This is a genomic window from Promicromonospora soli (genome assembly GCF_014653785.1).
GTDB lineage: Bacteria > Actinomycetota > Actinomycetes > Actinomycetales > Cellulomonadaceae > Promicromonospora > Promicromonospora soli.
This window is the reverse complement of sequence record NZ_BNAS01000004.1, coordinates 1-57671: the sequence shown is the minus strand read 5'-3', so window position 1 is coordinate 57671 and position 57671 is coordinate 1. Positions and strand designations below refer to the sequence as shown.

At 71.5% G+C, this 57671-nt stretch carries 51 protein-coding genes (1 of these 51 running past the window's edge); 38 read left to right on the top strand and 13 right to left on the bottom strand.

Annotated features, from left to right (window positions below; all coding sequences use genetic code 11):
* The 7 genes from IE250_RS13375 to IE250_RS13345 form a co-directional block, all read left to right on the top strand.
* A protein-coding gene (locus IE250_RS13375; RefSeq protein ID WP_229872435.1) for a RecQ family ATP-dependent DNA helicase crosses the window boundary here: on the top strand, window positions 1–1443 show its 3' portion. 1098 nt of this gene lie to the left of the window's left edge; only the last 1443 of its 2541 coding nucleotides appear in the window; the start codon falls outside the window, past its left edge; its stop codon occupies window positions 1441–1443.
* A gap of 70 nt (window positions 1444–1513) precedes the next feature.
* Window positions 1514–2686: a histidinol-phosphate transaminase gene (locus tag IE250_RS13370; RefSeq protein WP_189670274.1), complete on the top strand. Its 1173-nt coding sequence runs from the start codon at window positions 1514–1516 to the stop codon at window positions 2684–2686.
* Complete coding sequence (gene hisB, locus IE250_RS13365) at window positions 2683–3282, top strand: imidazoleglycerol-phosphate dehydratase HisB (RefSeq protein WP_189669801.1); 600 nt, start codon at window positions 2683–2685, stop codon at window positions 3280–3282. Before IE250_RS13370 ends, hisB begins: the two co-directional genes overlap by 4 nt.
* Window positions 3283–3287: 5 nt before the next feature.
* A complete protein-coding gene (locus IE250_RS13360; RefSeq protein WP_189669800.1) occupies window positions 3288–3884 on the top strand; it encodes a hypothetical protein in 597 nt (198 codons plus the stop codon).
* A 2-nt stretch (window positions 3885–3886) separates the two neighbouring features.
* Window positions 3887–4531: an imidazole glycerol phosphate synthase subunit HisH gene (gene hisH, locus IE250_RS13355; protein ID WP_189669799.1), complete on the top strand. Its 645-nt coding sequence runs from the start codon at window positions 3887–3889 to the stop codon at window positions 4529–4531.
* 132 nt (window positions 4532–4663) lie between these two features.
* Entirely contained in the window at window positions 4664–5455 is a 792-nt protein-coding gene (priA, locus tag IE250_RS13350; protein ID WP_229872434.1) for a bifunctional 1-(5-phosphoribosyl)-5-((5-phosphoribosylamino)methylideneamino)imidazole-4-carboxamide isomerase/phosphoribosylanthranilate isomerase PriA, read from the top strand.
* Entirely contained in the window at window positions 5452–6180 is a 729-nt protein-coding gene (locus IE250_RS13345; RefSeq protein WP_189669798.1) for an SseB family protein, read from the top strand. Before priA ends, IE250_RS13345 begins: the two co-directional genes overlap by 4 nt.
* Before the next feature lie 10 nt (window positions 6181–6190).
* On the opposite strand, the gene IE250_RS13340 is transcribed toward IE250_RS13345, so the two are convergent.
* The 3 genes from IE250_RS13340 to IE250_RS13330 are packed head-to-tail and all read right to left on the bottom strand — an operon-like array spanning window position 6191 to window position 7859.
* Entirely contained in the window at window positions 6191–6940 is a 750-nt protein-coding gene (locus tag IE250_RS13340) for a S1C family serine protease (protein WP_373301682.1), read from the bottom strand.
* Complete coding sequence (locus tag IE250_RS13335) at window positions 6937–7482, bottom strand: hypothetical protein (RefSeq protein ID WP_189669797.1); 546 nt, start codon at window positions 7480–7482, stop codon at window positions 6937–6939. The genes IE250_RS13340 and IE250_RS13335 overlap by 4 nt, the downstream gene beginning before the upstream one ends.
* Window positions 7482–7859, bottom strand: a complete 378-nt coding sequence (locus tag IE250_RS13330; RefSeq protein ID WP_189669796.1) for a DUF1844 domain-containing protein — start codon at window positions 7857–7859, stop codon at window positions 7482–7484. The genes IE250_RS13335 and IE250_RS13330 overlap by 1 nt, the downstream gene beginning before the upstream one ends.
* Window positions 7860–7957: 98 nt before the next feature.
* Here IE250_RS13330 and IE250_RS13325 point away from each other — a divergent pair, with 98 nt between their 5' ends.
* The gene (locus tag IE250_RS13325; protein WP_189669795.1) at window positions 7958–11047 is read left to right on the top strand and encodes an alpha-mannosidase; all 3090 of its coding nucleotides are present in this window, start codon (window positions 7958–7960) and stop codon (window positions 11045–11047) included.
* On the top strand, window positions 11044–14277 hold the full coding sequence (locus IE250_RS13320) for a GH92 family glycosyl hydrolase (RefSeq protein WP_189669794.1): 3234 nt from the start codon (window positions 11044–11046) through the stop codon (window positions 14275–14277). The genes IE250_RS13325 and IE250_RS13320 overlap by 4 nt, the downstream gene beginning before the upstream one ends.
* Before the next feature lie 58 nt (window positions 14278–14335).
* Here IE250_RS13320 and IE250_RS13315 read toward each other — a convergent pair whose 3' ends face one another.
* Both IE250_RS13315 and IE250_RS13310 read right to left on the bottom strand, forming a co-directional pair.
* The gene (locus IE250_RS13315) at window positions 14336–15784 is read right to left on the bottom strand and encodes a catalase (RefSeq protein ID WP_189669793.1); all 1449 of its coding nucleotides are present in this window, start codon (window positions 15782–15784) and stop codon (window positions 14336–14338) included.
* Between the two features lie 112 nt (window positions 15785–15896).
* Window positions 15897–16328, bottom strand: coding sequence for a Fur family transcriptional regulator (locus tag IE250_RS13310; protein ID WP_189669792.1), 432 nt, complete (start codon window positions 16326–16328; stop codon window positions 15897–15899).
* A 253-nt stretch (window positions 16329–16581) separates the two neighbouring features.
* Between IE250_RS13310 and infC the strand changes: the two genes are divergently transcribed.
* The 4 genes from infC to IE250_RS13290 all read left to right on the top strand — a co-directional run bounded on the left by infC (window position 16582) and on the right by IE250_RS13290 (window position 19292).
* Window positions 16582–17649, top strand: coding sequence for a translation initiation factor IF-3 (gene infC / locus IE250_RS13305; protein ID WP_189669791.1), 1068 nt, complete (start codon window positions 16582–16584; stop codon window positions 17647–17649).
* Between the two features lie 103 nt (window positions 17650–17752).
* A complete protein-coding gene (rpmI, locus tag IE250_RS13300) occupies window positions 17753–17947 on the top strand; it encodes a 50S ribosomal protein L35 (protein ID WP_129783196.1) in 195 nt (64 codons plus the stop codon).
* Window positions 17948–18015: 68 nt separating this feature from the next.
* Complete coding sequence (gene rplT / locus IE250_RS13295; RefSeq protein WP_108490904.1) at window positions 18016–18399, top strand: 50S ribosomal protein L20; 384 nt, start codon at window positions 18016–18018, stop codon at window positions 18397–18399.
* Window positions 18400–18455: 56 nt separating this feature from the next.
* Entirely contained in the window at window positions 18456–19292 is an 837-nt protein-coding gene (locus IE250_RS13290; RefSeq protein WP_229872433.1) for a TrmH family RNA methyltransferase, read from the top strand.
* Between the two features lie 37 nt (window positions 19293–19329).
* Here IE250_RS13290 and IE250_RS24560 read toward each other — a convergent pair whose 3' ends face one another.
* Window positions 19330–20127: a MarR family winged helix-turn-helix transcriptional regulator gene (locus tag IE250_RS24560; RefSeq protein WP_229872432.1), complete on the bottom strand. Its 798-nt coding sequence runs from the start codon at window positions 20125–20127 to the stop codon at window positions 19330–19332.
* Between the two features lie 208 nt (window positions 20128–20335).
* Here IE250_RS24560 and IE250_RS13280 point away from each other — a divergent pair, with 208 nt between their 5' ends.
* From IE250_RS13280 to IE250_RS13245, 8 genes are all read left to right on the top strand, one after another.
* Window positions 20336–20764, top strand: a complete 429-nt coding sequence (locus IE250_RS13280; protein ID WP_229872431.1) for a hypothetical protein — start codon at window positions 20336–20338, stop codon at window positions 20762–20764.
* Window positions 20765–20918: 154 nt separating this feature from the next.
* Window positions 20919–21515: an RNA 2',3'-cyclic phosphodiesterase gene (gene thpR / locus IE250_RS13275; protein WP_189669789.1), complete on the top strand. Its 597-nt coding sequence runs from the start codon at window positions 20919–20921 to the stop codon at window positions 21513–21515.
* 377 nt (window positions 21516–21892) lie between these two features.
* Window positions 21893–22960, top strand: coding sequence for a phenylalanine--tRNA ligase subunit alpha (gene pheS, locus IE250_RS13270; RefSeq protein WP_189669788.1), 1068 nt, complete (start codon window positions 21893–21895; stop codon window positions 22958–22960).
* 1 nt (window position 22961) lies between these two features.
* Window positions 22962–25541 carry a phenylalanine--tRNA ligase subunit beta gene (pheT, locus tag IE250_RS13265; RefSeq protein ID WP_189669787.1) on the top strand — a complete coding sequence of 860 codons (2580 nt, stop codon included), beginning with the start codon at window positions 22962–22964 and terminating at the stop codon, window positions 25539–25541.
* Window positions 25534–26445, top strand: coding sequence for an SDR family NAD(P)-dependent oxidoreductase (locus tag IE250_RS13260; protein WP_229872430.1), 912 nt, complete (start codon window positions 25534–25536; stop codon window positions 26443–26445). The genes pheT and IE250_RS13260 overlap by 8 nt, the downstream gene beginning before the upstream one ends.
* Window positions 26446–26670: 225 nt before the next feature.
* Window positions 26671–27915: a hypothetical protein gene (locus IE250_RS13255; RefSeq protein WP_229872429.1), complete on the top strand. Its 1245-nt coding sequence runs from the start codon at window positions 26671–26673 to the stop codon at window positions 27913–27915.
* 139 nt (window positions 27916–28054) lie between these two features.
* Window positions 28055–29260 carry a hypothetical protein gene (locus IE250_RS13250; RefSeq protein ID WP_229872428.1) on the top strand — a complete coding sequence of 402 codons (1206 nt, stop codon included), beginning with the start codon at window positions 28055–28057 and terminating at the stop codon, window positions 29258–29260.
* 101 nt (window positions 29261–29361) lie between these two features.
* Complete coding sequence (locus IE250_RS13245; RefSeq protein WP_189669786.1) at window positions 29362–31236, top strand: glycoside hydrolase family 15 protein; 1875 nt, start codon at window positions 29362–29364, stop codon at window positions 31234–31236.
* A gap of 39 nt (window positions 31237–31275) precedes the next feature.
* On the opposite strand, the gene IE250_RS13240 is transcribed toward IE250_RS13245, so the two are convergent.
* From IE250_RS13240 to IE250_RS13230, 3 genes are all read right to left on the bottom strand, one after another.
* Window positions 31276–32052 (bottom strand): LLM class F420-dependent oxidoreductase, encoded by a 777-nt coding sequence (locus IE250_RS13240; protein WP_189669785.1) that lies wholly within the window; start codon window positions 32050–32052, stop codon window positions 31276–31278.
* Between the two features lie 78 nt (window positions 32053–32130).
* Window positions 32131–32889 carry a methyltransferase domain-containing protein gene (locus IE250_RS13235; protein WP_189669784.1) on the bottom strand — a complete coding sequence of 253 codons (759 nt, stop codon included), beginning with the start codon at window positions 32887–32889 and terminating at the stop codon, window positions 32131–32133.
* Window positions 32890–32971: 82 nt separating this feature from the next.
* Window positions 32972–33955, bottom strand: a complete 984-nt coding sequence (locus IE250_RS13230; RefSeq protein ID WP_189669783.1) for a quinone oxidoreductase family protein — start codon at window positions 33953–33955, stop codon at window positions 32972–32974.
* Between the two features lie 88 nt (window positions 33956–34043).
* Here IE250_RS13230 and argC point away from each other — a divergent pair, with 88 nt between their 5' ends.
* The 9 genes from argC (at window position 34044) to IE250_RS13185 (ending at window position 43368) form a co-directional block, all read left to right on the top strand.
* Window positions 34044–35126 carry an N-acetyl-gamma-glutamyl-phosphate reductase gene (gene argC / locus IE250_RS13225; protein ID WP_189669782.1) on the top strand — a complete coding sequence of 361 codons (1083 nt, stop codon included), beginning with the start codon at window positions 34044–34046 and terminating at the stop codon, window positions 35124–35126.
* Window positions 35123–36307 carry a bifunctional glutamate N-acetyltransferase/amino-acid acetyltransferase ArgJ gene (gene argJ / locus IE250_RS13220; protein WP_189669781.1) on the top strand — a complete coding sequence of 395 codons (1185 nt, stop codon included), beginning with the start codon at window positions 35123–35125 and terminating at the stop codon, window positions 36305–36307. The genes argC and argJ overlap by 4 nt, the downstream gene beginning before the upstream one ends.
* Entirely contained in the window at window positions 36304–37239 is a 936-nt protein-coding gene (gene argB, locus IE250_RS13215) for an acetylglutamate kinase (RefSeq protein WP_189669780.1), read from the top strand. The genes argJ and argB overlap by 4 nt, the downstream gene beginning before the upstream one ends.
* Window positions 37236–38507 carry an acetylornithine transaminase gene (locus IE250_RS13210; RefSeq protein ID WP_189669779.1) on the top strand — a complete coding sequence of 424 codons (1272 nt, stop codon included), beginning with the start codon at window positions 37236–37238 and terminating at the stop codon, window positions 38505–38507. The genes argB and IE250_RS13210 overlap by 4 nt, the downstream gene beginning before the upstream one ends.
* A complete protein-coding gene (gene argF, locus IE250_RS13205; protein ID WP_189669778.1) occupies window positions 38504–39433 on the top strand; it encodes an ornithine carbamoyltransferase in 930 nt (309 codons plus the stop codon). The genes IE250_RS13210 and argF overlap by 4 nt, the downstream gene beginning before the upstream one ends.
* On the top strand, window positions 39433–39942 hold the full coding sequence (locus IE250_RS13200; RefSeq protein WP_189669777.1) for an arginine repressor: 510 nt from the start codon (window positions 39433–39435) through the stop codon (window positions 39940–39942). Before argF ends, IE250_RS13200 begins: the two co-directional genes overlap by 1 nt.
* Before the next feature lie 51 nt (window positions 39943–39993).
* Window positions 39994–41223 carry an argininosuccinate synthase gene (locus tag IE250_RS13195; protein ID WP_189669776.1) on the top strand — a complete coding sequence of 410 codons (1230 nt, stop codon included), beginning with the start codon at window positions 39994–39996 and terminating at the stop codon, window positions 41221–41223.
* Window positions 41220–42722 carry an argininosuccinate lyase gene (gene argH, locus IE250_RS13190; protein ID WP_189669775.1) on the top strand — a complete coding sequence of 501 codons (1503 nt, stop codon included), beginning with the start codon at window positions 41220–41222 and terminating at the stop codon, window positions 42720–42722. Before IE250_RS13195 ends, argH begins: the two co-directional genes overlap by 4 nt.
* Before the next feature lie 91 nt (window positions 42723–42813).
* The gene (locus IE250_RS13185) at window positions 42814–43368 is read left to right on the top strand and encodes an AAA family ATPase (RefSeq protein ID WP_189669774.1); all 555 of its coding nucleotides are present in this window, start codon (window positions 42814–42816) and stop codon (window positions 43366–43368) included.
* A 31-nt stretch (window positions 43369–43399) separates the two neighbouring features.
* On the opposite strand, the gene IE250_RS13180 is transcribed toward IE250_RS13185, so the two are convergent.
* Entirely contained in the window at window positions 43400–44464 is a 1065-nt protein-coding gene (locus IE250_RS13180; protein ID WP_189669773.1) for a TolB-like translocation protein, read from the bottom strand.
* Between the two features lie 148 nt (window positions 44465–44612).
* On the opposite strand from IE250_RS13180, the gene IE250_RS13175 reads away from it, so the two are divergent.
* The 4 genes from IE250_RS13175 to IE250_RS13160 all read left to right on the top strand — a co-directional run bounded on the left by IE250_RS13175 (window position 44613) and on the right by IE250_RS13160 (window position 49139).
* Entirely contained in the window at window positions 44613–46526 is a 1914-nt protein-coding gene (locus tag IE250_RS13175) for a protein kinase domain-containing protein (RefSeq protein ID WP_189669772.1), read from the top strand.
* Between the two features lie 103 nt (window positions 46527–46629).
* Window positions 46630–46992: a PadR family transcriptional regulator gene (locus IE250_RS13170; RefSeq protein ID WP_189669771.1), complete on the top strand. Its 363-nt coding sequence runs from the start codon at window positions 46630–46632 to the stop codon at window positions 46990–46992.
* Window positions 46992–48338, top strand: coding sequence for a permease prefix domain 1-containing protein (locus IE250_RS13165; RefSeq protein ID WP_189669770.1), 1347 nt, complete (start codon window positions 46992–46994; stop codon window positions 48336–48338). The genes IE250_RS13170 and IE250_RS13165 overlap by 1 nt, the downstream gene beginning before the upstream one ends.
* Before the next feature lie 102 nt (window positions 48339–48440).
* Window positions 48441–49139 carry a DNA-3-methyladenine glycosylase gene (locus IE250_RS13160; RefSeq protein ID WP_229872427.1) on the top strand — a complete coding sequence of 233 codons (699 nt, stop codon included), beginning with the start codon at window positions 48441–48443 and terminating at the stop codon, window positions 49137–49139.
* Window positions 49140–49151: 12 nt separating this feature from the next.
* On the opposite strand, the gene IE250_RS13155 is transcribed toward IE250_RS13160, so the two are convergent.
* Both IE250_RS13155 and IE250_RS13150 read right to left on the bottom strand, forming a co-directional pair.
* Window positions 49152–50129, bottom strand: a complete 978-nt coding sequence (locus tag IE250_RS13155; protein ID WP_189669768.1) for an ATP-grasp domain-containing protein — start codon at window positions 50127–50129, stop codon at window positions 49152–49154.
* A 122-nt stretch (window positions 50130–50251) separates the two neighbouring features.
* Window positions 50252–51547, bottom strand: a complete 1296-nt coding sequence (locus tag IE250_RS13150) for an MFS transporter (RefSeq protein ID WP_189669767.1) — start codon at window positions 51545–51547, stop codon at window positions 50252–50254.
* 187 nt (window positions 51548–51734) lie between these two features.
* Between IE250_RS13150 and IE250_RS13145 the strand changes: the two genes are divergently transcribed.
* From IE250_RS13145 to glmS, 4 genes are all read left to right on the top strand, one after another.
* The gene (locus tag IE250_RS13145; protein ID WP_189669766.1) at window positions 51735–53555 is read left to right on the top strand and encodes a PP2C family protein-serine/threonine phosphatase; all 1821 of its coding nucleotides are present in this window, start codon (window positions 51735–51737) and stop codon (window positions 53553–53555) included.
* Window positions 53552–54811: a tyrosine--tRNA ligase gene (gene tyrS / locus IE250_RS13140; RefSeq protein ID WP_189669765.1), complete on the top strand. Its 1260-nt coding sequence runs from the start codon at window positions 53552–53554 to the stop codon at window positions 54809–54811. Before IE250_RS13145 ends, tyrS begins: the two co-directional genes overlap by 4 nt.
* 150 nt (window positions 54812–54961) lie before the next feature.
* The gene (locus tag IE250_RS13135; protein WP_189669764.1) at window positions 54962–55225 is read left to right on the top strand and encodes a hypothetical protein; all 264 of its coding nucleotides are present in this window, start codon (window positions 54962–54964) and stop codon (window positions 55223–55225) included.
* Window positions 55226–55288: 63 nt separating this feature from the next.
* Complete coding sequence (gene glmS, locus IE250_RS13130; RefSeq protein ID WP_189669763.1) at window positions 55289–57112, top strand: glutamine--fructose-6-phosphate transaminase (isomerizing); 1824 nt, start codon at window positions 55289–55291, stop codon at window positions 57110–57112.
* Window positions 57113–57446: 334 nt separating this feature from the next.
* Here the strand turns inward: glmS and IE250_RS24555 are convergent.
* A partial coding sequence (locus IE250_RS24555) for a hypothetical protein (protein WP_229872426.1) occupies window positions 57447–57671 on the bottom strand: 225 nt, incomplete at its 5' end.

The following is a 57671-nucleotide window of genomic DNA, read 5'->3' as shown; positions in this document are numbered from 1 at the left end:
TCGGCAGCGGAGCAGGTCGCCGAGCAGCTCCGCGGCTACGGGCTCGCGGTCGCCGCGTACACCGGCCGGACCGAGCCGGCGCAGCGCGAGCAGCTCGAGGCCGACCTCAAGAACAACGACGTCAAGGCGCTGGTCGCGACGTCCGCGCTGGGGATGGGCTTCGACAAGCCCGACCTGGCGTTCGTGGTGCACCTGGGCGCGCCGTCCTCACCCATCGCGTACTACCAGCAGGTGGGTCGTGCGGGTCGTGGTGTCGACCAGGCGCTGGTGGTGCTGCTCCCCGGCGCGGAGGACAAGGCGATCTGGGACTGGTTCGGCGAGCAGGCGTTCCCGGCCGAGGGGCAGGTGCGGGCCACGCTCGAAGCGCTGGGCAGCGGCGGCACCATGTCGACGGCGGTGCTGGAGACGCAGGTGGACCTGCGCCGCTCCCGCCTGGAGACCATGCTCAAGGTGCTCGACGTCGACGGCGCGGTGCGGCGGGTGCGCGGCGGCTGGGAGGCCACCGGGCAGGAGTGGTCGTACGACGCCGAGCGGTACGCGCGGGTCGCCGCGACCCGGGCCGCCGAGCAGCAGGCGATGGTCGACTACGTGGGCACCCAGGGCTGCCGCATGGCGTACCTGCGGGCGCAGCTCGACGACCCGGACCTCGATCCGGGTTGGGAGTGTGGCCGCTGCGACCGATGCGGTGCCATGGACCTGCCCGAGCCGCCGGACGCCGAGGCCGTCGCCGCCGCCCGCGCCGAGATGGACCGGCCGGGTGTCGAGGTCGAGTCGCGCAAGATGTGGCCCACCGGCCTGGCATCCATCGGCCTGGACCTCAAGGGCAAGATCCCGCCCGCCGAGCTGGCCGAGCCGGGGCGGGCCGTCGCCCGCCTCGACGGCCTCGGCTGGTCCGGTCCGCTGCGCGACCTGCTCGCCCCTGGCGCGCCCGACGGCGAGCTGCCCGTGCCGCTGCGCCGGGCCGCCGCGCGCGTGCTGGACGAGTGGTCCGCGCTGCGCCCGGCCGCCGGCTCCGGCGAGGCGATCGACGGCGAGACCGTCGACGGCGAGACCGGTGACGGTGCTGCAGGCGAAGCCGAGCCCGGCCCGCTGGTCGTCGAGGCGGTCGTGGCGGTCCGCTCGATCACCCGGCCCAAGCTGTCGTTCCACCTGGCCACCGGGCTGGCGAAGTACCTGGGCGTCCCGATGATCGGGGCGATCGGCCCGGTCGCCGGGCAGGAGGAGCCCGGCCGGCACGACCTCAACTCGGCCATGCGGCTCGCGGGAGTTGCCCGCCGCCTGCAGCTGCAGCTCGGCGACGGCGCGCTCCGCGGGCTCCCGGGCCGGTCCGTCCTGCTGGTGGACGACTACACCGACTCCGGCTGGACCCTCACGGTCGCCGCCCGGCTGCTCCGCCAGGCCGGTGCGGCCGCGGTGTACCCGTTCGTGCTGGGCGTACGGTGACCGGGCCCACTCGCCCGGTGGGCGGACGCGCACCAGGTCGGTGTCGCACGGTTCGTAGACTGGCCTCGTGATGACCCACGCCGTCGACCAGCAGAGCGCGAAGGACAGCGCCTCGGCGCGCCTGCCGCTGCGGCCCGAGCTGGCCGGCGAGAAGCCGTACGGCGCGCCGCAGCTCGACGTCCCGGTGCTGCTGAACGTCAACGAGAACCCGTACCCGCCCAGCGAGGACGTCGTAGCGACCATCGCAGAGGAGGTGGCGCGCGCCGCCCGCGGGATGAACCGGTACCCGGACCGCGAAGCCACGGCCCTGCGCCAGGACCTGGCGGACTATCTCGAGATGGAGACCGGCGTCCACCTGGAGCACCTGGACGTCTGGGCGGCGAACGGGTCGAACGAGGTCATGCTGCACGTGCTGCAGGCTTTCGGCGGCCCCGGGCGGGCGGCCCTGTCGTTCGCACCGACCTATTCGATGTACCCGGAGTACGCGCGCGACACGCACACGAGCTGGGTCGTCGGCCGCCGGGAGGACGACTTCACGCTGGACCCGGCCTACGCCGCCGAGACGATCCGCAGGGTCGGCCCGTCGGTGATCCTGCTGGCCAGCCCCAACAACCCGACCGGTACCGCGCTGCCGACGGCCACGATCGAGGCGGTCTGCGAGGCCGCGCTCGCCGTAGACATCGACGGCGCGCACCCCGTCGTCGTGGTCGACGAGGCGTACGCGGAGTTCCGGCGCCCCGGTACGCCGTCGGCGGTGGCGCTGCTGGCCCAGTACCCGAACCTGGCCGTCACACGCACCATGTCCAAGGCGTTCGCCGCGGCCGGCGCCCGGCTGGGCTACCTGGTGGCGTCGAGCGCCTTCGTGGACGCGCTGCGGATCGTGCGCCTGCCGTACCATCTGAGCGCCATCACGCAGGCCGCGGCCGGCGCCGCGCTGCGCCACCGCGAGTCGCTGATGGCCAAGGTGGCCACGCTGCGCGCCGAGCGCGACTCGACGGTCGCCTGGCTGCGCGAGCAGCGGCTCCCGGACGGCCTCCCGTTCGACGTCGCGGAGACCGACGCCAACTTCGTGCTGTTCGGTACCTTCGGCGATCGGCACGCCGTATGGCAGGGTCTCCTGGACCGTGGGGTCCTGATCCGCGAGACCGGCCCCGACGGCTGGCTGCGCGTGTCGATCGGCACGTCCGCCGAGATGGCCGCGTTCCGCGCGGCGCTCACCGAGGTCCTGGAGGAACAGGCATGAGCAGGACAGCACGCGTGGAGCGCGCCACGTCCGAGTCGAAGGTGCTGGTCGAGCTCGACCTCGACGGCACCGGCCGCACCGAGATCAGCACGAGCGTGCCGTTCTACGACCACATGCTCACGGCGCTCGGCAAGCACTCGCTGATCGACCTCACCGTGCAGGCGACCGGCGACACCCACATCGACGTGCACCACACGGTGGAGGACGTCGCCATCAGCATCGGTGAGGCGCTGCGCCAGGCGCTCGGCGACAAGTCCGGCATCTCGCGGTTCGGCGATGCGCTCGTGCCGCTCGACGAGGCGCTCGCCCAGGCGGTCGTGGACGTGTCGGGCCGGCCGTACCTGGTGCACGAGGGCGAGCCCGCGGGGCAGGAGTACCACCTCATCGGCGGTCACTTCACGGGGTCGCTGACGCGGCACGTCCTGGAGTCGATAGCGCACCACGCGGGCATCTGCCTCCACGTGCGGGTGCTCGCGGGCCGCGACCCGCACCACATCGTCGAAGCTCAGTTCAAGGCGCTGGCGCGTGCCTTGCGCGCCGCCGTCGCCGTGGACCCCCGGGTCAACGGCATCCCGTCCACGAAGGGTGCGCTCTAGCAGCCATGTCCGACAGCCCCAGGCCCGAGAACGACGGGTTCAACAGCAACACGCCGGCCGGCGACGACCTGCCCGACTTCGACCTCGAGAACCTCGAGATCCCGGACGACCTGTCGTCCCTGACCGGCAGCGGCGAGCCCGAGTTCGCCGCGCTCATCACACAGATCGCCGGCGCGGTGCCGCTCGCGGCGGCCAGCTCCCTGGCGCAGCTCGACCTGGACGCGGTGCCCACCCCGATCGGCGCGGTCGCCGTCCTGCGGGACCTCTCGGGCGCCGCGCCCGAGGAGGCCGCCGCAGCGATCTCGCAGCTCGTGCGGGGCGTCCCGCTCGTCCTGGTGACCCGCACGGGCGAGCAGATGACGGCAGTCCGGTTCGCGGACGGCGTCCGCGGCGACGAGCTCGCCCCGGGCCTCGTCCTGGGCGGCGCCCCCGAGGCCGTGGTCGACCTGCTGACCGGCGCCGCGACGGTCGCAGACTTCAAGGGCGTGGTCCGCTCGACCTCGATCAGCAAGTTCAAGGCGGTGCGGATGCTGACCTCCGCCGCGCGCAAGGCCCGGAAGAGCCTGGGCAAGGGTGAGCCGGACAGCAAGGACGGGGTCTGAGCGTGGGCGCACGCGTCGTCGTCCTCGACTACGGCTTCGGTAACGTCCGTTCCGCCGTCCGGTCCCTCGAGCGGGTGGGCGCGGACGTGACGCTGACCGCCGACCGGGCAACCGCGCAGGATGCCGACGGCCTCGTGGTCCCCGGCGTCGGCGCGTTCGCCGCGTGCATGGCGGGGCTGACGGCAGTACGCGGGCACGAGGTGGTGGGCCGGCGGCTCGCCGGCAACCGTCCGGTCCTCGGCATCTGTGTGGGCATGCAGGTCATGTTCGAGGCGGGGGTCGAGCACGGCGAGCGCACCGACGGCATCGGCGAGTGGCCCGGCGTCGTCGAGCGGCTGGAGGCGGACGTCGTGCCGCACATGGGCTGGTCGCCCGTCGAGGTGCCCGAGGGCTCGGTCCTCTTCGACGGGATCGCCGACGAGCGCTTCTACTTCGTGCACTCGTACGCCGCCAAGACGTTCACCAAGGGCCACGACGAGAACGCGGTCGGGGTCTTCACGCCCCCGAAGGTGACCTGGGCCGACCACGGCGGCCGCTTTGTCGCGGCGGTGGAGGACGGTCCGCTCGCGGCCACGCAGTTCCACCCCGAGAAGTCGGGTGACGCCGGTGCGCAGCTCCTGGACAACTGGGTGCGTTCGCTCGGCTAGCCGCTCGCTCGGCCGGCCCGTCGCTCGCTCGGCAGGCCACCCGCTGGATGCCGGGATCTCGCCAGGTCGGTGGGACTTGACCGGGCGAGAACCCGGCACCCGGCTTGTATACACAGACAGACTTGGAGAGACATGAACGACCGACTCGTGCTCCTGCCCGCCGTCGACGTCGCCGATGGCCAGGCCGTCCGCCTCGTCCAGGGCGAGGCCGGCTCGGAGACCTCGTACGGCGACCCGCTCACGGCGGCACTGGACTGGCAGTCCGGCGGCGCGGAGTGGGTCCACCTCGTGGACCTGGACGCCGCCTTCGGGCGAGGCTCGAACGCGGAGCTGCTCGCGCGTGTGGTGGGTGAGCTGGACGTGCAGGTCGAGCTGTCCGGCGGCATCCGTGATGACGAGTCGCTTGAGCGCGCGCTCGCCACCGGTGCCCGGCGGGTCAACCTGGGCACCGCCGCGCTCGAGGACCCGGCCTGGACGGCCAAGGTCATCGGCGAGCACGGCGACCGCGTGGCCGTCGGGCTCGACGTGCGCGGCACCACGCTCGCCGCTCGCGGCTGGACCAAGGAGGGCGGGGACCTCTGGGAGGTGCTCGGGCGCCTCGACGAGGCGGGCTGCGTCCGCTACGTGGTCACGGACGTCACCAAGGACGGCACGCTGCGCGGCCCCAACCTGGACCTGCTGTCCGACGTCGCCGCGCGCACCACCGCGCACGTCGTCGCCTCGGGCGGCATCTCCTCGCTCGACGACCTGCGTGCCCTGCGCGCACTCGGCACCATCGAGGGCGCCGTGGTCGGCAAGGCGCTGTACGCGGGCGCGTTCACGCTCCCGGAGGCGCTCGACGTCTCCGGACGGCCGGGCGACGAGGTCGCTGGGCTTGTCGGCGACGAGGTCGCTGGGCCGGTCGGCGACGAGGTCGCAGAGTGAAGTCGATCCAGCCGTCCAGCCAGTTCGCGGGCGACGACGGTTCGGCTGACCCCGAGCTGACGCGCCTGCTGACCGGCTACACCACTGGCACCACCCAGCTGCGCGACGTCGTCGCACGGCTGGCCGAGACCCGAGTGCTCGTGCCGGTCCTGGCCGAGGCCGGCGTCGTCGAGCAGAACCCGGACGGGCTGGCCGTCGACAAGGAGGCGTCCTCCGGGGTCGTGGCGCTGGAGGCGCCGGACGGCCGCCGCGCGCTGCCGGTCTTCACGTCCGTGGCGGCCATGCAGGCCTGGCGGGCCGACGCGCGGCCAGTGCCGGTCGAGGCGACGCGCGCGGCCCTGTCGGCGGTGAACGAGAACTGGGCGCTGATCGTCGTGGACCCCGCCGGGCCCTCGACGGCACTCGTCCCGCGGCCCGCCGTCTGGGCCCTGGCGCAGGGACAGCCCTGGCGGCCGGCCCTCGTGCCGCACGAGGACGGCCTGGCCGTCGACCCGGAGGTCGCATCCGAGGTGACGGTTGCCGCCGCGCCGGTGCAGCACGTCGTGCGGGCGCACGCCGAGCCGGGCCGCAAGGCGGAGGTCGCGGTGGTGCTCGCTCTGGACCCGGGCCTGGACCGGGCCGGGCTGGATGCGGTCCTGGCCCAGGTCAACGCTCGCCTGGCGGCGTCCGAGGTGATCTCGGCGCGGGTCGACTCGCTGGAGCTACGGATCGGCGCAGCGCGCTGACCCGCAGCGCTCAGCAGCCCTTTGCCGGCGTGAACGCCGTGTTGTCGGCCAGCATGTCCTGGAGCGTCGACAGCGGCACGAGCAGGCTGTCGTCGTCGGCCGTCTTGGCGTAGACGACGCCGATCACGCGGCCCTTGGCGTCCAGCGCCGCCGACCCCGAGGAGCCGGGCTCGACGGGAGCGTCGGTGAGCAGCACCTCGCCGAGGTTCGCGTTCAGGGGGTCGCGCGTCGTGCTCATCACCTCGCCCTGCGTCACGGTGAGCTCGCCGCCCGCGGGGTAGCCGACCACGGTGACGGGGTCGCCGGGCTTCGGGTCGGCCTTCGCCAGCTCGGGGAACGACGGCAGGGGATCGGTGGTCCGGACCACCGCGAGGTCCGCGAGATCCGCGGTCGACGTGGTGCCGACCGTGATGTCGTGCCCGTCGTAGGTGCTGACCTCGAGCTCCTCCGACTCCGCGACGACGTGCTTGTTCGTGATCAGGGTGTGCTCGTCGACGGCGAAGCCGGACCCCGTCGACAGCTCCTCGCAGCCCACGTTGCGGATCCGGACCGCCATGCGCTCCACGGCGTCGAACCCGTCGGGGCTCAGGGCGCCGCCTCCGGCCCCGGGGGACAGGCCCGCCGGCGCGGAAGGCACGATGTCGCTGGGCACCGGCTCCGGGAGGGGCGGCAGCACACCGCAGCCGCCGAGCGACCCGGTCAGGACGAGTGCCCCGGCAACGAGGGAGCGGCCCGCGAACGAACGTGCAGTCAGCCTCACGGGCGCAGCTCCCGCTGCAGCGCGTCGTTGGCCTGCTCGGCGTCGGCACACAGCGAGCCGACCTGCTGCTCGTACCGGCGCAGGTCAGCAGCCTCGTACTGGTCGGCCTCCTTGAGGTAGCCGACGAGCTGCTCCTGGCCCGACACGCACTGCCCGAGCGCTGAGGCCACGGTGGCCGCGGCCGCGCTGACCTGCGTCTGGTAGTCGAGGTACTGCTGGGAGGCGACGTTCTCGTCACCCAGCTGGGCCTTCTCGTTCGCCAGGTCCCTGATTCGCGCCGTCGCCGTGGACAGCTGGTCCCGGGCGGCCTCCAGCTCCGAGCTGGCGCCGTCGAGCTGCATGCGCAGCGAGGCCACCTCCTCGGCGTAACCGTGCGCCTTCTCCTCCCACTCGGCGGAGCTGCGCTGCCAGCGCACGGTGGTGAGCCAGAGGTACGCGCCGACGGCGATCGTCGCGACCAGCACGACGGCGAGCACGCGTGAACCACGACGCACCGGTGCCCGCACGGGCCCTGGCGCCGCCACGACGGGAGCCTCGGTCATCAGACGACGGACCCCGTGTACTTCTCGCCCGGCCCCTCGCCCGGCTCGTCGGGGATCACCGACGCCTCCCGGAACGCGAGCTGGAGGCTGCGCAGGCCGTCCCGCAGCGAGCGGGCGTGCTGGTTGCCGATGTCGGGAGCGCTCGCGACGACCAGCGCCGCCAGCGCCGTGATCAGCTTGCGGGCCTCGTCGAGGTCCTTGTGCTCCTCGGCGTCGGGACCCTCGGCCAGGCCGCACTTCACGGCGGCCGCGCTCATGAGGTGCACGGCGGCGGTCGTGATGACCTCGACGGCCGCTACCTCGGCGATGTCGCGCGTGGCCTGATCGGCGCCTACCGGAGCATCGATGCCGGTGGGAGTCTCATCGGTGGTGCTCATGGGCACCATCCTTCCATCCCGGCAGGGGTGCGGGTGAACATCTGGCCCGGGCAGGTAGCCTGCCTTGCGTTCAACGGTGAAACAGGGGAGGCCATTCGATGCATGACGACATCACACTGACCACCGGGCGCGCGAAGCGGGTGCTGACCGAGCGGATCTGGCCCGCGGTGCACGGGACGTCCGTACCGTTCGACGTCGAGTGGCACGTCCTGCCGGGGGAGCCGGTTCCCCCGCAGGAGGGCCTGACCCTCCCGATGGAACCCTACGAGGTCGGCACGCCGTGGGGCCGCGCGTGGGGCACCACCTGGTTCCGGCTGGCGGGCACTGTCCCCGCCGATTGGGCGGGCCGGACCGTCGAGGCCGTCGTGGACCTGGGCTTCGACGTGAACATGCCTGGCTTCCAGTGCGAGGCGCTGGTGTACCGGCCGGACGGCAGCCCGGTGAAGTCGATCAACCCCCGCAACCAGCACGTCCCGTTGTCCGACGCCGCGACCGGCGGCGAGCAGGTCGAGCTGCTCCTGGAAGCGGCGTCGAACCCCGTTCTTCTCGACTACCACCCCTTCCTGCCGACCCAGGAGGGTGACACCGCCACCTCGTCCCAGCGCCCCCTGTACACGACCCGGCGCATGGACCTCGCGATCTTCGAGGCCGAGGTGCACGACCTCGCTCTCGACATCGAGGTGCTGCTCGAGCTGCAGGCCGAGCTGCCCACCGGCCCCCGCCGGATGCGCATCCTGCAAGCCCTCGACGACGCCCTCGACGTGCTCGACCTGCAGCGCATCCCCGAGACCGCCCCCGCAGCCCGGGCCGCGCTCGCGGACGTGCTCGCCAGCCCGGCGGAGCCGAGCGCCCACGAGATCTCCGCCGTCGGGCACGCGCACATCGACTCCGCCTGGCTGTGGCCGGTGCGCGAGACGATCCGCAAGGTCGCCCGCACCACATCGTCGATGGCGGACCTCATCGACCGCACCGACGACTTCGTGTACGGGATGTCGTCCGCGCAGCAGTACGCGTGGGTCAAGGAGCACCGGCCCGAGGTGTGGGCCCGGATCAAGGACGCCGTCGCGGCCGGCCGGTTCCTGCCGCTGGGCGGGATGTGGGTCGAGTCCGACACCGTGATGCCCTCGGGCGAGGCGCTCACGCGCCAGCTCTCGCAGGGGCAGCGGTTCTTCGAGAGGGAGTTCGGCCTGCGCTCGCACGGCGTGTGGCTGCCGGACTCGTTCGGCTACTCGCCGGCCTTGCCGCAGCTGGTGCGCCGCGCCGGGTTCGACTGGTTCTTCACGCAGAAGATCTCCTGGAACCAGGTCAACAAGTTCCCGCACCACACGTTCTGGTGGGAGGGCATCGACGGCTCGCGCGTCCTGACCCACTTCCCGCCCATGGACACCTACAACTCGCAGCTCTCGGGCGAGGAGGTCGCCAGGGCGACGCGCCAGTTCCGCGAGGCGCGCCGCGCCACGGGCTCGATTGCGCCCGTCGGGTGGGGCGACGGCGGCGGCGGCACCACCCGGGAGATGACCGGCAAGGCCCGCCGGATGGCCGACCTCGAGGGCAGCGCGAAGGTCCGCTGGGAGCATCCGGACGCCTTTTTCGAGCGCGCTCGCGGGGAGCTGACCGCTTCCGGCTCGGCTGACAGCGCTGTCTGGGTGGGCGAGCTCTACCTGGAGCTGCACCGGGCCACCCTGACCTCGCAGCACAGGACGAAGCAGGGCAACCGCCGCAACGAGCAGCTCCTGGTCGAGGCGGAGGCGTGGGCCGCCACGGCGTCTGCCCGTACCGGGGCGGCCTACCCGTACGACGAGCTCGACGCCCTGTGGCAGCAGGTCCTGCTGCTTCAGTTCCACGACATCCTGCCCGGCACGTCCATCGCCTGGGTGCATCGCGAGGCCGTCGCGCAGCACGCGGCGATCACCGCGGGCGCGCAGGAGATCATCGAGCGCTCCCTGCGGACGCTGGTGGGGGAGGGCGACACGGCCCTGCGGGCCAACCCGGCCGTGTTCGCCCAGGCGGGGGTCCCCGCACTCGGCGTGGGGCCGGCCTCGCCCCCGGCCGCGGCCCCGAGCACCCTGACGGAGCTGCCCGACGGCGGATTCGTCCTGGCGAACGACCTCGTCCGGGTCACGCTGGACGCCGCGGGCCACGTGACGTCTGCTATCGACCTGGCCACCGGCCGCGACGCGGTGGCGCCCGGTCGTGAGGCCAACGTGCTGCAGCTGCATCAGGACTTCCCCAACCAGTGGGACGCCTGGGACGTGGACCGGTTCTACCGGAACTCGGTGACCGACCTGCGCGACGCCGAGAAGGTCACCGGAGGTGTGGACGACGGCGTGGCCGTGGTGACGGTGCACCGGCAGTTCTCGGCCTCCGGCGTCGACCAGGCGATCACGCTCGCGCCGGGCAGCCGGACCCTCGAGGTCACCCTGGAGACCGACTGGCACGAGGCCGAGAAGTTTCTCAAGGTCGCCTTCCCGCTCGACGTGCGCGCCGAGCACATCGCCGCCGAGACGCAGTTCGGCTTCCACAAGCGGGTCACGCACACCAACACCAGCTGGGAGGCCGCCAAGTTCGAGGCGTCCATGCACAGGTGGCTGCTCGCCGAGGAGCCGGGCTTCGGCGTCGCCCTGGTCAACGACTCGTCCTACGGGTACGACGTGACCCGCGAGGTGTCCGACGGCGGCGTGGCGCCGTCGGAGGGAGCGCCCGAGGTGACCACCACGGTGCGGCTGTCGCTGCTGCGGGCCCCGCGGTTCCCCGACCCGGAGACCGACCAGGGCATCCAGACTCACCGGTACGGCCTGGTGGTCGGCGCCGACGCCGCGGTGGCGACCGAGGCTGGCGCGACGTTCGGCGCGCGCCCGCGCGAGCTGCGCGGCCGTGCCGGCGTCGAGCCCCTGGTCAGTGTGGCGGGAGGCGTGACGCTGTCCGCGGTCAAGCTCGCCGACGACCGCTCCGGCGACCTCGTGGTGCGGGTCTACGAGGCGCTGGGACGCCGCGCGTCGGGCACCGTCACCGTGGCGGCGCCGGTGGCCGGCGTTCGCACCGTGAGCCTGATCGAGGACGACGTCAAGGCCGGTGCGGTGGACGAGACGGCGGACGGCGGCGTCGCGGTGGAGCTGAGCCCGTTCGAGGTCCGCACCCTGCGCTTCGTGCTGGGCAGCACTGGCCGGGTCCCGGGAGGCGCCACGTGAGGGGGCCCGCGCACGTTCCGGCGGGCCGGCCCGGCGTCGGGCTGACGCGCGAGCGCGCGCGGCGGGTGCGACACCGTGGCTCGCGCCGCACGGTGGTCCTCGACGGGCTGGACGTGCCGGTCAGGGCGGGCACGGAGCTGCGCTACATCCTCCTGCCGGTGCTCGACCGCGAGCTCACCTACCGCTCGACCTACGTGGCGATCGACCTGCTGCTCGACGACGGGACGTGGCTCTCGCACACCACGTCCGGGCGGGCGCTGAGGGACCAGCACGGGATGCCCGCGACCGCCGACGGGCAGGGGGACGCGCGGATCCTGGTGCCCGACCACTGGAACCTGGTCCGGGTGGATCTTGGCCCGCTGGCCGAGGAGGCCCCGGGCCGCCGCGTACGTGCGGCCGCCGTCGTGACCGCCCCGCCGGACGGCGGACGCAGCGAGGTGTGGCTCGATTCCGTGTCAGTCGGGCCGCGGCGCGAGCGCACGATCACGGGCCGCACGGACCTCGTCGACACCCGGCGGGGTACCCACTCGTCGGGGGCGTACTCCCGCGGGAACACGGTCCCCTCGGCGGCGGTGCCGAACGGCTTCACGATGTGGGTTCCGCTGACCGACGCGTCGTCGGAGCGCTGGCTGTACTCGTGGGCAGCGCACAACGGTCCGGACAACCGGCCGCGCCTGCAGGGCGTCGGCATCTCGCACGAGCCGAGCCCATGGATGGGAGACCGCGACCAGCTCGCGTTCCACCTGGTCCCCGCGCGGCCGGGCGGCTCCGGCGAGGACGAGGTCCCCTCCGCTGCCCTGGCGTCCCGCGCCATCGGGTTCTCGCACGACGCCGAGACGGCCCGCCCGCACCTCTACGCCGTCGACCTGGACGGCGGCGCCCGTGTGGCGGTCGCGGCGTCCGACCACGGCGGCGTGCTGCGGTTCACCTTCCCGCCCGGGTCCACGACGGGCCACCTGCTGTTCGACGCCGTGAGCGACGCCGGCGCGGAGGGCCCGCCCGTGGCGGTCACGGTGCACGCGGACGGCACGCTCACCGGCTGGAGCGACCACGGCAGCCCGCTGTCGGTGGGCCGCAGCCGCATGTACGTGGTGGGCCGGATCTCGCGGCCCGTCCTGCGCACGGGCCGGGCCCGCGGCCGGGACCACGCCACCTACGCGACCGTTGCGCTGGACCCCGGGCCCGCGGACGGTTCCGAGGCCGGGTCCGGCGCCGAGGCAGGCCGTACGGCCGAGGTGCGCGTGGCGACGTCGTACATCAGCGAGGACCTCGCCTGGTGCGCCCTGGAGCGGGAGGTGGCCGGCTCCTTCGACGAGGTCGCCGACCGCGCCCGCGCGCAGTGGGAGGAGCGCCTCGGCGTGCTCGACGTCCAGGGTGCGACTGAGGAGCAGGAGGTCACGCTGTACTCCAACCTCTACCGCCTGAACCTGTACCCGTCCTCCTACACGGAGCTCGGGGCCGACGGCGAGCCCGTCCACGCGTCGCCGGTGCTCGACGGAGCGCCCGCCGTACCCGGCGAGATGTTCGTGAACCACGGGTTCTGGGACACCTACCGCACCTGCTGGCCGGCCTACGCGCTGCTGTACCCGCAGGTCGCGGCACGGCTGGCGGACGGGTTCGTGCAGCAGTACCGCGAGGGCGGCTGGGTGGCCCGGTGGTCGTCGCCGGGCTACGCCGACCTGATGACGGGCACGTCGTCCGACGTCGCCTTCGCCGACCTGTACCTGCGCGGTGTCGCCCTGCCCGACCCGCTCGCCACCTACGACGCGGGGCTGCGCAACGCGACGGCCCTGCCTACCCGGTCCGGCGTGGGCCGCAAGGGCCAGGACTTCGCGCTCATCCACGGCTGGGTGCCGCGCTCCGTCGACGAGTCTGTGTCCTGGAGCCTCGAGGGCTACATCAACGACGCGGGGCTGGCGCGCATGGCGGAGGCGCTCGCCGACGCGCCCGGCACTCCCGAGCACCGTCGGCGCGCGCTGCGCGACGATGCCGCCTACCTGCGGCAGAGCGCGCTCGGGTACGTGCACCTCTTCGACGCTGGGACGGGCTTCTTCCGGGGGCGCGGCCGGGACGGGTCGTTCGGCTCCGGCCGGTTCGATCCGGGGGAGTGGGGCGGCGACTACACCGAGTCCGACGCCTGGAACTTCCTCTTCCACCCGGTGCACGACGGCGCGGGCCTTGCCGCGCTGCACGGCGGTCCCGCCGGGCTCGCGCGGCTGCTGGACCGGTTCTTCGCCACCCCGGAGCGAGCGGACCGGCCCGGGTCCTACGGGTCCGTGATCCACGAGATGGTCGAGGCCCGCGACGTGCGCCTGGGCCAGCTCGGGCAGTCGAACCAGGTGTCGCACCACATCCCGTACGCGTGGCTGTTCGCCGGGCGGCCGGACCGCACGCAGGAGACGGTGCGCGAGATCCTGGCGCGGCTGTGGACGGGCAGCGAGATCGGGCAGGGCTACCACGGCGACGAGGACAACGGGGAGATGTCGGCCTGGTACGTCCTCTCGGCCCTCGGCCTGTACCCGCTGGAGATCGGGTCACCGCGCTGGGCGGTGACCACGCCGCTCTTCGAGCGCGCGGTGGTGCACCGCCCCGACGGCGACCTCGTGGTCGACGCACCGGGCGCGGCGGACCACTGGTACGTGGCGGGCCTCGACGTGTCCGACGCGGTCGGCGTCACCCGGGAGGTCACCGCACCGTCGGTGGACCACGGCGACCTCGTCGGTGGAGCGACGCTGCGGTTCGCCCTGTCGGGGACGCCGACGAGCTGGGGCGTGCCGACGTCGGGCGACGGGCCTGGGATGGAGTCCGGGCATGGTTCGGGTTCTGGTTCTCGTTCCGGGGCGGCGCCCGCCCGGCCGTGGCAGCGGGCCGACGGCGGCTGGCGCGACGCCGAAGGGCCCCTGCCGCGGCTGACGGACGGCGACCTGACGACGCCGGCCGAGGTGGCCGGGACACTCGAGTGGCGTCCCGCCGGCGAGACTCCGCGGGGTGCCGTGCTGCGCGCGTACACGCTGACGTCGGCGGTGGCCGGCGTCGCGCCGCCGTCGGCGTGGCGCCTGGTCACCGACGACGGACATGTGCTGGACGAGCGCTCCGGCGAGAAGTGGCCCTGGCCGGGCCAGCTCCGGCCGTTCGTGCTGGACGAGCCCGCGCCGCTGACCGGGCTCCGGCTGGAGCTCGGCGAGCCGGGCGGGCTCGCCCAGGTGGAGCTGCTGGTGGGTCCCGCGTGAGAACGGTGGAGGCCGGGCTCCCAGGGTGGGAGCCCGGCCTCGGCCGTTGCGGAGTGGATCAGGCCGCGACCGCGGCGCGGAGCTTGGCGCCCAGCTCCTCGTCGACGTTCGTCCAGTACTGGAAGAAGCGCTCACGGATCTCGTCGACCGTGATGGCCTGGCCCTGGCCGGTCAGGGTCTCCAGCAGACGGGCCTTGGCGCCGTCGTCGTAGACCTCGCGGTAGAGGGTGCCGGGCTGGCCGAAGTCGCTGTCCTCGCTGTGCAGCGTGGCGGCGGAGCGGACCAGCGTGCCGTCCGACTCCCAGGAGCCGTCGGCCCCACGGGCCGGGTCGGCGACGGGGCCGCCGAACGAGTTCGGCGCGTAGTTCGGGGTGCCGACCTCGTTGAAGGTGTGCCGCTGCGAGCCGTCTTGCGAGTAGTTGTGCACCTCGGCGGCGTGCGGCTGGTTCACCGGGACCGACTGGTAGTTGGTGCCCACGCGGTAGCGCTGGGCGTCCGGGTAGGAGAACACGCGGGCCATCAGCATCTTGTCGGGCGAGATGTCGGTGCCCGGGACCTGGTTGGCCGGGGACAGCGCGATCTGCTCGATCTCCGCGAAGTGGTTCTTCGGGTTGCGGTTCAGCGTGAAGTGGCCGAAGTGGATCAGCGGGTAGTCCGCGTGCGGCCAGACCTTGGTCAGGTCGAACGGGTTGAAGCGGTAGGTCTTCGCGTCGTCGTACGGCATGACCTGAACCTTGATGTCCCACGTCGGGCTGTCGCCGCGCTCGATCGCCTCGTACAGGTCGCGGCGGTAGTAGTCCGCGTCCTGCCCGGCGATCTTCGCGGCCTCGTCGTTGTCGAGGAACTTGACACCCTGGCGGGAGATGAAGTGGTACTTCACCCAGAACTTCTCGCCGGCGGCGTTGGTCCACATGTAGGTGTGCGAGCCGTAACCGTTCAGCTCACGCCACGAGGCCGGGAGGCCGCGGTCGCCCATGAGGTAGGTGACCTGGTGGGCCGACTCCGGCGAAAGGGTCCAGAAGTCCCACTGCATGTCGGCGTCGCGCAGACCCGACCACGGCAGGCGCTTCTGCGAGTGGATGAAGTCCGGGAACTTGATCGCGTCGCGGATGAAGAACACCGGGGTGTTGTTGCCGACGATGTCGAGGTTGCCCTCGCTCGTGTAGAAGCGCAGGGCGAAACCGCGCACGTCACGCCAGGTGTCGGGCGAGCCCATCTCGCCGGCGACCGACGAGAAGCGCAGCGCCACCTCGCCCTTGGCGCCGGGCTGGAACGCCGCGGCACGCGTGTACTGCGACACGTCACCGGTGATCTCCCACTCGCCGAAGGCGCCGCCGCCCTTGGCATGCACGATCCGCTCCGGGATGCGCTCGCGGTTGAACTGCGCAAGCTTCTCGACCAGGTAGCGGTCGTGGAGCACCGTGGCGCCGTCGGCGCCGACGGTCAGTGAGTGCGCATCGCTGACGACCGGCGTTCCGGTCTGCGTGGTGGTGTAGGGAGTAGTCATCTCAGACGTGCCTTCCTTTTCGGCTGCTTGCGGGGGTTCTTGCGGGGTTCAGCTGGTCAGAAAGTCTGCGCGGCGGCGCCTGCGGGCGAGGCCTCGGCGGGGCTGCGGGGCCTCAGGTGCGGCAGTCGAGACACAGGCCCCAGTAGGTGACCTCGGCGGTCTCGACCACGAACCCGTGGTCGTCGCTCGGGGTGAGGCAGGGCGCGTGGCCGACCGTGCAGTCCACGTCGCCGATGGTGCCGCAGGCGCGGCAGACGACGTGGTGGTGGTTGTCGCCGGTGCGGCGCTCGTAGCGCGCGGGGTGGCCGGCGGGCTCGATGCGGCGCAGGAGGCCGGCGTCGGTCAGCGCGTGCAGGACGTCGTACACCGCCTGCACGGACACGGTGCCGAGCTCCGCGCGGACCGAGCTCAGTACGTCGTCGGCCGTGGCGTGCTGGCTCTCGCCCACCGCGTGCAGGGCTGCCACACGGGGGGCGGTCACGCGCAGGCCGGCGCCACGGAGGATGTCCTCGGGGGTCGCGGTGGCGGGTGCGGTCGACGTCATGACCAGGAGCGTAGCCGCTAAACTGGAATCATTCCAGTTGTCGGGCGACATCACATTCCCTGGACTGGGGCTGCGGACCGCGCCGTGCTAATCTGTTCTGCGACCAACCCGGCACCGTAGTAGACGCTACGAAGCCGGGTGCACCAAGTGGATCCCATCCCACCCGAGTCACGACAGAGCGCCCGACAAGGCGCCGACAGTGTCCGGGTCCCGGTCGGACGGCACGGTTGTTCCGTGTTGTCCTTTCCGTGCGATGGCCTCCACCTGTGTTCAGGGCGGGGGCCATTTCCCGTTCCTGGTGGTCCACCAACGACTTCTTAGGAGCATCACCATCACCGAGCCTCGCATCAACGACCGGATCCGTGTCCCCGAGGTCCGACTCATCGGTCCTGGCGGGGAGCAGGTCGGCGTGGTTGCCACGGCGGTCGCCCTGAAGCTCGCCCAGGACGCAGACCTCGACCTCGTCGAGGTCGCACCGGACGCCCGCCCGCCCGTCGCCAAGCTCATGGACTTCGGCAAGTTCAAGTACGAGTCCGACATGAAGGCGCGAGAGGCCCGGCGCAACCAGGCGAACACGGTCCTCAAGGAGATCCGTTTCCGGCTCAAGATCGATCCGCACGACTACGGCACCAAGAAGGGCCACGTCGTTCGCTTCCTCTCGGCCGGTGACAAGGTCAAGGTCATGATCATGTTCCGTGGCCGCGAGCAGTCGCGCCCGGAGATGGGCCGTCGCCTGCTGGAGCGCCTCGCGGAGGACGTCTCGGACCTCGGCTTCGTCGAGTCGATGCCGAAGCAGGACGGCCGCAACATGACGATGGTCCTCGGGCCGGTCAAGAAGAAGGCGGACGCCAAGGTCGAGCAGCGCAAGCGCGCGGCCGAGGTGAACGCAGGCCGGATGACCAAGTCGGAGGCCAAGGCCCAGGCCCGCGCCGCCGACGAGCCCGAGGGCTCGGAGCTGGTCGAGGACCAGGTCGACGAGACGATCGAGACCTCGGTCGAGGAGCCCGTCGCGGCGCCCGCTGCCGAGCCGGTCGAGGAGCCTGTTGCGGAGACCGAGCCCGAGCCGGTCGTCGAGCCCGAGCCCGCCGCGGAGCCTGAGCCCGTCGTCGAGCCCGAGTCCGTCGTCGAGCCTGAGCCCGAGCCCGCCGTCGAGACGCCTGCCCCGGCAGCGCCGAAGCCGGCCACCAAGCCCGCGGCCAAGACTGTCTCCAAGCCGGCAGCGAAGCCCGCCGCCAAGGCGGCTCCGAAGCCCGTACCGGCCCCCAAGCCGGCGCCGAAGCCCGTGGCCCCCAAGCCGCGTGCACCGCGCAAGGCCGGCTGAGGCCACGGTCCCCAAGACCACTAGGACACCGGGCCGGCCCACCGGCCCAGGTAAACGTCGCCGTTCCAGCAACGGTCGACCGACATGAGGAGAGACGGCAGTCATGCCGAAGAACAAGACGCACTCCGGCTCGAAGAAGCGGTTCAAGGTCACCGGTAGCGGCAAGGTCATGCGCGAGCAGACCAACGCCCGCCACTACCTCGAGCACAAGTCCAGCCGTCGCACGCGTCGTCTGGCCATGGACCAGGTCGTCGCACCGGCCGACGTCAAGAAGGTCAAGAAGCTGCTCGGTAAGTGACCTTTGTGGTGACGCCCGACGGGCGTCGCCAGGAACCCTTTTAAGCCCCGAAGTACAAGGAGTCTCACGTGGCACGCGTGAAGCGGGCAGTAAATGCCCAGAAGAAGCGCCGTACAACCCTCGAGCGCGCCGCCGGTTACCGCGGCCAGCGCTCGCGCCTCTACCGGAAGGCGAAGGAGCAGGTCACCCACTCGCTCGTCTACGCCTACCGTGACCGGAAGGCGCGCAAGGGCGACTTCCGCAAGCTGTGGATCCAGCGCATCAACGCTGCGTCCCGCGCGCAGGGTCTGACCTACAACCGCCTCATCCAGGGCCTCAAGGCCGCTGGTGTCGAGGTCGACCGCCGCATGCTCGCCGAGCTCGCGGTCAACGACGTGGCGGCGTTCAACGCCCTCGTCCAGGTCGCCAAGGACGCGCTGCCGGCGGATGTCAACGCCCCGGCCGCTGCCTGAGGTTGAGCAGTTCACCGGACGCCCGGACAGTGCACTCCTCGGAGGCACCACTTGATGTGACGCTCGCGAATCCGCGAGCCGACCGCGTCAAGCAGGTGCGGGCACTGGCCGGGCGTTCGGCGCGCTCCCGGCACGGGCTGTATCTGGTGGAAGGACCCCAGGGCGTCCGGGAGGCCGTGCGGCACGCGGCATCGTCGGTCCGTGACGTGTACCTGACACCGACGGCCGCGTCGCGGTATTCCGAGATAGCCGACGCCGCGCGGGCGGCCGGGCTGTTCCTGCACATCGGTGCCCCCGAGGTGCTCGACGCGATGAGCCCCGACGCGCAGGGCGTGCTCGCCGTCGTGCGGTCCGGCGCGCCGTCGCTGCGCGAGGCGCTGGACGCGCGGGACCCGGAGCGCGCCGGACGGCCGCTGCTCGTCGCCGTGCTCGCAACGGTTCGCGACCCCGGGAACGCCGGCACGGTGATTCGCGCCGCCGACGCCGCGGGTGCCGACCTGGTGGTCCTCGCCGGGGAGAGTGTCGACGTGCACAACCCGAAGGTCGTGCGCTCGACCGCCGGATCGCTGTTCCACCTGCCGGTCGTCGCGGGCCTCTCGCTCGAGGCCGCGCTGGCGGAGCTCCGCGCTGCGGGTTGCCACGTCCTGGCCGCGGACGGCGCGGGACCGCTCGACCTGGACGACCTCCTGGACGACGCGGGGACCGGTAGCTCCCCGGACCTCGCCGGGCCGACCGCCTGGGTGTTCGGCAACGAGGCCTGGGGTCTGCCCGAGGAGGACCGCGCTCTGGCCGACGCCGTCGTGCGGGTGCCGATCCGCGGCAGGGCGGAGTCGCTCAACCTGGCGACGGCGGCGACGGTCTGCCTGTACGCGAGCAGCCGCGCCCAGCGCTGAACGCGCTGGCCGCGGCTGAGTGCCGGCGCACTCGCCGTCACTCCTCGCCCTGGTCGTCTCGCCGGCCGCGGCGGCCGCGCCGGCCGTGCGGACCGGGGTGTCCGCCGGGGCCGCCGAACCAAGGGCCGCCGCCGAAACCGCCAGGTCCGCCGAAACCGCCAGGTCCGCCGAAACCGCCAGGTCCGCCGAACTCGCCGGGGAACCCGCCACGGCCGAACCCGGGGCGCACACGCGGGTCGAACCCGCCGCGGGACCGCCAGAACTCCTCGAACGCCTCGCGACGCTCACCGAACTCGTCGGCCCACTCCTGCTCGGCGCGTTCGAGGACCCTGCCCAGGTACCCGGACAGCTGCGCCACCTCTTCGTCGTCGAGGACGTCCAGCAGCTCCGGCGTCCCGTGGGGTGGGCGCTCGGTGGCCTGCTCAGCTGCCTTGCCCGCTTCGGTGAGACGGACGACGACCACACGCTTGTCGCCGGCCGACGGCTCGCGCTCGATCAGCCCTTGCTTCTCCAGCTTGGACAGCAGCTCGGCTGTCGCCTGGCGGGACATGCCCAGCAGGAACGTGAGGTCCTTCTGGGTGGTCTCGGGCTTCAGCTGCAGCAGGGCCAGCACCCGGCCCTGTCCCTGGCTCGGGTCCAGCCATGGGGCTCCGCGTCCCGTCCGCTTCGCGCGCCTGAGCTGGTGCAGCTGCAGCATGCCGACGGTGGACAGCCGGTGCATCGCCTCCTGGCGTGGGTCGTCGGCCTCGGTCTCGTTCTTGTCGGTCTCGTTCATGTGGGGCTCGCTCTCGTTCGGTCCGTTCTGGTCTGTGTCGTTCTGGTCGGTGTAGCTCACGGTTCTCCTTGATTGTCAGGCACCTGTCTGTCAGGTGCTTGACAACAACGATGCGCGCTCAGGAGGACGTCTGTCAAGTGCCTGACTGTCATGCGCCTGACATTTGATCCCCGCGCGAGGGCGGCTCCCATCTCGCCTGCCGGCGCTCCGCGGCTGTCCTCGCCCGCGTCGCCGTGATCGCGGAGCATTCGTCACCTACGGTGGACGGATGAGGCACATACCAGACCTGGGCCGTATCAGTGAGGCTGTCGCCGAGTCGTTCGGCGTGCGGCACGTGTACGGCGAAACGATCGAACGCGACGGCGTGCTCGTTGTCCCGGCTGCGCGGGTGTGGTCCAGCGGGGGTGCGGGAGCGGGTGGCCCGGAGCTCGGCGCCGGCCCGGCCGCACCAGAGGGCCCCGCTGACCGGGCCGAGCTAGGCGCCGGAGCCGAGCCGGACGTACCGGCCGACGGCGGCGGTGGCGGCGTCGGTTTCGGACGCATGGCTGAGCCGGCCGGAGCGTTCGTCGTGGATGAGCGGGGCGTGCGCTGGGTTCCGGCCGTCAACGTGAACCGAATAGTGCTCGGTGGCCAGGTGGCGTTCGTGCTCGCGGCGGCGGTGGTCGGCTGGGCTGTGGCGCACCGGCGCCGCGGATGACGTTCGGGGTCGTGTGGCTTCCGTCGACGACGCGCTGGTCAACACCGTTGGTGCGGTACTCGCGGCGCTGTGGTCGCGCAGGTGGTGGACCTAGCGGTTTGCCCGCCGGGAAATGCTGTGTTCGAGCGGGCTCGTGCACGCATAGGATCGAACGGTGCGGTTGTTCACAGCGGTCATCCCGCCCAAGAATGTCCTGAACCATCTCGGGCTCGCGATCGACGGCGTACCGGCCTCTCCACGGTGGGTCCCCAGGGAGAGTCTGCACATCACGCTCGCGTTCTACGCGGACCTCCCCGAGGGCACGATCCCCGAGCTGCGGGACGAGCTGTCCGATGTCGCGCGCAAGCACGGGCCCATCGACATGCGGCTGCGCGGCGCCGGGTCGTTCGGTGCTCGTGTGCTGTGGATCGGCGTCGACGGCGGGACGGACGCGCTGAAGGGTCTGGCGACCGACTGCCTGGCGGCCTCGCCTCGCGAGGTGCCCGAGGACGTCAAGCCGCACCGCGCCCACCTGACCGTCGCCTACGCGCGCGCGGGTCAGGTGAGGCCGCCGCGCGGACGGGACCGGTGGGGCAAGCGCGCCGGTGGCGAGCCACGGTCGGCGCTGGAGCCTGCCGCTCGGGCGCTGTCCGTGTATGCCGGACCTGACTGGACCGCGGACTCGTTCGCGCTGGTCGAGTCATACCCGGGGGAGGGCCCCCAGGGCGGTTCGCGGTACGAGATCGTGCAGACCTGGGACCTCGAGGGCTGAACGGCGAGAGCCGTCTCCACGGCCGGGACCAGGGCTGCCCCAGCCGTGGAGACATGGCTGTCCGAACTTCTTCGAACATGTGTAGCACCCTACGCCGAACCACTGACATGCCGAAAAAGTGTGCCAAGCGCGGCCGCGTTTGGCGACGGAATCGACGTTGTCGCCCTCGCCCCGACATGGAATGATGGCGTCATGCAGCCATTGACCCGCCGATTTATGCGGCCCGCTACGGGCCGTGCGGCGAGCGCTGCGCGCGGGCACTGAGCTGCCCTGTGGACAACGCGTCCTGAGCCCTGGCGGGCACCTAGACTTCAGATGCCGGAACGGGTCCCTCGGTGGGGACCGGCCCGGCTCCCGAATCCGCCAGGAAGGCAAGCATGTCCACGCCCGATGAGAAGGCACCCATCGATCCGCTCGACGAGGCGGCACTCGACGCCGCGGTCAAGGCCGCCCTCGACGACATCGCGAAGGCCGGCGACCTCGACGCGCTGAAGGCTGTCCGCACCCAGCACACGGGGGACCGCAGCTCCCTGGCCCTCGCCAACCGGGGGATCGGTGCGCTGCCCGGCCCCGACAAGGCGAAGGCCGGCAAGCTCGTGGGCCCGCGGCGCGGTCGGATCAACCAGGCGATCGCCGCCCGCCAGACGGAGCTCGAGGCCGAGCGTGACGCGCACGTGCTGCTGGAGGAGACGGTCGACGTCACCCTCCCTGTCCAGCGCACGACGACGGGCGCCCGCCACCCGATCGAGCTGGTCCAGGAGCGCATCGCCGACTTCTTCGTAGGCCTCGGCTGGGAGATCGCCGATGGCCCGGAGGTCGAGGCCGAGTGGTTCAACTTCGACGCGCTGAACTTCGGCCCGGACCACCCCGCGCGCCAGATGCAGGACACGTTCTACGTCGCCGGGAACGGCGACCGCGACTCGAACCTCGTGCTGCGTACGCACACCTCGCCGGTCCAGGCACGCTCCCTGCTGGAGCGCGGCGTGCCCCTGTACATCGCGTGCCCCGGCCGGACTTTCCGCACGGACGCACTGGACCAGACGCACACGCCGGTGTTCCACCAGGTCGAGGGTCTCGCTGTCGACAAGGGCCTGACCATGGCGAACCTCGTGGGCACGCTGGACGCGTTCGCGAGGGCGATGTTCGGGCCTGAGGCGAAGACCCGCCTGCGCCCGGCGTTCTTCCCGTTCACGGAGCCGTCCGCCGAGATGGACCTGTGGTTCCCGCAGAAGAAGGGTGGCGCGGGCTGGATCGAATGGGGTGGCTGCGGCATGGTCAACCCGAACGTGCTGCGTGCCGCGGGAGTGGACCCGGACGAGTACACGGGCTTCGCGTTCGGCATGGGCATCGAGCGCACGCTCATGCTGCGCCACTCGATCGCGGACATGCACGACATCGTGGAGGGCGACGTCCGCTTCTCCACCCAGTTCGGGACGGAGATCTGAAGTGCCCCTCATCGTGAAGGACTGGCTCGCGGACCACGTCGAGCTGCCCGCGGACCTCACCGCTGAGCGGCTCGCGGCCGACCTCGTGAAGGTCGGCCTGGAAGAAGAGGCCATCCACGGCGCGGCCGTGACCGGCCCCCTCGTGGTGGGCCGAGTGCTCGAGATGAGCCCCGAGCCGCAGAAGAACGGCAAGACGATCAACTGGTGCCGGGTCGACGTCGGCCCGGAGCACAACATCGAGGGATCCCGCGGAATCGTCTGCGGCGCGCACAACTTCGCGCCCGGCGACTTCGTGGTCGTGTCCCTGCCCGGCACAGTGCTGCCGGGGCCGTTCGCCATCGCGGCCCGCAAGACCTACGGGCACGTGTCCGACGGCATGATCTGCTCCACCGCCGAGCTCGGCCTGGGTGACGACGGCGCGCACGGCATCATCGTGCTGCCCCGGGACATGGGCTTCGCGGCAGAGGACCTCACGCCCGGCCAGGACGCGATAGCGCTCCTGGGCCTCGGCGACGAGGTCCTGGAGATCAACGTGACCCCGGACCGCGGGTACGCGTTCAGCTACCGCGGCGTGGCGCGCGAGTACGCCCACTCCACGGGTGCCAAGTTCACCGACCGCGGCCTGGCCACGGGCGCCGAGCCGTCCGCGACCCCCGACGGGTTCGAGGTACGGGTCCAGGACGGGGCGCCGATCAACGGCGTCGTGGGCTGCGACCGGTTCGTGACGCGCATCGTGCGCGGCATCGACCCCTCCGCGCCCACCCCCGCATGGATGAAGCACCGCCTCGAGGGATCCGGCATGCGGTCCATCTCCCTGGCCGTGGACATCACGAACTACGTGATGCTCGACCTCGGGCAGCCGCTGCACGCCTACGACCTCGCGCAGGTCTCCGCGCCGATCGTGGTGCGCCGGGCTGCCTCTGGCGAGCGCCTCACCACGCTGGACGACGCCGACCGCGCCCTGGACACCGAGGACCTCCTGATCACCGACTCGCCCGAAGGCGCGGGCAGCCGCGTTCTCGGCCTCGCCGGTGTGATGGGTGGAGCGTCGTCGGAGGTCGGCGACACCACGACGGACGTGCTCGTCGAGGCGGCGCACTTCGACCAGATCACGGTCGCCCGCACGGCGCGCCGGCACAAGCTCTCGAGCGAGGCCGCGAAGCGGTTCGAGCGCGGTGTCGACCCGCTCCTGCCGGCGGTCGCGGCGCAGCGCGTCGTCGACCTGCTGGTCGAGCTGGGCGGCGGCACCGCCGACCCGGCCGTGAGCGACCTCGACAACACTGCCGAGACGACTCCGCAGAAGCCGATCGCGCTCAAGGTCACCGAGCCCACCCGGCTCGTGGGTGTCGAGTACACCCCGGAGCAGGTGCGCAGCACGCTCGAGGAGATCGGCTGCACGGTGACCGACGGCTCCTCGGTGGTCGAGCCGGTCGAGACCCTCACGGTCACCCCGCCGTCCTGGCGGCCCGACCTCACCGAGCCTGCCGACCTGGTCGAGGAGGTCGTGCGCATCCAGGGCTACGACCAGGTGCCGTCGGTGCTCCCTGCTGCCTCGGGCGGCCGGGGGCTCACGGCAGAGCAGCGCACGCGCCGCTCCGTCGCGCGCGCGCTGGCCGAGGCCGGCTTCGTCGAGACGCTCAGCTACCCGTTCGTCGGCACCCCGGAGTACGACGCGCTCGGGCTGCCCGCGGACGACCCGCGCCGCGTCTCCCTCCGTCTCGTCAACCCGATGGCCGACGACAAGCCGCTGATGCGGTCGAACCTGCTGGTCACGCTGCTCGACACCGTGCGGCGCAACGTGTCCCGCGGGCTGACCGACCTCGCGGTGTACGAGGTCGGCCTGGTCACCCTCCCGTGGGCGGACGCCCCCGCGGCGCCCGCCCTGCCCGGCGGGGTGCGCCCCACGGACGAGCAGCTCGCGGCGCTCGCGGCCGCGGTTCCGGACCAGCCGCGCCGGGTCGCCGGTGTGCTGACCGGCAAGCGCGAGCTTTCCGGCTGGTGGGGTGCGGGTCGTGCCGCCGGCTGGGCGGACGCCTTGGCGGCGGCCCGCCTGGTGGCCCAGCGTGCGGGAGCCGACATCATCGTCTCCGCGGACCCCGACCGGATGCCGTGGCACCCGGGCCGCTGCGCGCGCCTGGAGCTGACGGACGGAACGGTCGTCGGCCATGCCGGCGAGCTGCACCCCAAGGTCGTCGAAGCGCTGGGGCTGCCCGCCCGCGCGGCCGCGTTCGAGGTGGACCTGAGTGTTCTGGTCGCCGCTGCGTCCAGCGAGCCCGTCGTGGCCAAGCCCGTGTCGGCTTTCCCCGCGGCCAAGGAGGACTTCGCCTTCGTGGTCGACGACGGCGTGCCCGCCGAGGCGGTGCGGATGGCCATCGTGGCCGGCGCCGGCGAGCTGCTCGAGGACGTCGCCCTGTTCGACGTCTTCACGGGGGAGCAGGTGGGCGACGGCAAGAAGTCGCTCGCGTACTCGCTCCGCCTGCGTGCCGTCGACCGGACCCTGTCCGCGAACGAGGTCCGTGCGGTGCGCGACGCCGTCGTGGAGTCGGCAGCAGAGAAGGTCGGCGCGGTGCTGCGTGGCTGACACGCCCTCGGCAGCCGAGCCGTATCCGGCGGGCGCCCCTCGACAGGCCCAGGACCTGCCTGTCGAGGTCCCGCCGGCCCGCACGGCGCTCGTGACGGGCGCCTCGCGCGGCATCGGCCGGGAGATCGCGCTTGGTCTCGCGCGGGCAGGGCTGGACGTCGCCCTGCTCGCGCGAGACGTCGCGCGGCTCGAGGCCGTGGCCGCGGAGGCCCGCGCGGCCGGGGCGACAGCGGTAGTGCTCCCCGCGGACGTGTCCGACCCGGCGGCGGTGCGGGCCGCCGTCGGGCAGGCGGAGGATGCGCTCGGGTCGATCGATCTGCTGGTCAACAACGCGGGCGCCATCGAGTCGGAGCACCCCCTGTGGGAGGCCGACCCCGACGAGTGGTGGTCGGTCTTCGAGACCAACGTGCGCGCGCCGTTCCTGTTCAGCCGCTACGCGGCGCCGGGCATGATCGCGCGCGGCGGGGGCCGGATCATCGATCTGGCCTCGGGGGCGAGCTCGCACGAGATGAGCGGCGGAAGCTCGGCGTACAACGCGAGCAAGACCGCCCTGGTGCGGATGGGCGCCAACCTGCACGACGACGGCTTCCGGCACGGCATCCGCGTCTTCGAGCTTGCGCCGGGCGTCGTGCGGACCGACATGACGGCAGGCATGGCGCTGCACGAGGGCCGCACCAGGTGGACTCCGGTCGAGCGGGTGACCGACGTCGTCAACGCGATAGCGACGGGCGAGCTGGACGCGTGCTCGGGCTGGTTCCTGCGCGTCACCCACGACACCCCGGAGTCGCTGAAGGCGCTGGCGGCCGACGTCGCGGAGCAGGGCACGGGCGCAACGGCCCGTCGCCTGCGGGTGCTCCCGGCGGGCAGCGGCGACCCGCTGACGGACGCCCTCACCAGGCGCTGACCAGCAGCTTCGCGACCACGCCCGGCGCGGTGCGGTGTGGGCGGGCGACGCCCGGCGTTCGTTCGGGTGTACTCATAGGAGGTATTTCACCCTCCCTACGGTGCGCACACAATCGTCCCCTCACGCAAGGAGACCACCATGCGTCACCGACGCTCCGCGCTCGCTGTGGCGAGCACACGCACGGACGCCGTCATCGCGAGACCTCGCCCGATACGAGGGCGGCTCATGCGTGCACCAGCCCGTCGCCTCGCCGCAGTGCTTGCCGCCGGGCTGCTGGCCTGCACGACCGCCGTCGTCGGCTCCGTGCCGGCGACCGCGGAGCCGGACGCGACCGCGCAGCAGGCAGCCCCGTCAGCCGCTGCCACGCGCCTGACGGCGAGCAACTTCCGCTACGACCTCAGCGAGACCCCGTCGACAATGATTGCGGCGCTCGACGCCGACCTGCCGAACGTCTCGCTTGCGACGGTTGCGAACGACGGCAACCGTACCGGCCGGTCCTGCACGGCTCCGGTGGTCCGCCGAATCGCGTCGTTCTGCTGGAACTCCAGCGACGCGGGCACCACCGCTTGGTACCCGCAAGGTGTCACCACCAGCTCCGATGCCCTCGGGGTCGGGATGTACGACGGCAAGCGAATTCTCATGGCGAGCTGGTACGACCACGATGGCGGCATCGACAAGGGCGTGCGGATCAGCGTCGTGGACCTGACGAGCGGGACGAGCACACCGACGTATCGGCATGTCCTGCTCGTCGAGCCGACGGGGAGCGAGACCTCGCCGTCGTTCCAGTCGGTGAAAGTCCATGCAGGCGGAATCATGTGGTACGGCAACCTGCTGTACGTGGCGGACACGACCGGCGGGTTCCGGGTGTTCGACCTGGACCACCTGTGGCGGGTCTCCACGGGTGACAGTTCGCGCATCGGGCGCAAGGCCGACGGCACGTTCCACGCGTTCGACTACAAGTACGTACTGCCTCAGACGGCGAGCTTCCTGGACTCCGAGGTTAGTGACGATGAGGACCTCAGCCACTCGTCGGTGTCGCTGGACCGCTCCAGCACGCCGGACTCGGTGATCGTCACGGAGTACCAGTCGCAGTCGTCTATCGACGACGGTGCGCAGGTGCGCACCATCCGAGTGCCGATCGACTACAGGGACCGGTACCTCAAGCCCGCCTCGGACGGCATCATCAAGGCGACAGAGGCCTACCGCATCGACCTGGAGGGCGTGCAGGGCTCCACGGCGATCAACGGCAAGTTCTACTTCACGGACAGCGACGGCATGAAATTCGACCGACCCGCCAGGGGCGACCTGTACACGTGGGATGCGCCTTCGGGCTCGTTCACGCAGTACAGCAACGCGCTGACGGTGGGGCCGGAGGACCTGTCCTACGACCCCATCCGCGACCAGATGTGGACCCTGGGTGAACACCCGTACCGCCGCTGGGTGTACTCGTTCGACGCTGGCGGGTTCTGACACCATCCGGCATGCGCCGGACGTGCGGGTCACCCGAGTTGGGCCGTACGTCCGGCGTTCGTTCGGCGGTGCTGGTATGAGAGGGTATGTCCGCTTACGGTGTGCATACATCTGTCCCCCCGCATCCACGGAGACCCATATGCGCCATCGTCGCCCCGCGACCATACTCAGCAGCCTCATTGCGGGCGCCCTGTTCGTGTCGGCGACAGCGCAGCCAGCGGCAGCCGCAACCACGCTCACGGCGAGCAACTTCCGCTACACGCTGTCCGAGACGTCGTCGTCCCTGATCGGCGCACTCGACTCGGCGCTGCCGAACGTAACCATGGGAGCGGTGGCCGACGACGCCAACCGCACCCCGATCTGTGACAGCGCCCCGTCGGTCACGAACCGCACCGCGTACTACTGCTGGAACGCGGGCGACCAGGACACGACCGACTGGATGCCGCAGGGCATCACGACCAGCTCCGACGCGCTCGGAGAGGGTACCTACGACGGCAAGCGCATCAACCTTGTGAGCTGGTACGACGACGCCGCGGACGGCATCGCCAAGGGCGTCCGGATCAGCGTGTCGAACCTGTCGGCGAGCGCGTCGGCGCCGCCGTACCGGCACATCCTGCTGGTCGAGCCGAGCGGTACCACGAGCTCGCCGTCGTTCACGCCGGTCAGCGTCCATGCCGGCGGCATCATGTGGTACGGCAACCTCCTCTACGTAGCGGACACCGGCGGTGGCTTCCGCGTGTTCGACCTGAACCACCTGTGGGAGGTCTCGACAGGGAACGCCTCCGCCATCGGGCGCCAGCCCGACGGCTCCTACCAGGCGTTCGACTACAAGTACGTGCTGCCGCAGACCGCGAAGTTCACCGACTCGACGGTCAACGGGTACACGCAGCTTCAGCACTCCTCGGTGTCGCTCGACCGCACCAGCAGCCCCGACTCTGTGATCGTCAGCGAGTACCGCACGTCGACTGAGATCGCGAACGGCGCCCAGGTACGGACGATCCGCGTCCCGATCGACTACACCAACCGGTACCTGAAGCCCGCCTCGGACGGCATCATCAAGGCGACCGAGGCCTACCGGGTCGACCTGGAGAGCGTCCAGGGCTCGACGGCGATCAACGGTGAGTTCTTCTACTCGCAGAGCGACGGCACCGACTTCGCAAACCCCAACTCCGACGGCGACTTGCATACGTTCGTGGCGCCGTCGGGTGCGATGGTGCGGCACGGCGACGCGCTGACGGTCGGGCCGGAAGACCTGTCGTACGACCCCACCCGTGACTACCTGTGGACGCTCGGCGAGCACCCGGGCTACCGGTGGGTCTACGCGGCGGACGCCTCGTCGTTCTGACCCTTGCCCTCTGTCAGGCGTACAGGTCAGTGGCCTGTACGCCTGACAGACGGACCTGCGTCGTCTGGTGAGTGGGCCACGGCGAACCTACGCTGGTGGCGATGGCAAGCCGAATCGAAGATTACGGAATTGTCGGAGACCTACAGGCGGCAGCCCTGATCGGTCGCGACGGGGCGATCGACTGGATGTGCCTGCCGCGGTTCGACTCCCCGGCGTGCTTCGCTGCCCTGCTCGGGGACGAGCGCCACGGTTCGTGGCGCCTCGGGCCCGCCGCGGGCGGTGAGTGCACCCGGCGCCAGTACCGGGAAGGCACCCTGATCCTGGAGACGGAGTGGGACCTGCCCGAGGGCCAGGTCCGCGTGATCGACTTCATGCCGCCGCGTGGTGACCAGGCCGATCTCGTCCGGATCGTGGAGGGGATCAGCGGCAACGTCCCCATGACCACTGAGCTAAAGCTCCGGTTCGACTACGGGCACGTCGTGCCCTGGGTCATGCCGGAAGGTGGCGCCCTGCGCGCAGTGGCGGGACCGGACTCCGTCCGGCTGGACACGGGCGTTGACATCACGCACGAGGGGGTTGCCGCCAGCTCGGCCCTCCACGGTCGCTTCTCCGTGGGCGCGGGCGACCGGGTGCCGTTCGTGCTGACGCACCACGCGTCCCACCTCGCCACGATGCTGCCCGTCCACGCGGAGGGCGCGCTGCGTGACACCGAGGACTTCTGGCGGTCATGGATCGCCGGATCCACCTACGAGGGCCTGTGGGCCGACGCCGTGCACCGGTCCCTGATCACGCTGAAGGCGCTGACCTACGCCCCGACCGGGGCGATAGTCGCCGCCGCCACGACGTCGCTCCCCGAGGAGCTGGGCGGCACGCGCAACTGGGACTACCGGTACTGCTGGCTGCGCGACGCCGCGTTCACGCTGCAGGCCCTGATCGGCACGGGGTTCATCGACGAGGCGCACGCGTGGCGGGCATGGCTGCTGCGCGCAATCGCGGGTGACCCGGCCGACCTGCAGATCATGTACGGCCTCGACGGACGGCGGCGCCTGCCCGAGTACACGATCGACTGGCTGCCCGGCTACGAGGGTTCCGGTCCGGTGCGGATCGGCAACGGCGCGGTCGGCCAGCTCCAGATCGACGTCTGGGGCGAGACGCTCGACGCCCTGCACCTGGCGCGCACGGCCGGCCTGGCGACCGACCCGGAGGCGTGGCGCGTGCAGAAGGCGCTCCTGGACTACCTGGAGGAGCACTGGGACGACCTCGACAACGGACTCTGGGAGGTGCGTGGCCCGCAGCGTGCGTTCGTGCACTCGAGAGTCATGGCGTGGGCCGGGTTCGACCGAGCCGTGCGCGCCTGCGAGGAGTTCGGGCTCGTGGACGAGCCGGTCGAGCGGTGGCGTGCCGTGCGCGACCAGATCCACGACGACGTGTGCACGCACGGGTTCGACCCGGACCGGAATACCTTCACGCAGTTCTACGGGTCCCAGGGGCTGGACGCTTCCCTGCTGCTGATCGGGCAGGTCGGCTTCCTGCCCTGGGACGACCCCCGCGTGGTCGGCACCGTGGAGGCTGTGCAGCGCGAGCTCTGCCAGGACGGGCTGTTGCGGCGTTACGACACCCACCTCGACGGCAGGGTGGATGGCCTGCCCGGCGAGGAGGCGACGTTCCTGGTGTGCAGCTTCTGGCTGGTCGATGCGCTGCACGGCATCGGGCGGGTGGACGAGGCCGTCGCTCTGTTCGAGCGGCTGCTCACGCTGCGCAACGACCTGGGTCTGCTGAGCGAGCAGTACGACGTGCCCACCGGACGGCACCTCGGCAACACGCCGCAGGCGTTCAGCCACCTGGGTCTGGTCAACAGTGCGCTGCGGCTCGGCCACGGCGTCACCGCCCGAGACGTGGAGGCGGGCGTGGTCGAGGGCGTCGTCGTCCCGGCCGGGGAGGGGGCCGCCCCGTCCGCCGCGGAGGAGGTCGCCTGAGACGGCCCGGGCCGACGCCGGCCGGCCCGGGCCGAGACCTCAGCGGGCGTCGCGCCAGGAGACCCAGTCCTTGACGGTGGACAGGTCGTAGTCCGGGCCGTTCAGGCCCAGGGTGAACAGCGTGGCACCGGCCGCGACGAGCGCCTCGCCCGTCTCGGCGGGCGAACCGCTGGCCTCCACCGAACGCTCGACGAGCGACGCGGTGTCCCGGCCGACGGCGGCGCCGTGCTCGTCGAGGATCGCGGACTTGCTGGTCAGGGTCGGCACGTCGCCGAACGAGTGCCAGACGTCCGCGTGCTCGGCAACGATGCGCAGCGTCTTCTTGACGCCGCCACCGCCGATCAGGATCGGGATCTGACGCGTGGGTGCCGGGTTACCCGCAGCCAGACGGGCCTTGATCCGCGGCATGGCGTCGGCCAGGCTCGCGATGCGCGACCCGGCCGTGCCGAACTCGTAGCCGAACTGGTCGTAGTCCTTCTCGAACCAGCCGGCGCCCAGACCGAGGATGAACCGCCCGCCGGAGATGTGGTCAACGGTGCGGGCCATGTCGGCCAGCAGGTCGGGGTTGCGGTAGCCGATGCCGTTCACCAGTGCACCGATCTCGACGCGCTCGGTCTGCTCCGCCCAGGCGGCCAGCAGGGTCCAGGACTCGAAGTGCTTGCCGTCAGGGTCGCCGTAGAGCGGGTAGAAGTGGTCCCAGTTGAAGATGACGTCGACACCGGCATCCTCGGCGCGGAGCACCGCGTCACGGATGTCGGAGTAGTCGGCGTGCTGCGGCTGGATCTGTACAGCGATCCGAATGGGGCGATCTGTCATATTTGCAGCCTACGACCAGCGTGGCTGCGCTTCTTGATTCATCGGCCACGCTTCTTGTCATGGAGGCCGAGCGGCCGGTCATGCACGCGTCGCAACTGCGAAGACCCGCCGGAACTCGAGCGGTGTGCCGTAGGCGCGCTCCGGGTAGGCCTCGCGCAGCGCGGCGCCGAGCTCCTCCTCGAACTGGGCGCGCAGAGCGGGCTCCTTGGCCTCCAGCGCGTGGAGCGTGGGCTGGGCGCCCGTCGCCGAGATCCAGCGCAGCACAGGGTCCGGCCCGTGCAGCAGGTGTGTGTAGGTGGTCTCCCAGGTGTCCACCGTCCAGCCCGGCCGGGCCAGGAGGTCCAGGTACTCGGCGGGGTCGGCGGTCGCCCGCCGCTCGACCTGCCCGACGACGTCGGCGTACGGCCCCCGGCCGGCGACCTCACGCAGGAGGAGGTGGCTGGGCGCGTCGTGGTTGCCGGGAACCTGGAAGGCGAACGTCTGCGCGGCCCGGTCGGCGAGGGTCGTGAGGAGCTCGCGGTGCCGGGGCACCCACTGGAGCGCGGCGTTGCTGATCACGAGGTCGGCGGCGTGGTCGTCCGTGCTGAGGTCGGCAAGGACGTACTCGGTGTCCGGGTCGGCTGCGCGCGCCTTCTCGATCATGGCGGGCGAGGCGTCCACTCCCGTCACGTGGGCCGCGGGCCAGCGCGCGCGGAGCACGGCGGTGAGATGGCCGGGCCCGCACCCCAGGTCGACGATGGTGGCGGGCGACCCGGGCACGCGGGCGACCAGCTCCGTGAACGGGCGGGACCGCTCGTCCGTGTACTGCAGGTACGCGCCCGGGTTCCAGTCAGCCATCGCAGCTCCTCGACGTCAAGTATCTTGACATCGAGATATATCACGCCCGCGAGCGCCGCACCAGGTCTGGCGCGGGCGGGCGTCAGGGAACGAGCAGCACCTTGCCGGTCGTGGCCCGGCCTTCGAGCGCCTCGTGCGCCGCCGCGGCGTCGGACAGGGGGAAGGTGGCCCCGATGCGGACCTCCAGGTCGCCCGACGCCGCGGACCCGAGCACCTCCGAGGTGCGCCACTCGAGCTCGCCGCGGGTGAGCGTGTAGTGCGCGATCGTCGGCCGGGTGAGGAACAGGGAGCCGCCCTTGTTGAGCCGCTGCGGGTCGAACGGTGGTACCTGGCCGGATGCGGCACCGAACAGCACCAGCATCCCGCGCGGGCGCAGGGAGGCGAGGGACGCCTCGAAGGTGGATCTGCCCACGCCGTCGTACACGACGTGCACGCCCTGGTCGTCGGTGAGCTCGCGCACGATCTGGGGCAGCTCGGCCGTGATGTCGGCCAGCTCTGCGTAGTCGATGGTGTGCGCTGCGCCGGCCTCGGCGGACAGCGCGGCCTTCTCGGGAGTCGAGACGGTGGTCAGGACCCGACCGCCGCGGGCGACGGCGAGCTGGGTGGCCAGCAGTCCGACGCCGCCCGCCCCCGCGTGCAGCAGCACGTCGTGCCCGGGCCCGACCTCGAACGTGGACGTCACGAGGTAGTGCGCGGTGATGCCCTGCAGCGGCAGAGCGGCGGCTGTGGTCAAGTCCAGCCCCCCGGGTACGTGCACGACCCCCGCCGCGTTCAGGGCCACGAGCTCCGCGTACGAGCCGGGCCCGTCGTGCCAGGCCACGCGGTCGCCGATCGCGAAGCCGGTGACGTCGTCGCCGAGCGCCTCCACGGTGCCGGCGCCCTCGGCGCCCACAACGTGGGGGTACTGCATGGGATACACACCGGCGCGGCGATAGGTGTCGACGAAGTTCACGCCCGCCGCTGCGACTCGGACCAGGAGCTGACCGGGGCCCGGTGTCGGGTCGGGGAGCTCGGTGTAGGACAGAACCTCTGGGCCGCCCGCCTCGCGGGCCACGACTGCATGCATGGGCCCGACCCTATGTGAGGGGGTGGCGGGCGGGGTGAAAGAGTGGCGGGGTTTCACTGCTCCTGCATAAGTATGTACACTACCGAATATGTCCAGCAGCCAGCTCATCCGTGTCGCCGTCGCCGGCGCGTCCGGCTATGCGGGAGGGGAGGTCCTCCGCCTCCTTGCGGCCCACCCCTTCGTCGAGATCGGTGCGCTCACCGCGCACACGAACGCCGGGTCGAGCCTCGGTGAGGTCCAGCCGCACCTGCGCGGGCTCGCGCACCGCATCCTGGAGCCCACCACACCGGACGCGCTGCGGGGCCACGACGTCGTGGTGCTCGGCCTGCCGCACGGCGCCTCGGGGCAGGTGGCCGCCCAGCTGCCGGACGACGTCCTCGTCGTGGACCTCGGGGCCGACCACCGGCTGGAGTCCGCGAGCGACTGGGAGCAGTTCTACGGCTCCACGCACGCCGGGACCTGGCCGTACGGGCTGCCGGAGCTGATCCACGCCGAGGCGCCCGGCGTCGACGTCGCGACCGCCGCCCGTCAGCGCGACAAGCTGCCCGGAACCCGCCGCATCGCCGTGCCCGGCTGCAACGTCACGGCGGTGACCCTGGGCCTGCAGCCCGGCGTCGCGGCAGGCGTGATCGAGACAGGCGACATCGTCGCCGTCCTGGCCAACGGGTACTCCGGCGCGGGCAAGGCGCTCAAGCCGCACCTCCTGGCGAGCGAGGCGCTCGGCGCCGCGCAGCCGTACGCGGTGGGCGGCACGCACCGGCACATCCCGGAGATCCAGCAGAACCTGCGGGTCGCGGGGGCGCCGCAGGTGACCATCAGCTTCACGCCCACCCTCGTGCCGATGGCGCGCGGCATCCTCGCGACGGCGACAGCCCCGCTGGTCAAGGGGGTCGACCCTGAGCAGGTCCGCGCCGCGTGGGAGGCTGCCTATGCCGAGGAGCCGTTCGTGCACCTGCTCCCGGAGGGCCAGTGGCCCAGCACCGCGATGACGTTGGGCGCCAACACGGCGTGCGTGCAGGTGGCCGTCGACGCCGCCGCCCGCCGGGTCGTCACCGTCACGGCCATCGACAACCTCGTCAAGGGGACCGCGGGCGCGGCCGTCCAGTCCATGAACCTCGCCCTCGGCCTGCGGGAGACCGCCGGCCTGATCACCGAAGGAGTCGCACCATGACGGTGACCTCGCCGCAAGGGTTCCGGGCGGCCGGGATCACGGCCGGCCTCAAGGCGTCCGGCACGCCGGACCTGGCCCTGGTCGTCAACGACGGCCCCGAGCACACCGCCGCCGCCGTCTTCACCAGCAACCGCGTGGTCGGCGCGCCAGTCATGTGGTCGCGCCAGGCGGTCAAGGACGGCGTCGCCCGCGCCGTGGTGCTCAACTCCGGGGGCGCCAACGTGTGCACGGGTCCGGGCGGGTTCCAGGACGCGCACGCGACCGCCGAGAAGGTCGCCGACGAGCTCGGGATCGGCGCGATCGACGTGCTGGTCGGGTCGACGGGCCTGATCGGCGTCCGCCTGGCCGCGGACAAGCTGCTGGCGGGGGTTCCCGTGGCCGTCGGCGCGCTCGCTGCCGACGACGCCGGGGGGCTGGCCGCCGCGACCGCCATCATGACCACCGACACCGTGCCGAAGACGGCCGTGCGCACCGTCGAGACACCGTCGGGCGGTACCTTCACCGTGGGCGGCATGGCCAAGGGCGCCGGCATGCTCGCACCCGCCCTGGCGACGATGCTGTGCGTGATCACCACCGACGCCTCCGTCGCTGCGGCGGACGCCGACGCCGCACTGCGCGCGGCGACCCGGGTCACCTTCGACCGCGTCGACTCCGACGGCGCCATGTCCACCTCGGACACCGTGGTGCTGATGGCCTCGGGCGCCTCGAACGTGACGCCGGACCTGGACGTGCTCACCGACGCCGTCACGGCCATCTGCGCGGACCTCGCCCGCCAGCTCGTGGCCGACGCCGAGGGCGCGTCCCACGACATCGCCATCACCGTCACGAACGCCACCACCGAGGACGCGGCGCTCGCCGTCGCGCGCGCCGTGAGCCGGTCCAACCTGGTCAAGGCAGCCGTGTTCGGCAACGACCCCAACTGGGGACGCATCCTGTCGCAGGTCGGCACGGTGCCTGAGGAGGTCGCGCCGTTCGATCCCGCCGAGCTCGACGTGAGCGTCAACGGGGTGCTCGTCTGCAAGGCGGGCGGCGCCTACGAGCCGCCCGAGAAGGTCGACATGGCCGCGGCGCGGGACGTCACGTTCACCATCGACCTGCACGCCGGGGACGCCGAGGTCACGCTCTGGACCAACGACCTGACGCACGACTACGTCCACGAGAACAGCGCATACAGCTCATGAGGGAGACCGAGGAGGACTTCGAGTTCGATACCCGCACCGACCTGCGCGCCGACCAGAAGGCCGAGGTGCTCATCGAGGCCCTGCCGTGGCTGAAGGAGTTCTCCGGCGCGCTCATCGTCGTCAAGTACGGCGGCAACGCGATGATCGACGCCGAGCTCAAGGCGGCGTTCGCGCAGGACATGGTGTTCCTGCGGCAGGTGGGGCTGCGGCCCGTCGTCGTGCACGGCGGGGGACCGCAGATCAACGCCATGCTGGACCGCCTCGGCATCGCGTCGGAGTTCAAGGGCGGCCTGCGCGTCACCACGCCGGAGGCGATGGAGGTGGTGCGCATGGTCCTGACCGGCCAGGTCAGCCGGGAGCTGGTCGGCCTGATCAACGCGCACGGCCCGGTCGCCGTCGGCCTCTCGGGGGAGGACGGCGGCCTGCTGGCCGCCGAGCGTCGCCACGCCATCGTGGAGGGCGAGCCCGTCGACATCGGCCTCGTGGGCGACGTCGTACAGGTGGACCCGCGCGCCGTCGAGGACCTGCTGGAAGCCGGCCGCATCCCCGTCGTGTCCACGATCGCTCCCGACAAGGACGACCCGACCCAGGTGCTGAACGTCAACGCGGACACCGCGGCGTCGGCGCTCGCGGTCGCCCTGGGCGCCAAGAAGCTCATCGTCCTGACGGACGTCGAAGGGCTGTACACGGCGTGGCCCGACCGAAGCTCGCTGGTGGAGCGGATCACCGCGCCGGAGCTGTCGGAGCTCCTGCCGAGCCTGGAGTCCGGCATGGTGCCGAAGATGGAGGCGTGCCTGCGCGCGGTCGAGGGCGGCGTGGCCGCCGCGACGGTCATCGACGGCCGCCAGCCGCACAGCGCACTGCTGGAGGTCTTCACCACGAGGGGTAACGGGACGATGGTGGTTCCGGCGAAGGAAGGTGTGACCGCATGAGCACGGTGATCCCGGCCGAAGGTACGGCTCTGTTGAGCAGCGGGTCGGTCGCTGGGTGGACCCAGCGGTACACAGGCGCCGTGATGGACACGTTCGGCCCGCCGCAGCGCGTGCTCGTGCGCGGCGAGGGCGCCTACGTCTGGGACGCGGACGGCAAGCGGTACCTCGACCTGCTCGGGGGCATCGCGGTGAACGCGCTGGGCCACGCCCACCCCACGCTCACGGCGGCGATCAGCGCCCAGCTCGGCACGCTGGGGCACGTCTCGAACTTCTTCGGCACGCCCGCCCAGATCGCGCTCGCCGAGACGCTGCTGCGCGCGGCGGAGGCGCCGGACGGGTCGCGGGTGTTCCTGACCAACTCCGGCACCGAGGCGGTCGAGGCGGCGTTCAAGATGACGCGCCGCGTCGCGGCGTCGTCCGGGGTGGGGACCCGCACCCGGGTGCTCGCCCTGGAGGGCGCCTTCCACGGCCGGTCGATGGGGGCCCTCGCGCTGACCGCGAAGGCCGCGTACCGGGAGCCGTTCGAGCCGCTCCCCGGCGGCGTCGAGCACCTGCCCTTCGGCGACCTCGGGGCCCTCGAGGCCGCGTTCGCGCCACAGTCCGTCGCCGAGCACGGCGAGGTCGCCGCGCTGGTGGTCGAGCCAGTGCAGGGCGAGGCCGGGGTGCGGCCCTTGCCGCCGGGCTACCTCGCGGCCGCCCGCCGCCTGACCAGGGCGCACGGCGCGCTGCTCGTCCTGGACGAGGTCCAGACCGGCATCGGCCGATGCGGGTCGTGGTTCGCCTACCAGCAGCCGGAGATCGGCGGCGGCATCGTGCCCGACGTCGTCACGGTCGCCAAGGGCCTCGGCGGCGGCTTCCCCGTGGGCGCGGTGATCGCGTACGGCGAGGCCGCGCACCTGCTGGGCCGCGGCCAGCACGGCAGCACGTTCGGCGGGAACCCCGTCGCCGCCGCCGCGGCGCTCACGACGATCGGCGTGATCGAGCGCGACGGCCTGCTGACGAACGTGCGGGAGGTCGGAGCGCTGCTGCGCCAGGAGGTCGAGATGTGCGGTAGCCCGCTCGTGCGGGAGGTCCGCGGGCGCGGGCTGCTGCTCGCCGTCGTGCTGAACGAGCCCGTGGCGCCACAGGTGGCCACGGCGGCGCTGGAGGCCGGGTTCATCGTGAACGCTGTGGCGCCCGACGCGATCCGCCTCGCCCCGCCCCTGATCCTGACCGCGGAGCAGGCGATGGACGCCGCCCGCTTCTTCGCCACCCTGGAGGACCTGTGACCCGCCACTTCCTGCGCGACGACGACCTGACGCCGGCCGAGCAGAAGGCCGTCCTGGAGCTCGGTCTTGCCTATCGCGAGGACCGGTTCGTCCGGCGCCCGCTGGAGGGCCCGCGCGCCGTCGCGTTCATCACGGACAAGCCGACGCTGCGCACCCAGGTGTCGTTCGCTGCGGGCATCGCAGAGCTCGGCGGGTTCCCGCTCGTCGTGGACGGCAACCTCGCCAAGATCGGCGTGCGCGAGTCCATCGCCGACACCACGCGGGTGCTTGACCGGCAGGTCTCCGCCATCGCGTGGCGCACGTTCGCGCAGGAGCGCATCGAGGAGATGGCCTCCGTCTCGCGCGTGCCGGTGATCAACGCTCTGACGGACGACTTCCACCCCTGCCAGATCCTCGCGGACCTGCTCACGGTGGCGCAGCACCGGGGGCTCGAGGCCCTGCCGGGCACCACGTTCGCCTACGTGGGCGACGCCGCCAACAACATGGCCAACTCGTACCTGGTGGGCTGCGCCACGGCGGGCATGCACGTCCGGGTCGCGGGGCCGGAGGGCTTCCTGCCCGACGCCGCGGTGGTCGCCCGGGCGAACGAGATCGCCGCGCGGACGGGCGGCTCGGTGACGGTGACGACGTCGGCGAAGGACGCCGTGACCGGAGCCGACGTCGTGGCCACCGACACCTGGGTGTCGATGGGCGACGAGGCCGAGGCCGAGGAGCGGGCCAAGCCGTTCTGGGACTACCAGCTGAACGCGGAGCTGCTCGCGAGCGCCGCCGAGGGCGCGCTGGTGCTGCACTGCCTGCCGGCCTACCGCGGCAAGGAGATCACCGCCGACGTGATCGACGGCCCGCAGTCCGTGGTCTGGGACGAGGCCGAGAACCGCCTGCACGCGCAGAAGGCGCTGCTGGCCTGGCTGCTGGAGCAGGGCTGATGGTCATCAAGCAGGTCGCGACCACCGCGACGACGAAGGCGGCCCGGCACGCACGGATCACGGAGATCGTGAGCCGCAACGCCATACACTCACAGGCCGAGCTCGCCGAGGCCCTGGCAGCCGACGGTGTGAGCGTCACGCAGGGCACGCTCTCGCGCGACCTGATCGAGCTGCAGGCCGAGAAGGTGCGCGGCTCGGACGGCACGCTGGTCTACGCGGTGCCGGGCGAGGGCGGGGACCGCAGCACTCAGTCGGACGCGGGCGAGGAGTACCTGTCCGCGCGGCTGGCCCGGCTCGCCAAGGAGCTGCTGGTCTCGGCCGAGTCGTCGGGCAACCTCGTGGTGCTCCGCACCCCGCCGGGGGCGGCGAACCTGCTGGCCTCGGCGATCGACCATTCAGTGTTTCCCGGGATGCTCGGCACCATCGCCGGGGACGACACGATCCTCGTCATCGCCCGCGACCCCGACGGGGCCGCGCTGGCGGGACGCTTCCTCGCGCTCAGCGCCTGAAGACACACCACAATCGCACCTGAAACCACCATCGGAAAGAGATCGTCAATCATGACTGAACGCGTCGTGCTCGCCTACTCGGGCGGCCTGGACACCTCCGTCGCCATCGGCTGGATCGCCGAGGCCACTGGGGCCGAGGTGGTTGCCGTGGCCGTCGACGTCGGCCAGGGCGGCGAGGACATGAACGTCATCCGCAAGCGCGCGCTGGACTGCGGCGCCGTCGAGGCGTACGTCGCCGATGCGCGCGACGAGTTCGCCGCGGAGTACTGCATGCCCGCGCTGCGGGCCAACGGCATGTACCTCGACCGCTACCCGCTGGTCTCCGCCATCTCGCGCCCCGTCATCGTGAAGCACATGGTGCGCGCTGCCCGCCAGTTCGGTGCCTCCACCGTGGCGCACGGCTGCACCGGCAAGGGCAACGACCAGGTCCGGTTCGAGGTGGCCACCACCTCGCTCGCCCCCGACCTGAAGTCGATCGCGCCCGTGCGTGACCTCGCCCTGACCCGCGAGAAGGCCATCGAGTACGCGGAGCGCAACGATCTCCCGATCGCGACCACGAAGAACAACCCGTTCTCGATCGACCAGAACGTGTGGGGCCGCGCCGTGGAGACGGGCTTCCTCGAGGACATCTGGAACGAGCCCACCAAGGACGTCTACTCCTACACGGACGACCCGACGTTCCCGCCGGTGGCGGACGAGGTGATCATCACCTTCGAGCAGGGCGTCCCGGTGGCGCTCGACGGCGTCTCGGTGACCCCGCTGCAGGCCATCCAGGAGATGAACCGCCGCGCCGGTGCGCAGGGTGTCGGCCGCATCGACATCGTCGAGGACCGCCTCGTGGGCATCAAGTCCCGCGAGATCTACGAGGCCCCCGGTGCGATCGCGCTCATCACCGCGCACCAGGAGCTGGAGAACGTCACCCTGGAGCGCGAGCAGGCCCGGTTCAAGCGCCAGGTGGAGCAGCGCTGGAGCGAGCTCGTGTACGACGGTATGTGGTTCTCGCCGCTGAAGAAGTCGCTCGATGTCTTCATCGACGACACCCAGAAGTACGTGTCGGGCGACATCCGCATGGTGCTGCACGGCGGCCGGGCCACCGTGACCGGACGCCGCTCGGAGCAGTCGCTGTACGACTTCAACCTCGCCACCTACGACGAGGGCGACGCGTTCGACCAGTCCCAGGCCCGCGGGTTCATCGAGATCTACGGCCTCACCGCCAAGCTCGCCGCCGCGCGCGACGAGAAGTTCGGCAACGGCGTGGACCTCGGGGTCGGGTCGCTGTGAGCGAGCACGACGGGCTCGGCGGCGCGGGTCCCGACGGCGCGGGGAAGGACGTCGAGCAGCCGGCGCCCAGGACCGTCGGGGCGCAAGCCGGCGAGAAGGTAGCCCTCTGGGGTGGCCGGTTCGCCGGCGGCCCGTCGCCGGAGCTCGCCGCGCTGTCGCAGTCGACGCACTTCGACTGGAAGCTGGCGCCGTACGACATCGCCGGTTCGAAGGCGCACGCCCGCGTCCTGGCGGGCGCGGGCCTGCTCACCGAGCCGGAGCTCGCCCGGATGATCGACGCGCTGGACATGCTGGAGCAGGACGTCGCCTCCGGCGCCTTCCTCCCGGTGCTCGACGACGAGGACGTGCACACCGCACTGGAGCGCGGCCTGATCGAGCGCGCCGGCCCTGACCTGGGCGGCAAGCTCCGTGCAGGCCGGTCCCGCAACGACCAGATCGCCACGCTGGTGCGGCTCTACCTGCGCGACCAGGCCCGCACCATCGGTACGCAGGTCCTTGACCTCGTGGACGAGCTGATCACCCAGGCGGTCGCCGCAGGTGACGCCCCCATGCCGGGGCGCACCCACCTGCAGCACGCCCAGCCGGTCCTGCTCGCGCACCACCTGCTGGCGCACGCCTGGCCGCTGCTGCGCGACGTCGACCGTTTCCTCGACTGGGACGTGCGGGCCTCGAAGTCGCCCTACGGGTCCGGCGCGCTCGCGGGCTCGTCGCTCGGCCTGGACCCGGCGGCCGTGGCCGCGGACCTGGGCCTGGAGGGCGGCCCCGTCGAGAACTCGATCGACGGCACCGCGTCGCGCGACGTGGCGGCGGAGTTCGCGTTCGTCGCGGCGATGATCGCCGTCGACCTCTCGCGGTTCGCGGAGGAGATCATCCTCTGGAACACCAAGGAGTTCGGGTTCGTCCGCCTGGACGACGCGTACTCGACGGGCTCGTCGATCATGCCGCAGAAGAAGAACCCGGACATCGCCGAGCTCGCCCGCGGCAAGGCCGGGCGCATGATCGGCGACCTGACCGGCCTGCTCACCACGCTCAAGGGCCTCCCGCTCGCGTACAACCGCGACCTGCAGGAGGACAAGGAGCCGGTGTTCGACCAGGTAGCGACGCTCACGGTGGTGCTGCCCGCGTTCGCGGGCATGGTGCGGACCATGGTCTTCGACACGGACCGGATGGCCGAGCTCGCCCCGCAGGGTTTCTCGCTCGCCACCGACATCGCCGAGTGGCTCGTCAAGCAGGGCGTGCCGTTCCGGGTGGCGCACGAGGTAGCGGGCTCCTGCGTGCAGGAGTGCGAGGCGCGCGGCATCGAGCTCTGGGACCTGTCCGACGACGACCTCGCGAAGGTCTCCGAGCACCTCACGCCCGAGGTGCGTGGCGTGCTGTCGGTCGAGGGCTCCCTGGCCTCGCGCGACGCCGTGGGCGGCACCGCCCCGGTACGCGTCCGGGAGCAGATCGAGTCGGCGAAGGAGCGCTCCACGGAGTACCGCTTCTGGTCCCAGCCGTGACCCCCCTCTCTTGCTGTGGGCGCGAACTTTGCGCCTATAACGGGCGGGAAGTCGCAACGGTCACGCCCACAACAAAGGGTGGGTCGGGGGCGTGACCGTCTCACCAACCGTCCTTGGGGAGCTCTTGGACCGGATCCGGTCCGTCGACGCGCGATTGGTGTGCGTCGACGGGCCGGCCGGTTCCGGCAAGACGACGCTGGCCGCCCAGCTGGGCGACGCGCTCGAGGCCCCGGTGGTCCACATGGACGACCTCTACGAGGGCTGGGCCTCAGGCCCGGACGGCGGCGCCGCGAACCTCCGGACGTGGGTCCTGGACCCGATGAGCGCGGGGGAGCGCCCCCGCTATCGGCGCTACGACTGGACCGCGGACGCCTGGGCGGAGTGGCACGACGTCCCGCCGTCGGCCCATCTGGTGGTGGAGGGTTGCGGCGCGGCCGCGCGCCAGGTGGACGCGCTGGGCGCGTTCCGTATCTGGGTCGAGGCGGACGACGTCGAGCGGCTACGCCGTGGCCTTGCGCGCGACGGCGACGACGCGCGGGACCACTGGCTGCGCTGGATGGAGGACGAGGCGGCCCACTTCGAGCGCGAGCGCACCCGGGATCGTGCCGACGTGCGGCTGGACGGCCTGGGTGCCGTCGTCGCGTGACTGTGACTGGTTCCTTGGGTGTGCCGGCGGCCTAGTCGACTGCGGGACCCCAGGTCGAGTGGTGACCATCCGTCGGACCGGTGGTGAGCTGCTTGACGTCGCTGCCGTCGAGGTTGGCCGTGTAGATGCCCGGCACTGGATCGGCGAGGGAGAAGACGATTCGCTGGCCGTCCGGAGAGAAGGCGACGTCGAAGGCGGTCGCTCCGGAGGACCCGTCCGGCAGCTGCAGGTTGATACTGGTCAAGCCCTGTCCGTCGGGGTTCACGCGGTACAGGGCCCCGCCAGTGCCGAAGACGATGGTTCGACCGTCGGAGGACCAGCTCGCGACGTCGTCGGTGAGCCCCCAGGGGGTGATTCGCTCGGGCTGGCCACCACTGAGCGGCGTGACGAACAAGGCGCGCGCCGATCCGCCCGACGGGTCCGCGCGATCAATCAGTAACTGACTGCCGTCGGGGGAGTACGCCAGAGGAAAGTCGTTTCCGCCCCCCGTGTTCTCGGTAATTCGCTTCAGCCCTTTGCCGTCCGAAGCGCGGACGGTGTAGACGCCGTTCCGCGTCGGATCGTCGTCGCTCAGCCCCTCACAGGCGAGCTCCTTGCCGGACGGTGCCCATACCGCGCAAGCGGTGAAGAGGTCCGGGTCCGGCATGACGAAGCCACGGACGTCGCCGGTCGAGCGGTCGTACAGCGCGGCGCCGGTGGCGCACTCGGGCGGGTCCAGGCAGGCGAGGAACGCGAGCTGGCTGCCGTCGGGCGACCAGTGCGGGTAGTTACCCGGGCTGTTCACCAACGTCGGCTTGCCGTCCTGCCCGATCGCGTACAGGTCGGTCTCCTCGGCTCCGGGCTGGGCCTTCTCGAACACGATCAGCTCCCCTGGCGCGAGGTGCGTGGCATCCCCTCCGCTTGCGCCCCCGGACCCGGTGTCGGACTGAGAGGGCGACGCCGACGGTGTGCCGGAGCCCTCATCGGTGTCCGCGGACCCGCCGCAGGCGGTCAGGAGGGCGAGGAGCGCAAGGGCGATGACGGATCGTCGTGCCCCGGCGGGCCACCGGGAACGGCCCCCCGCTCCCAGACCCCGGACGGCGACCATGGCGCTCACGGGTGCCTCCAGAAGTTCGGCGGGCTCACCCGAACAGCATCTCTCAGACGGCGACGATCGGCCTGGCCAGCTCGGGGCGTCAGCGCCTGACGCCTGCTACGGTCCCAAACCGTCACACGTGCTTGGCCGGTTTCGGTAGGTTTGCCCGGTGACATTCCTGGAACCTCTGGACCTGGCCGCCGACCCTCGTGAAATCGGCCCGTATCGACTGCTCGGCCGCCTGGGCCGTGGCGGTATGGGAGCTGTTTACCTGGGCCGTTCCCGCGGTGGTCGCGAGGTCGCGCTCAAGGTAATCCGGGGCGAGCTGGCTGCCGACCCGCACTTCCGGCAGCGCTTCGAGCGGGAGATCGCCGCCGCGCGGCGGGTGGGCGGTTTCTACGCCGCCGAGGTGGTCGACGCCGACACCGATTCCGACCGGCCGTGGATGGCCACCAACTACATCAACGGCCCCTCGCTCCAGGCCGCCGTCGACACGCACGGCCCGCTGCCCATCGAAGCCGTCCTGGCGATCGGTGCCGGGCTGGCCGAAGGGCTCCAGGCCATTCACGCCGCCGGACTGGTGCATCGTGACCTGAAGCCCGCCAACATCATCATTGCGGCCGACGGCCCGCGTGTCATCGACTTCGGTATCACCCGTGCTCTCGACGTGACGTCGTTCACCAGTGCTGACGCCCTGATGGGGACGCCCGCGTACATGCCGCCGGAGCAGGCGCTCGGGCAACCCGTCGAGGCGGCCGGTGACGTGTTCTCGTTCGGTGGTGTCCTGACCTTCGCAGTCTCGGGTCATAACCCGTTCGGGACCGGCCGGCTGGAGACCATGGTCTACCGGGTGGTGCACGGTGAACCGGATATGACCGGGGTCCCCGAGGAGCTGAAGCCCATGGTGATGGCCTGCCTCGCCAAGGATCCGGCGGCCAGGCCCCGGGTGCCGGAGGTGCTGGACTGGCTCGCCGACTCGGGCGATGCGGCGACGGTGATGACCGGAGCGGCGTCGACCCGGCCGTGGCTCACCGATGGGATCGCGACGATGATCGCGGAGCGCACCGGGAGTGCGACCGGGCCGCTGTCGCTCGCGCAATCCGGGCAGTCCACATCAGGGCAAGTCCGTGTGTCAGGTCCGGAGCCGATTCCGGCGCGGCCGGCGGGCCCCCTGCGGAGCGAACAGGCCGTGCCGCCACCGGCGTCGGACATCCAGGTCGCCGCTCCGGAGACCCATCTCCGGGGCGAGCTGGACGCGACGGAGCTGAGGCCGTCCGCCGCGCAATCGGCCGCGCCGGTGACACGGCCTGGCGCGGCCTCGGCCAGCCGCAGATGGATCTGGCCCGCCGTGGCTGTCGCGGGCGTTCTCGTGCTCGCGGTCGGCGGGTTCTTCCTGGTTCGGACGCTGCTTCCGGCGGGTGACGACGACCCTGTGGTGGCGGGCGGTGGGACCAGTCCCGGCGTCACTGACGTCGATGCGGACGCGGAACCCGACCCGTCCCAGGCCGCCACCAACGCTCCCCCCGCGGCCCCCTGTCTGGACCCGGTGCGGGTGCCTCGGGAGACCTATGACCTTCCCGACGACGCGTCGGCCTCCGAGAACCGGAAGTGGCACGCCACGCTGAAGACCTGCTTGGGCGACATCGAGGTCGAGCTCGATGGGGTCTCGGCGCCGACCGCCGTCGCGGTCTTCGTGGAGCTCGCCCGAGGTGGCTACTACGACGGCACCGGATGTCACGAGCTCCAGACCGCTGGCCCGTACCGTCTCAACTGCGGGGACCCCACATTCAGCGGTGACGGGAATCCGGGCTACCTCTTCGGGCCGCCGGAGAACGTCCCGGACGACGGCGTGTATCCAGTCGGCAGTCTCGTCATGAGGTTCAACGGCAGTGGATACTCGGCCGCTCAGTTCTCCCTCGTGTACGGCGACTCGGAGATCCCCACGGACTCCTACGGGCACACCGTGTTCGGCAAGGTCACCTCAGGTATGGACATCCTTCAACGGGTCGCGGCGCAAGGGAGCAACGAGGGCAACGGGCAACCGAAGCAACCGGTGACGATCACGAGCATCGAGCTGGAGTAGCCCGACCGGCAGAGCCGGATGCGCGGCCGTCCACACCTAGATCAACCATGCCTTGCTCTGCTAGGGTTCAATCCCTAGCAGTCCTAGGCATCGGAGATTCTGAGTGCACATCGACAAGGACCTGGTCGCGGCCTCGGCCACGCCGCTCGTCCTCGGCATCCTGGCCGACGGCGAGTCGTACGGCTACGCGATCCTCAAGCGCGTCAACGAGCTCTCCGGCGGCCGCATGCAGTGGACCGACGGCATGCTCTACCCCCTGCTCCACCGGCTCGAACGGCTCGGGTACGTGCAGGCGACCTGGGGCACGTCCGAGGCCGGACGCCGGCGCAAGCACTACGCGATCACGCGTGCGGGCCGGGAGGCACTTGCCGAACGGCAGGCGCAGTGGTCGGTCGTCGCCGACGCCCTGAAGCAGGTGTGGCAGGACGTCCAGATGCCGCCTACCGTGGCGGAGGGGTGGGCGTGATGAGCGATCACGAGCAGCTCGAGTCCCAGATCGACCAGTGGCGCGGGTACGTCCAGCGGCGTCGGGCCATCTCGGCCGGCGACGTCGAGGAGATGGAGGACCACCTGCGCGAGCAGGTGACCGACCTGACCAGCACCGGGCTCGACGACGACGAGGCGTTCCTGGTCTCCGTGAAGCGCATGGGCAACCTCGACGAGGTCTCCCGCGAGTTCGCACGCGAGCACTCCGACCGGCTCTGGAAGCAGCTCGTCCTCGTCCCCGAGCGGGCCGACGGCGGCACCAACCCCTGGCGTGAGCTCGGCGTCGTCCTGGCGCTCGCCATCGGCGCCGGCATCGCGGTGAAGGCCGGGATCGAGCTGATCGACGACGAGACGGCGATCATGCGCAACGTCGGCCTGCTCGTGCTGCCGTTCCTCGCCGGTTACTTCGCCTGGAAGCGGAAGCTCACCTGGCAGGTCGCCGCGGCGCTCCTGATCCCGTTCGCGCTGCTCGCCGTCGTGCTGAACGTGTACCCGTTCGAGCCCATGGGCTCGACCGAGTTCCTCGCGGCCAGCCACGCGATAGTCGCCCTGTGGGCGCTCGTCTCGGTCGCGTACGCGGGCGGCCGATGGCGGTCCGACGCGCGCCGCATGGACTACGTCCGTTTCACCGGCGAGCTCGCGATCTACTACGTCCTGCTTGCCCTGGGCGGCGGCGTGCTGATCGGGCTCACGGTCGGCACGCTCGCGCTGGTCGGGGTCGACTTCGAGCCCGTCCTCGAGGCCTGGATCCTCCCGTTCGCCGTGCCCGGCGCGCTCATCGTCGCCGCCTGGCTGGTCGAGGCCAAGCAGAACGTCGTCGAGAACATCGCGCCGGTCCTGACCCGCGTCTTCACGCCGCTCACCATCGTGATGCTCCTGGTCTTCCTCGGAGCCTTCTCGACGGCCGGCGGCCTGCTCGACGTCGACCGCGAGCTGCTCATCCTCATGGACGCGGTGCTCGTGCTGGTCCTGAGCCTGCTGCTCTACTCGATCTCCGCGCGCGACGCGCTCGCGCCGCCCGGTCTGTTCGACGTACTCCAGGTAGTCCTCGTCATCGCGGCGCTCGCGGTCGACGCGGTGGCCCTGACAGCGATGCTTACCCGCATCGCCGAGTTCGGGTTCAGCGCGAACAAGGTGGCAGCTCTGGGCCTGAACCTCGTGCTGCTGGTGCACCTGGCCTGGTCGGCCTGGCTCTCGGTCGGGTTCCTCCGGGGCGCGCGGACGTTCGGCCCGGTCGAGCGGTGGCAGACCCGCTACCTGCCGGCCTACGCCGTGTGGGCGGTGATCGTGGTGGTCGTCTTCCCGCCGGTGTTCGCCTTCGCCTAACCACGTCGCGGTGGTCGAGCCTGTCGAGACCCGATGGAGGTCTCGACAGGCTTGACCACACCGACTTTCGCAACCCACGGCCAGGGCGGGCATGATCGGGTGGTGCGTGATCCAGCGACAGGCGCCCTTGGCGTGGTCCCCGACAGGGACTGGTACCTCCGGCCCGTCCTCGACGTCGCCCGGGACCTCCTGGGAGCCACACTCACCCGGCGCACCGCCGACGGCGTCGTCTCCCTGCGCCTCACCGAGGTCGAGGCGTACGACGGCGAGACCGACCCGGGTTCGCACGCCTATCGCGGTCAGAACCGGCGGAACGCGACGATGTTCGGCGAGCCCGGGCACCTGTACGTGTACCGGCACCTGGGGTTGCACCACTGCGTGAACGTGGTGTGCGGGCCGCCGGGGACGGCGTCGGCGGTGCTGCTCCGGGCGGGCGAGGTGGTCGACGGCGCGGACCTCGCCCGCTCCCGTCGCCTCGCCTCAGGAGTTGTCCGGGCCGACCGCGACATCGCGCGTGGACCGGCCCGGCTCACGGTGGCGCTCGGTCTGCACCTGTCCGACGACGGCGCCGACGTCACCGACCCGCACGGTGCCGTCGTGCTGGAGACTCCGGCGGTCGAGCCTTCGCTGGTGGAGCGCTCACTGGTCGAGCCTGTCGAGACCTCCGCCGCCGTCGTCCGGACCGGCCCACGCGTGGGCGTGAGCGGCGAGGGCGGCAGCGCCGACCGGTTCCCCTGGCGCCTCTGGCTGGCGGGCGAGCCGACGGTGTCGGCCTACCGACCGGCGCCGGTTCGTCCCTGAGCTCGGCCGTCGTCAGGCCGGGTAGGTCTCCTGCAGCACGCGGGCCAGGTGCCGCACGATCTCGCGCGGGCCCGACTTGGCGGTGCCCCGCTCGACGTCGCTGTTGTAGTTCGTGTTGGTGTTCACGTCGTAGGTCAGGACGCGGCCGTCGGCGGTCCGGATGTTCTCGATGCCGGCAACCTCGATGCCGTGCCGCTTCGTGAACTCGAGGTACTTGGCGACCACCGGGTCGTCGTAGCCCTCGCGCTCGGAGAACAGGCCCCAGTCCTCGTCGGGCGCCATGGAGATGGTCGCGCCGGCCGGCGGGATCGGGCGGCCGGTCTCCGGGTCGATGACGCAGGCGTCCGCGGGGCAGAGCTGGAACCCGCCGCGCTCGGTGTCGCCGCGCACGGCGTAGACCATCTCGCCGCCCACGATCTCCACGCGGGTGATGCCGCCGTCGGCCGCTACGACGTACTCCTGGATCAGCGTGATGCCGTCGACGGGCTCGTCGTACTCGTCGGAGGCGACGTAGTCGGCGAGGTCCTCGAACGAGTCGAACTTGCGCACGCCCAGGCCCTTGCCGCCCTGGTTGTGCTTGGTGACGAACGGGGTGGGGAACCCCTGCGCGGCCTTCAGCACCTGGTCCCGCCCGACGGCGGCCACCGTGCGCGGCGTGTCGATCCCCGCGGCGCGCAGCGCGGTGAGCTGGTCCACCTTGCTCACCTCGAGCTCGAGCACACGGCGGCCGTTGACCGTGCGGCGGCCGTACGCCTCCAGCCAGGACAGCACTGCGCGCGAGTAGTCCTTGGTGAGGCCGTGGTCGCGCGTGTGGCTGCTCGCCGAGATGCGGGACCAGAAGATGCCCTCGGGTGGGGCGTCGTCCAGGTCGAGCACCCCGTCGGTCAGCACCCACTCCTCGTACTCGACGCCCTCGGCCGCGAAGGCCTCGGCAAACGGCGGGAACCACTCGGGGTTCTCGTGCAGGGCATAGATCTTCGGGGTGCTCACAGGGACCTTCCCAACGCGCGGCTGCCGGCTACGGAACCCGTCAATACTCGCACCCGGGCAGCGGCGGGTGAACGTGTCGTGAGGCACAGGACGGCCGTCCGGGGCACTACGCCCGGCGGTGTCTACAGCCGGTCGTTCACCTGCGCCGCGGCGGGCTCGGCGACCGGCTCGGCGACCGGCTCCGGCGCTACGTCGACCTGCGCGAGGGACCGCCGCGCGGCCGGGACCGCGAGGATCGCCGCCAGCACCACGACCAGCAGGACTCCCGCCACGATCAGGAGCGTCTCCACGGAGAACTGGTCCGCCAACGGGCCGAAGACGACCATGGACAACGGCATCGCGACGGTCATGACGATCCCGAAGAAGCCGAACACCCGGCCCTGCATCTCGGGCTCCACGCGCTCCTGGATGATCGTGAACGCCGGTGTGTTGAGGGTGGCGAACGTGATGCCGATCAGCAGCCCGAGCACGAAGAACACCCACATGTTCGTGGAGATGCCGAGTCCGGCGACCAGCACGCCCGTGGTGAGCACGGAGCCCACCATGAGCCGCACGCGGCGGGTGATCCGCGGTCCCACGCTGGCCATGATGATGCCGCCCAGCAGCATGCCGCCGCCCCAGAACAGCTCGTTCGCGGTCAGCTTCCACACCTCGTCGCCGAACGTGCGGGTGACCATCAGCGGCGTGAGATAGCTCGGCGCCCCGACCAGGAACATCACCAGCGCGAACAGGGCGACCAGCCACTTCACGGGGGCGTTCGTACGGATGTACCGCACGCCCGCCACGAGGTCGCCGAAGTAGCTGACCGGCCCGTCCTCGGCGTCGGCCCGCACCAGCCGCGGCACGGTGACCAGGGCGAGCATCCCCACGCCGATGAGCGCGGTCGCCGCGTCGACGAAGAACACCGCGACGATGTCGAAGGACGCGTAGATCGCGGCGGCCAGGGCGGGAGCGAGCAGCATCATCCCCGACTGGATCGACTGGAACATGCCGTTGACGCGCATCAGCTGACTGGTCGGCGCTATCTGGGGGATCATCGCGCTCACGGCGGGCGTCTGGATGCCCGCGAACACCGAACGGACCGCCAGCGCCAGGTAGATGACCCACAGGTCGTCGACGCCGCTGACCATGAGCAGGGCCAGGCCCAGGGTGACCACGGCGATGGTCGTGTCGGAGCCCATGATCAGGAGCTTGCGGGAGTGCCGGTCGGCCCAGACTCCGCCGAAGATCGACATGAACGCCTGCGGCAGCATCCCGAACACGATGCTCAGCATGAGTACGGAGCCGGACCGGGTCTCGATGGTCAGGTGCCACATGACCGCGTACATCACCAGCATCGACCCGAGCAGGGAGATGGTCTGTCCGGTCAGGAACAGCCCGACGTTCCGCTTCCAGCGGGGCATGTCGACGTCGTTCATGAGTCCACCCTGCCGGACGCGTCGGCCAGGCGCAGAGGCATTTTGGTATCCATGGAACGTTCGACGACGATGCGCGCCAGAACTCATTGCAGCGGGCTGACGTCCGCGGGGCTTCCGACGCAGTACGCGCCGGTTCTCACCCACTCCGAAGTCTGGGTCCGGGTGGCGTTCTCGTTAGCATTTGTTTGTGAGAGCCGGATGGTTCGAGGACGCGACCGCGCGCAGCGCGGTCGGCCGCGAGGCCCGGACCGTCGCGTGGGACGCCACGCCGCTGGGTCCGCCGAGCTCGTGGCCGGAGTCGCTGCGCCACGCCGTGCGCCTGTGCTTCTCGACGCGGTTCGCGGTGATGATGGTCTGGGGCCCGGACCTGACGATGATCTACAACGACGGCTACCGCGAGATGCTCGGCTCGGACAAGCACCCCGGTGCGCTGGGCGCGCCCGCGCGCGTGGTCTGGGGCGAGATCTGGGACGACATCAGCCCGCTGTTCGACGCCGTCCTGACCACGGGGCAGGCGACGCTGAGCCGTGACCTGTACCTGCTGATGAACCGGTCGGGGTACGACGAGGAGACCTACTTCACCTTCTCCTACAGCCCCTTGTGGGACGACGACGGCCGGATCGTCGGCGTGCTGGACATCGCGACCGAGACGACGCTCGGGGTCGTGGACCAGCGGCGCCTGGCGACGCTGGGCGGGGTGCACGCAGCCTTGCCGACGACCTTCACGGACCTGCGGAGGTTCGCCCTGCCCGTGGTCAAGGCGCTGTCCGCGAGCCCGGACATCTCCCGTGCGGCGGTCTACGACGTGAGCGGGCCCCAGGTCGTGGTGGAGTCCGGGGAGGCCCAGGAGGCGGACGAGCTGGCCCTCGTCGTCCGAGCGGTCAGTTCCGGCCGCCGCCAGGTCGCCCACGGCATGGTGGTCGAGCCCGTGCGGTCGGACCGTGACACCGGCACGCTCGCCGTCCTCGTCCTGCGCGGGACCGCGGTGAGACCGTGGGACGAGGACTACATCCGCTTCATGGTGGTCCTGTCGACGACGGTCGACGCGGCGCTGCGCGACGCCGTCCGACGTCGCGAGCACGACGACGCGCTGCGGCTCCGGGCCCTGCGCCTGGAGGAGGAGCGGGCCAGGGCCACCGAGGTGTCCCTCGCGCTCCAGCGGGCCGTACTGACCGATCCGCCGCAGTTCGACGACCTGGAGGTGGTCGTGCACTACCAGCCGGCGGCGGCCGAGCGGGACATCGGCGGCGACTGGTACGACGCGTTCGCGACGCGTGACGGTTCCACGACCCTGGTGATTGGCGACGTGATCGGGCACGACCTCGGTGCCGCGGTCATGATGGGTCAGCTCCGCGCCCTTGTGCGTGCCATCGGGTACGACAGCCAGGACACGCCCGCGAGGGTGCTGGAACGCGTCGACGCGGCCATCGACGGGCTCGCGCTCGGGAGCACGGCGACTGCCACCGCGCTCGTGGCGCGCGTCGAACAGGCGCCCGGACAACGGCCGGGCCGGCTCCGCACGGTGCGGTGGTCCAGTGCGGGCCACCCGCCTCCGATCCTGGTCCGCGCCGACGGCACGTGCGAGATCCTCGCGGTCCGCAACGACCTGCTGCTCGGCATGGACCCGGGGACGCCACGACGGGACCACGCGGTCGACATCGGCCCCGGTGACACGCTGGTCCTGTACACGGACGGGCTGATCGAGACGCGGGACAGCCGCTTGAGTGCCCGCCTGGACCAGCTCGCCGGTGTCCTCGAGGGAACCCACACCGCGGAACTGGGGTCCGTCGTCCAGACAGCCCTGTCCATGCTGTCCGCCACGGCCGACGACGACGTCGCGATCGTGATGGTGCGCGCCTCCCCGCACGGCGGCACTTCCTCGGGCCGTGACGCAATAGAGGCGGGCTCAGCCACCGCCGTCGGGCAGACTAGGACCCCCGGGTCCACGAGGGCCCCCCGAGCGGCCCGTCCGGGCCGCGTCCCACGAAGCAAGGAGCAACCACGGTGACCGACATCCTCGACGAGCTGCAATGGCGAGGCCTGGTGGCACAGTCCACCGACGAGGCCGCGCTGCGTTCTGCACTGTCGGAGGGCACCGTGGACTACTACGTGGGATTCGACCCCACGGCGCCGTCGCTGCACATCGGCAACCTGGTCCAGATCCTCACCGCGCGCCGGCTGCAGGATGCCGGGCACCGGCCGTACCTGCTCGTCGGCGGCGCGACGGGCCTCATCGGCGACCCCCGCGACTCCGGCGAGCGCACGCTCAACTCGCCCGAGATCGTCGCGTCCTGGGTGGAGCGCATCCGCGCGCAGATCGAGCCGCACCTGTCGTTCGAGGGCGAGAACGCCGCGCTGATGGTGAACAACCTGGACTGGACCGCCCCGATGACGGCCATCGAGTTCCTGCGCGACATCGGCAAGCACTTCCGCATGAGCACCATGCTGTCGAAGGACATCGTGGCCCGGCGGCTCCGCTCGGACGAGGGCATCAGCTTCACCGAGTTCAGCTACCAGGTGCTGCAGGGCATGGACTACCGCGAGCTGTACCGGCGGCACGGCATCACCCTGCAGCTGGGCGGCAACGATCAGTGGGGCAACCTGCTGGCGGGCGTCGAGCTGATCCGCAAGGCCGAGGGAGTGACCGCGCACGCGCTCACGACCCCGCTGATCACCAAGGCGGACGGCACCAAGTTCGGCAAGTCCGAGGGCGGGTCGATCTGGCTCGACCCGGAGATGACCAGTCCGTACGCCTTCTACCAGTTCTGGCTCAACCAGGCCGACGCCGACGTCGTGAACTACCTCAGGGTCTTTACCTTCCGCACCCGGGAGGAGATCGAGGCGCTGGAGGCGGAGGTGGCCGAGCGGCCGTTCGCGCGCGAGGCCCAGAAGGCGCTCGCGGGCGACGTCACCACCCTGGTGCACGGCGCGGCGGCGACCGAGGCCGTCATCGCCGCGAGCCAGGCGCTGTTCGGCCGCGGTTCTCTCGACGACCTCGACGAGCGGACGCTCGCCGGCGCGGTGGCCGAGCTGCCGCGGGTGACGGCCAAGGCCGGCGACCTGGTCGTGGACCTGCTGGTCGGGTCCGAGCTCGTCGCGTCGAAGGGCGCCGCGCGCCGCGCGATCGCCGAGGGCGGCGCCTACGTGAACAACGTGAAGGTCACGTCCGACGACGCCGCGCTCGTCCCCGCGGACCTGCTCCACGGAAGGTACGCGGTGCTGCGCCGGGGCAAGAAGACGCTGGCGGTCGCGGCGTCGGAATGACCTTGTGACCGGCCGCGCCGGTTCCGACGGCGGTCGCCTGCTCATCAGCAGGCGGCCGCCGTTCGCATATCCGGACAACCCGGTGCGCAGATCTGCCCGATAGCGGGCAAGAAGTTGCCCTTCGGATCCGGATGGGCCAGTCTCACCGGCATGAAGACGTCTTCCGACCTCGTCGGCCACGTGGCAGCGACCACAGGACTCACGCCCGCCGAGGCGGCGCGGGTGATCGGCGACGTCGTGGCGTACTTCGCCCTCCCGGTGGAGGACGTCGTCCGACGGCGACATGCCGAGCTGAAGACCCACGGGGCGAAGAACCCCGAGATCTTCGCGCGCATCGCCGCCGAGCTGGAGCACCGGGTTGTCGCGGCGCCCCGGCTCAGCGAGCGGCAGCTGCGCCGGATGATCTACGGCTGAGCCGGAACAGCGTCGCCGGCCGATCTGCCCAGCGCCCCATACATCCCTCGAAGGAGCAAGAACATGTGCGGAATCGTCGGTTACGTCGGCGGCCAGAACGCGGCCCCGTTGCTCGTGGAGGCGCTCGGCCGGCTGGAGCACCGGGGGTACGACTCGGCGGGCATCGCCGTCGTCGGCTCCCGGGTGCGGGTGACCAAGTGCGCCGGGCGGGTCCGCGACCTGGCCGAGATCCTGCCCAAGCGGATGGCCGGTCAGGTGGGCATCGGCCACACCCGATGGGCGACGCACGGTCCCGCGACCGACGTCAACGCCCACCCGCACACGGACGCGAGCGGCACGGTAGCGGTGGTGCACAACGGCATCATCGACAACGCCGCCGCGCTCCGCGCACGGCTCACCGACCAGGGCGTGCCGCTCGTGAGCGACACCGACACGGAGGTGTTCGCCCACCTCGTCGCCCTGTCCGACGCCGACACGCTGGAGGGCAAGGTCGTCGACGCCCTGGACGCCGTGGAAGGGACCTACGGGCTCGCCGTAGTGCACGCCGACTTCCCCGACCGGGTGGTGGTGGCCCGCAACGGCAGCCCGCTGCTGGTGGGCGTGGGGGAGAAGGAGATGTTCGTCGCCTCCGACCTGGCGGCGCTCGTGCGCCACACCACCACGGTGGCGCACCTGGCCGACGGCGAGCTGGCGACCGTCACGGCGTCGGGCTTCACGACGTTCCGCCGAGACCTGACCCGGACGCAGACGACGGCACGCGAGGTCGACGTCGACCCCAGCGCCTACGAGCACGGGCAGATCGACGGCCGTCCGCGCATGTATACCGAGATGCTCGAACAGCCGGCCAGCGTGGAGCGCGCGCTGCGCGGGCGCCTGGACGAGCGGTTCGCCACGGCACACCTGGGCGGGCTCGAGATGGACGCCCGCGAGCTGCGCGCCGTCCGGCGGGTCAAGATCCTCGGCTGCGGGTCGGCGTACTACGTGGGGCAGATGGGCGCGTCGCTCATCGAGGAGCTCGCCCGCATCCCCGCCGACGCCGAAGCCGCGAGCGAGTTCCGCTACCGCAGCCCGGTCATCGAGCCGGACACGCTGTACGTGGCGGTGAGCCAGTCCGGCGAGACCATCGACACGCTGCTGGCGGTGGAGGAGGTCCGGCGCAAGGGCGGGCGGGTCATCGGGCTCGTCAACGTCGTCGGCTCGGCGATAGCGCGGGCCTGCGACGGCGGGATCTACCTGCACGCGGGGCCGGAGATCGCAGTCGCCTCTACCAAGGCGCTCACCACGATGTTCGTGGGCTTCGCGCTGCTGGCGCTCCAGCTCGGGCGCGTACGCGACCTGTCCGTCGCCGACGGACGCCGGCTCGTGGCCGGGCTGCAGAAGCTGCCGGCGCAGATCGAGCAGGTGCTCGAGGGGGAGGAGCGGATCGCGCAGGCCGGTACGGCGCTCGCGCCGGCGGAGAGCCTGTTCTTCGTGGGCCGGGTCAGGGGCTATCCGGTAGCGCGCGAGGGCGCGCAGAAGTTCAAGGAGATCAGCTACCGGCACGCTGAGGCCTACCAGATGTCCGAGCTCAAGCACGGGCCGCTGGCTCTCATCTCGCCGGAGGTGCCGACCGTCGCAGTCGTGCCCGACGACGAGCTGACCGACCGCAACGTGGCAGCCCTCCACGAGATCGCCGCCCGCGGCGGCCCGCTCGTCGTCGTGACGCACGCCGGCGTGGACCTGGGCGAGCTGGCGGCGGAACGGATCGACGTGCCCCGCAACGAGCGGGAGCTCGACCCGCTGCTCCTCACCGTGCCCTTGCAGCTGCTGGCGTACCACGCTGCGCTGGCTCTCGGGCATGACGTGGACAAGCCGCGAAACCTGGCGAAGTCGGTCACCGTGGAGTGACGACCACGCTGGTGGGCGCGACATCGCGGCGCGGTGGATCGGCCGTTTCGCGGCGCTCGCGGCCGGCCGGGAGGCCGATTTGGCGTGTGCGCCGGTGGCTGTGTACTGTTCCCGTTGTTCGCCCGGCAGGGAGGCACGGACAGGAAGCGCGAGAAGCGCGACTGGCCGGTCCCGGGGTGGAAACCAACCCAGATCTAGTAGTAGCCTTGTGCGCTCTGGAACTGGCGAGGGCTTGCCAGATCGGCACCCCGTGAAGTGACCCTGACCAGGGTCCTTGCACCGGGGAGCGTGGTAGGGTAAGTTGCAGAGGTTGCCTCCGAGGTGGATGGAGCGGCTAGCGCCGCGATCCACGGGAGGCGTCCCTCCTCTCCAGATCGTCGAAGTTCATTCTTCTGACGATGGCGAAAATGGGATACCAGAACTCCTTCGAATACTCGAAGAATTCTCCTGGCCAGCTGGCCGGCGAGGATTTGGAAAAGTCCGAAAGAGCCTGGTAAGTTTGAGGAACTGCCCCGGGCAGGGAAGTGATCGGGAAGATTGCGGCTCTGACGGTGTGCGT

What these genes read in the sequence shown, in the direction of transcription:
- IE250_RS13370 (WP_189670274.1), top strand. Translation starts at nt 1,514, where the DNA reads ATGACCCACGCCGTCGACCAGCAGAGCGCGAAGGACAGCGCCTCGGCG.
- hisB (WP_189669801.1), top strand. Translation starts at nt 2,683, where the DNA reads ATGAGCAGGACAGCACGCGTGGAGCGCGCCACGTCCGAGTCGAAGGTG.
- IE250_RS13360 (WP_189669800.1), top strand. Translation starts at nt 3,288, where the DNA reads ATGTCCGACAGCCCCAGGCCCGAGAACGACGGGTTCAACAGCAACACG.
- priA (WP_229872434.1), top strand. Translation starts at nt 4,664, where the DNA reads ATGAACGACCGACTCGTGCTCCTGCCCGCCGTCGACGTCGCCGATGGC.
- IE250_RS13335 (WP_189669797.1), bottom strand. Translation starts at nt 7,482, where the DNA reads ATGACCGAGGCTCCCGTCGTGGCGGCGCCAGGGCCCGTGCGGGCACCG.
- IE250_RS13330 (WP_189669796.1), bottom strand. Translation starts at nt 7,859, where the DNA reads ATGAGCACCACCGATGAGACTCCCACCGGCATCGATGCTCCGGTAGGC.
- IE250_RS13325 (WP_189669795.1), top strand. Translation starts at nt 7,958, where the DNA reads ATGCATGACGACATCACACTGACCACCGGGCGCGCGAAGCGGGTGCTG.
- IE250_RS13315 (WP_189669793.1), bottom strand. Translation starts at nt 15,784, where the DNA reads ATGACTACTCCCTACACCACCACGCAGACCGGAACGCCGGTCGTCAGC.
- IE250_RS13310 (WP_189669792.1), bottom strand. Translation starts at nt 16,328, where the DNA reads ATGACGTCGACCGCACCCGCCACCGCGACCCCCGAGGACATCCTCCGT.
- infC (WP_189669791.1), top strand. Translation starts at nt 16,582, where the DNA reads ATGGCCTCCACCTGTGTTCAGGGCGGGGGCCATTTCCCGTTCCTGGTG.
- rpmI (WP_129783196.1), top strand. Translation starts at nt 17,753, where the DNA reads ATGCCGAAGAACAAGACGCACTCCGGCTCGAAGAAGCGGTTCAAGGTC.
- IE250_RS13280 (WP_229872431.1), top strand. Translation starts at nt 20,336, where the DNA reads ATGAGGCACATACCAGACCTGGGCCGTATCAGTGAGGCTGTCGCCGAG.
- pheS (WP_189669788.1), top strand. Translation starts at nt 21,893, where the DNA reads ATGTCCACGCCCGATGAGAAGGCACCCATCGATCCGCTCGACGAGGCG.
- IE250_RS13255 (WP_229872429.1), top strand. Translation starts at nt 26,671, where the DNA reads ATGCGTGCACCAGCCCGTCGCCTCGCCGCAGTGCTTGCCGCCGGGCTG.
- IE250_RS13250 (WP_229872428.1), top strand. Translation starts at nt 28,055, where the DNA reads ATGCGCCATCGTCGCCCCGCGACCATACTCAGCAGCCTCATTGCGGGC.
- IE250_RS13245 (WP_189669786.1), top strand. Translation starts at nt 29,362, where the DNA reads ATGGCAAGCCGAATCGAAGATTACGGAATTGTCGGAGACCTACAGGCG.
- IE250_RS13240 (WP_189669785.1), bottom strand. Translation starts at nt 32,052, where the DNA reads ATGACAGATCGCCCCATTCGGATCGCTGTACAGATCCAGCCGCAGCAC.
- IE250_RS13235 (WP_189669784.1), bottom strand. Translation starts at nt 32,889, where the DNA reads ATGGCTGACTGGAACCCGGGCGCGTACCTGCAGTACACGGACGAGCGG.
- IE250_RS13230 (WP_189669783.1), bottom strand. Translation starts at nt 33,955, where the DNA reads ATGCATGCAGTCGTGGCCCGCGAGGCGGGCGGCCCAGAGGTTCTGTCC.
- argC (WP_189669782.1), top strand. Translation starts at nt 34,044, where the DNA reads ATGTCCAGCAGCCAGCTCATCCGTGTCGCCGTCGCCGGCGCGTCCGGC.
- argJ (WP_189669781.1), top strand. Translation starts at nt 35,123, where the DNA reads ATGACGGTGACCTCGCCGCAAGGGTTCCGGGCGGCCGGGATCACGGCC.
- argB (WP_189669780.1), top strand. Translation starts at nt 36,304, where the DNA reads ATGAGGGAGACCGAGGAGGACTTCGAGTTCGATACCCGCACCGACCTG.
- IE250_RS13210 (WP_189669779.1), top strand. Translation starts at nt 37,236, where the DNA reads ATGAGCACGGTGATCCCGGCCGAAGGTACGGCTCTGTTGAGCAGCGGG.
- IE250_RS13200 (WP_189669777.1), top strand. Translation starts at nt 39,433, where the DNA reads ATGGTCATCAAGCAGGTCGCGACCACCGCGACGACGAAGGCGGCCCGG.
- IE250_RS13195 (WP_189669776.1), top strand. Translation starts at nt 39,994, where the DNA reads ATGACTGAACGCGTCGTGCTCGCCTACTCGGGCGGCCTGGACACCTCC.
- IE250_RS13165 (WP_189669770.1), top strand. Translation starts at nt 46,992, where the DNA reads ATGAGCGATCACGAGCAGCTCGAGTCCCAGATCGACCAGTGGCGCGGG.
- IE250_RS13150 (WP_189669767.1), bottom strand. Translation starts at nt 51,547, where the DNA reads ATGAACGACGTCGACATGCCCCGCTGGAAGCGGAACGTCGGGCTGTTC.
- IE250_RS13135 (WP_189669764.1), top strand. Translation starts at nt 54,962, where the DNA reads ATGAAGACGTCTTCCGACCTCGTCGGCCACGTGGCAGCGACCACAGGA.
- glmS (WP_189669763.1), top strand. Translation starts at nt 55,289, where the DNA reads ATGTGCGGAATCGTCGGTTACGTCGGCGGCCAGAACGCGGCCCCGTTG.